55 protein-coding genes and 2 pseudogenes (1 of these 57 running past the window's edge) are annotated in these 57671 nt (G+C 41.4%); 46 read left to right on the plus strand and 11 right to left on the minus strand.

What is annotated here, in order from left to right:
* Positions 1 to 872 precede the first annotated feature (872 nt).
* A pseudogene (locus EDD69_RS15760) lies at positions 873 to 1331 on the minus strand (SMI1/KNR4 family protein); the annotation flags it as partial.
* Positions 1332 to 1740: 409 nt separating this feature from the next.
* On the opposite strand from EDD69_RS15760, the gene EDD69_RS09360 reads away from it, so the two are divergent.
* On the plus strand, positions 1741 to 2925 hold the full coding sequence (locus EDD69_RS09360; protein WP_132948705.1) for an ISL3 family transposase: 1185 nt from the start codon (positions 1741 to 1743) through the stop codon (positions 2923 to 2925).
* Positions 2926 to 3213: 288 nt separating this feature from the next.
* Here the strand turns inward: EDD69_RS09360 and EDD69_RS09365 are convergent, their stop codons facing one another.
* Positions 3214 to 4746, minus strand: a complete 1533-nt coding sequence (locus tag EDD69_RS09365; RefSeq protein WP_132948706.1) for a recombinase family protein — start codon at positions 4744 to 4746, stop codon at positions 3214 to 3216.
* Positions 4739 to 4897: a hypothetical protein gene (locus EDD69_RS15345; protein WP_165871762.1), complete on the minus strand. Its 159-nt coding sequence runs from the start codon at positions 4895 to 4897 to the stop codon at positions 4739 to 4741. Before EDD69_RS15345 ends, EDD69_RS09365 begins: the two co-directional genes overlap by 8 nt.
* A 187-nt stretch (positions 4898 to 5084) precedes the next feature.
* Here EDD69_RS15345 and EDD69_RS09375 point away from each other — a divergent pair.
* Positions 5085 to 7195 (plus strand): annotated as a pseudogene (locus EDD69_RS09375) (thioredoxin domain-containing protein).
* Between the two features lie 5 nt (positions 7196 to 7200).
* Here the strand turns inward: EDD69_RS09375 and EDD69_RS09380 are convergent.
* Together EDD69_RS09380 and EDD69_RS09385 are read right to left on the minus strand one after the other, a co-directional pair.
* Positions 7201 to 7737 carry a flavodoxin family protein gene (locus EDD69_RS09380; RefSeq protein ID WP_207893274.1) on the minus strand — a complete coding sequence of 179 codons (537 nt, stop codon included), beginning with the start codon at positions 7735 to 7737 and terminating at the stop codon, positions 7201 to 7203.
* 139 nt (positions 7738 to 7876) lie between these two features.
* The gene (locus tag EDD69_RS09385; RefSeq protein ID WP_132948709.1) at positions 7877 to 8845 is read right to left on the minus strand and encodes an ABC transporter substrate-binding protein; all 969 of its coding nucleotides are present in this window, start codon (positions 8843 to 8845) and stop codon (positions 7877 to 7879) included.
* A gap of 196 nt (positions 8846 to 9041) precedes the next feature.
* Here EDD69_RS09385 and EDD69_RS09390 point away from each other — a divergent pair, with 196 nt between their 5' ends.
* The 10 genes from EDD69_RS09390 (at position 9042) to msrB (ending at position 17850) form a co-directional block, all read left to right on the plus strand.
* Positions 9042 to 10040 (plus strand): FecCD family ABC transporter permease, encoded by a 999-nt coding sequence (locus EDD69_RS09390; protein WP_132948710.1) that lies wholly within the window; start codon positions 9042 to 9044, stop codon positions 10038 to 10040.
* A complete protein-coding gene (locus tag EDD69_RS09395; RefSeq protein ID WP_132948711.1) occupies positions 10037 to 11089 on the plus strand; it encodes a FecCD family ABC transporter permease in 1053 nt (350 codons plus the stop codon). Before EDD69_RS09390 ends, EDD69_RS09395 begins: the two co-directional genes overlap by 4 nt.
* Positions 11090 to 11104: 15 nt before the next feature.
* Positions 11105 to 11917 (plus strand): ABC transporter ATP-binding protein, encoded by an 813-nt coding sequence (locus EDD69_RS09400; protein ID WP_132948712.1) that lies wholly within the window; start codon positions 11105 to 11107, stop codon positions 11915 to 11917.
* Positions 11917 to 12648 carry an IucA/IucC family C-terminal-domain containing protein gene (locus EDD69_RS09405; protein ID WP_132948713.1) on the plus strand — a complete coding sequence of 244 codons (732 nt, stop codon included), beginning with the start codon at positions 11917 to 11919 and terminating at the stop codon, positions 12646 to 12648. The genes EDD69_RS09400 and EDD69_RS09405 overlap by 1 nt, the downstream gene beginning before the upstream one ends.
* 87 nt (positions 12649 to 12735) lie before the next feature.
* Positions 12736 to 12882, plus strand: coding sequence for a thiol-disulfide oxidoreductase DCC family protein (locus EDD69_RS09410; protein WP_132948787.1), 147 nt, complete (start codon positions 12736 to 12738; stop codon positions 12880 to 12882).
* An 82-nt stretch (positions 12883 to 12964) separates the two neighbouring features.
* Positions 12965 to 13369: a hypothetical protein gene (locus tag EDD69_RS09415; RefSeq protein WP_132948714.1), complete on the plus strand. Its 405-nt coding sequence runs from the start codon at positions 12965 to 12967 to the stop codon at positions 13367 to 13369.
* Between the two features lie 270 nt (positions 13370 to 13639).
* Entirely contained in the window at positions 13640 to 14803 is a 1164-nt protein-coding gene (gene trpB / locus EDD69_RS09420) for a tryptophan synthase subunit beta (protein ID WP_132948715.1), read from the plus strand.
* A 77-nt stretch (positions 14804 to 14880) separates the two neighbouring features.
* The gene (locus tag EDD69_RS09425) at positions 14881 to 16422 is read left to right on the plus strand and encodes an NAD(P)H-hydrate dehydratase (protein WP_132948716.1); all 1542 of its coding nucleotides are present in this window, start codon (positions 14881 to 14883) and stop codon (positions 16420 to 16422) included.
* Positions 16423 to 16436: 14 nt separating this feature from the next.
* Positions 16437 to 16823 carry a TIGR03943 family putative permease subunit gene (locus EDD69_RS09430; RefSeq protein WP_132948717.1) on the plus strand — a complete coding sequence of 129 codons (387 nt, stop codon included), beginning with the start codon at positions 16437 to 16439 and terminating at the stop codon, positions 16821 to 16823.
* Positions 16824 to 16881: 58 nt separating this feature from the next.
* Positions 16882 to 17850: a peptide-methionine (R)-S-oxide reductase MsrB gene (gene msrB / locus EDD69_RS09435; protein ID WP_132948718.1), complete on the plus strand. Its 969-nt coding sequence runs from the start codon at positions 16882 to 16884 to the stop codon at positions 17848 to 17850.
* Positions 17851 to 17916: 66 nt separating this feature from the next.
* Here the strand turns inward: msrB and EDD69_RS09440 are convergent, their stop codons facing one another.
* Entirely contained in the window at positions 17917 to 19248 is a 1332-nt protein-coding gene (locus EDD69_RS09440) for an APC family permease (RefSeq protein WP_132948719.1), read from the minus strand.
* Positions 19249 to 19472: 224 nt separating this feature from the next.
* Between EDD69_RS09440 and EDD69_RS09445 the strand changes: the two genes are divergently transcribed.
* Complete coding sequence (locus EDD69_RS09445) at positions 19473 to 21218, plus strand: cache domain-containing protein (protein WP_132948720.1); 1746 nt, start codon at positions 19473 to 19475, stop codon at positions 21216 to 21218.
* 5 nt (positions 21219 to 21223) lie between these two features.
* Here the strand turns inward: EDD69_RS09445 and EDD69_RS09450 are convergent, their stop codons facing one another.
* Together EDD69_RS09450 and EDD69_RS09455 are read right to left on the minus strand one after the other, a co-directional pair.
* Positions 21224 to 21397 carry a type II toxin-antitoxin system antitoxin gene (locus EDD69_RS09450; RefSeq protein WP_132948721.1) on the minus strand — a complete coding sequence of 58 codons (174 nt, stop codon included), beginning with the start codon at positions 21395 to 21397 and terminating at the stop codon, positions 21224 to 21226.
* 15 nt (positions 21398 to 21412) lie between these two features.
* Positions 21413 to 22258, minus strand: coding sequence for an SPFH domain-containing protein (locus EDD69_RS09455; RefSeq protein WP_132948722.1), 846 nt, complete (start codon positions 22256 to 22258; stop codon positions 21413 to 21415).
* Between the two features lie 306 nt (positions 22259 to 22564).
* On the opposite strand from EDD69_RS09455, the gene EDD69_RS09460 reads away from it, so the two are divergent.
* From EDD69_RS09460 to EDD69_RS09475, 4 genes are read left to right on the plus strand one after another with little or no spacing between them, the layout of a single operon-like run.
* Positions 22565 to 23464 (plus strand): metal ABC transporter solute-binding protein, Zn/Mn family, encoded by a 900-nt coding sequence (locus EDD69_RS09460; RefSeq protein ID WP_132948723.1) that lies wholly within the window; start codon positions 22565 to 22567, stop codon positions 23462 to 23464.
* An 11-nt stretch (positions 23465 to 23475) separates the two neighbouring features.
* Entirely contained in the window at positions 23476 to 24216 is a 741-nt protein-coding gene (locus EDD69_RS09465; RefSeq protein ID WP_132948724.1) for a metal ABC transporter ATP-binding protein, read from the plus strand.
* 6 nt (positions 24217 to 24222) lie between these two features.
* On the plus strand, positions 24223 to 25278 hold the full coding sequence (locus tag EDD69_RS09470) for an iron chelate uptake ABC transporter family permease subunit (protein ID WP_132948725.1): 1056 nt from the start codon (positions 24223 to 24225) through the stop codon (positions 25276 to 25278).
* Positions 25275 to 26153 (plus strand): metal ABC transporter permease, encoded by an 879-nt coding sequence (locus EDD69_RS09475; RefSeq protein WP_132948726.1) that lies wholly within the window; start codon positions 25275 to 25277, stop codon positions 26151 to 26153. The genes EDD69_RS09470 and EDD69_RS09475 overlap by 4 nt, the downstream gene beginning before the upstream one ends.
* A 16-nt stretch (positions 26154 to 26169) precedes the next feature.
* Here EDD69_RS09475 and EDD69_RS15350 read toward each other — a convergent pair whose 3' ends face one another.
* The gene (locus EDD69_RS15350; protein ID WP_165871763.1) at positions 26170 to 26307 is read right to left on the minus strand and encodes a hypothetical protein; all 138 of its coding nucleotides are present in this window, start codon (positions 26305 to 26307) and stop codon (positions 26170 to 26172) included.
* 180 nt (positions 26308 to 26487) lie between these two features.
* Here EDD69_RS15350 and EDD69_RS09480 point away from each other — a divergent pair, with 180 nt between their 5' ends.
* The 3 genes from EDD69_RS09480 (at position 26488) to EDD69_RS09490 (ending at position 29046) form a co-directional block, all read left to right on the plus strand.
* On the plus strand, positions 26488 to 27732 hold the full coding sequence (locus EDD69_RS09480) for an MDR family MFS transporter (protein ID WP_132948727.1): 1245 nt from the start codon (positions 26488 to 26490) through the stop codon (positions 27730 to 27732).
* Positions 27729 to 28283: a histidine phosphatase family protein gene (locus tag EDD69_RS09485; protein ID WP_132948728.1), complete on the plus strand. Its 555-nt coding sequence runs from the start codon at positions 27729 to 27731 to the stop codon at positions 28281 to 28283. The genes EDD69_RS09480 and EDD69_RS09485 overlap by 4 nt, the downstream gene beginning before the upstream one ends.
* Before the next feature lie 112 nt (positions 28284 to 28395).
* Positions 28396 to 29046 (plus strand): TcaA second domain-containing protein, encoded by a 651-nt coding sequence (locus EDD69_RS09490; protein WP_243643087.1) that lies wholly within the window; start codon positions 28396 to 28398, stop codon positions 29044 to 29046.
* 24 nt (positions 29047 to 29070) lie between these two features.
* Here the strand turns inward: EDD69_RS09490 and EDD69_RS09495 are convergent, their stop codons facing one another.
* A complete protein-coding gene (locus EDD69_RS09495; protein ID WP_132948729.1) occupies positions 29071 to 29700 on the minus strand; it encodes an SIMPL domain-containing protein in 630 nt (209 codons plus the stop codon).
* 308 nt (positions 29701 to 30008) lie between these two features.
* Here EDD69_RS09495 and EDD69_RS09500 point away from each other — a divergent pair, with 308 nt between their 5' ends.
* From EDD69_RS09500 to EDD69_RS09595, 22 genes are all read left to right on the plus strand, one after another.
* A complete protein-coding gene (locus tag EDD69_RS09500; RefSeq protein WP_132948730.1) occupies positions 30009 to 30698 on the plus strand; it encodes a 5-bromo-4-chloroindolyl phosphate hydrolysis family protein in 690 nt (229 codons plus the stop codon).
* Positions 30682 to 31833, plus strand: a complete 1152-nt coding sequence (locus EDD69_RS09505) for a toxic anion resistance protein (RefSeq protein WP_132948731.1) — start codon at positions 30682 to 30684, stop codon at positions 31831 to 31833. The genes EDD69_RS09500 and EDD69_RS09505 overlap by 17 nt, the downstream gene beginning before the upstream one ends.
* 73 nt (positions 31834 to 31906) lie before the next feature.
* Positions 31907 to 32272: a rhodanese-like domain-containing protein gene (locus EDD69_RS09510; RefSeq protein WP_132948732.1), complete on the plus strand. Its 366-nt coding sequence runs from the start codon at positions 31907 to 31909 to the stop codon at positions 32270 to 32272.
* Between the two features lie 73 nt (positions 32273 to 32345).
* Positions 32346 to 33986, plus strand: a complete 1641-nt coding sequence (gene cdr, locus EDD69_RS09515) for a CoA-disulfide reductase (protein WP_132948733.1) — start codon at positions 32346 to 32348, stop codon at positions 33984 to 33986.
* 10 nt (positions 33987 to 33996) lie between these two features.
* On the plus strand, positions 33997 to 34293 hold the full coding sequence (locus EDD69_RS09520; protein ID WP_132948734.1) for a rhodanese-like domain-containing protein: 297 nt from the start codon (positions 33997 to 33999) through the stop codon (positions 34291 to 34293).
* A gap of 77 nt (positions 34294 to 34370) precedes the next feature.
* The gene (gene wrbA / locus EDD69_RS09525) at positions 34371 to 34913 is read left to right on the plus strand and encodes an NAD(P)H:quinone oxidoreductase type IV (protein ID WP_243643088.1); all 543 of its coding nucleotides are present in this window, start codon (positions 34371 to 34373) and stop codon (positions 34911 to 34913) included.
* 131 nt (positions 34914 to 35044) lie between these two features.
* Complete coding sequence (locus tag EDD69_RS15355; RefSeq protein WP_165871764.1) at positions 35045 to 35194, plus strand: hypothetical protein; 150 nt, start codon at positions 35045 to 35047, stop codon at positions 35192 to 35194.
* 40 nt (positions 35195 to 35234) lie between these two features.
* A complete protein-coding gene (locus tag EDD69_RS09530; RefSeq protein WP_132948735.1) occupies positions 35235 to 36074 on the plus strand; it encodes an aldo/keto reductase in 840 nt (279 codons plus the stop codon).
* A gap of 118 nt (positions 36075 to 36192) precedes the next feature.
* On the plus strand, positions 36193 to 37389 hold the full coding sequence (locus EDD69_RS09535) for an MFS transporter (protein WP_132948736.1): 1197 nt from the start codon (positions 36193 to 36195) through the stop codon (positions 37387 to 37389).
* A 128-nt stretch (positions 37390 to 37517) separates the two neighbouring features.
* A complete protein-coding gene (locus tag EDD69_RS09540) occupies positions 37518 to 38789 on the plus strand; it encodes a methyl-accepting chemotaxis protein (RefSeq protein WP_132948737.1) in 1272 nt (423 codons plus the stop codon).
* 63 nt (positions 38790 to 38852) lie between these two features.
* Positions 38853 to 39758, plus strand: a complete 906-nt coding sequence (locus tag EDD69_RS09545) for a DMT family transporter (RefSeq protein ID WP_132948738.1) — start codon at positions 38853 to 38855, stop codon at positions 39756 to 39758.
* An 85-nt stretch (positions 39759 to 39843) separates the two neighbouring features.
* Complete coding sequence (locus EDD69_RS09550) at positions 39844 to 41526, plus strand: methyl-accepting chemotaxis protein (protein ID WP_132948739.1); 1683 nt, start codon at positions 39844 to 39846, stop codon at positions 41524 to 41526.
* A gap of 424 nt (positions 41527 to 41950) precedes the next feature.
* On the plus strand, positions 41951 to 42550 hold the full coding sequence (locus EDD69_RS09555) for a hypothetical protein (RefSeq protein ID WP_132948740.1): 600 nt from the start codon (positions 41951 to 41953) through the stop codon (positions 42548 to 42550).
* A gap of 206 nt (positions 42551 to 42756) precedes the next feature.
* Complete coding sequence (locus EDD69_RS09560; RefSeq protein WP_132948741.1) at positions 42757 to 44118, plus strand: aldehyde dehydrogenase; 1362 nt, start codon at positions 42757 to 42759, stop codon at positions 44116 to 44118.
* Positions 44119 to 44581: 463 nt separating this feature from the next.
* Positions 44582 to 46273 (plus strand): methyl-accepting chemotaxis protein, encoded by a 1692-nt coding sequence (locus EDD69_RS09565; protein ID WP_132948742.1) that lies wholly within the window; start codon positions 44582 to 44584, stop codon positions 46271 to 46273.
* Positions 46274 to 46382: 109 nt separating this feature from the next.
* The gene (locus tag EDD69_RS09570; RefSeq protein ID WP_132948743.1) at positions 46383 to 46838 is read left to right on the plus strand and encodes a MarR family winged helix-turn-helix transcriptional regulator; all 456 of its coding nucleotides are present in this window, start codon (positions 46383 to 46385) and stop codon (positions 46836 to 46838) included.
* Positions 46839 to 46903: 65 nt separating this feature from the next.
* Entirely contained in the window at positions 46904 to 47770 is an 867-nt protein-coding gene (locus EDD69_RS09575; RefSeq protein ID WP_132948744.1) for a permease, read from the plus strand.
* A gap of 14 nt (positions 47771 to 47784) precedes the next feature.
* Positions 47785 to 47916: a hypothetical protein gene (locus EDD69_RS15680; RefSeq protein ID WP_279388142.1), complete on the plus strand. Its 132-nt coding sequence runs from the start codon at positions 47785 to 47787 to the stop codon at positions 47914 to 47916.
* 126 nt (positions 47917 to 48042) lie between these two features.
* On the plus strand, positions 48043 to 48462 hold the full coding sequence (locus EDD69_RS09580; protein WP_424565351.1) for an HI0074 family nucleotidyltransferase substrate-binding subunit: 420 nt from the start codon (positions 48043 to 48045) through the stop codon (positions 48460 to 48462).
* Positions 48443 to 48742, plus strand: a complete 300-nt coding sequence (locus tag EDD69_RS09585) for a nucleotidyltransferase domain-containing protein (protein ID WP_132948746.1) — start codon at positions 48443 to 48445, stop codon at positions 48740 to 48742. Before EDD69_RS09580 ends, EDD69_RS09585 begins: the two co-directional genes overlap by 20 nt.
* A 164-nt stretch (positions 48743 to 48906) precedes the next feature.
* The gene (locus EDD69_RS09590; protein ID WP_132948747.1) at positions 48907 to 49317 is read left to right on the plus strand and encodes an NUDIX domain-containing protein; all 411 of its coding nucleotides are present in this window, start codon (positions 48907 to 48909) and stop codon (positions 49315 to 49317) included.
* Positions 49318 to 49422: 105 nt separating this feature from the next.
* Entirely contained in the window at positions 49423 to 49923 is a 501-nt protein-coding gene (locus EDD69_RS09595) for a GNAT family N-acetyltransferase (RefSeq protein ID WP_132948748.1), read from the plus strand.
* A 500-nt stretch (positions 49924 to 50423) separates the two neighbouring features.
* Here the strand turns inward: EDD69_RS09595 and mscL are convergent, their stop codons facing one another.
* On the minus strand, positions 50424 to 50819 hold the full coding sequence (mscL, locus tag EDD69_RS09600; protein WP_132948749.1) for a large conductance mechanosensitive channel protein MscL: 396 nt from the start codon (positions 50817 to 50819) through the stop codon (positions 50424 to 50426).
* A 701-nt stretch (positions 50820 to 51520) separates the two neighbouring features.
* On the opposite strand from mscL, the gene EDD69_RS09605 reads away from it, so the two are divergent.
* From EDD69_RS09605 to helD, 4 genes are all read left to right on the plus strand, one after another.
* Entirely contained in the window at positions 51521 to 53197 is a 1677-nt protein-coding gene (locus EDD69_RS09605; RefSeq protein WP_132948750.1) for an MrcB family domain-containing protein, read from the plus strand.
* Positions 53166 to 55661 (plus strand): restriction endonuclease-like protein, encoded by a 2496-nt coding sequence (locus tag EDD69_RS09610; protein ID WP_132948751.1) that lies wholly within the window; start codon positions 53166 to 53168, stop codon positions 55659 to 55661. Before EDD69_RS09605 ends, EDD69_RS09610 begins: the two co-directional genes overlap by 32 nt.
* Positions 55662 to 55745: 84 nt before the next feature.
* Positions 55746 to 55991, plus strand: a complete 246-nt coding sequence (locus EDD69_RS09615; RefSeq protein WP_132948752.1) for a hypothetical protein — start codon at positions 55746 to 55748, stop codon at positions 55989 to 55991.
* A 228-nt stretch (positions 55992 to 56219) separates the two neighbouring features.
* A protein-coding gene (helD, locus tag EDD69_RS09620) for an RNA polymerase recycling motor HelD (protein ID WP_132948753.1) crosses the window boundary here: on the plus strand, positions 56220 to 57671 show its 5' portion. Its footprint extends 1011 nt past the window's final position; 1452 of the gene's 2463 nt are visible here — the first part of the coding sequence; its start codon is at positions 56220 to 56222; its stop codon lies beyond the right edge, outside the window.

Here is a 57671-nt window from a genome sequence, read left to right on the forward strand (position 1 = left end):
AATCCTTACCACCTCTGTCAAAGCGTTATTTTCCTTTTATTATAACAATATTTTGTAAAAAATTCAAAAAATCAACATTTATCTTTAACAGAGCCTATAAATAAAAATTAATTCAAGAAGGAACGTAAGAAACGAAAACCGTGAGTTCACGTAAAAGGAGATTCACGGTTTTTTTATTTTATTCTAGGAAAGGAAGGATATAAATGATTAGAGGACACATTCAAAAGGAAGTTTATAATATTCTAATTAGTGAAGGTGTAGTAGAGAATTTAGGGAAAACATATCGTAGTTTCTCAAACTCGCCTACCCGTGTATCCACATATCAAATCGAAAGAATTTGTTAATAACGTAAAAAATTACATCCGAATGTTGAATTTCAAGCTTGGAGTACGAGGAGGAATGGAAACAGCTAAGTTACTATTGAAGGAAACTGTTGAGAACATTTGATATAATGTTCTCAACAGTCTACCTGTAGGAGATGATATCAAGATAAAAAATCTTTGCTCTTTTCTTTGTAAACTATAAGTAAGTATACACAGAACATATTAAATTTGGTCGCTAATCATATTTGCAAAATATCTAACATCTTCACTATTATCTTGATTAAAGATTTCTATTAATTTTTCTACTGTATTTCTTTCTAAGGAATCCACTAAGAAGTTTGTAGCCTCTGCAACCGATCTCCTTACGTCATCGTTTGGATGTTTACTAAGTTGTAATAAGATCGAACTGAACCATTCTAGATCCTCAGCTTTAACTTCTTGAGACATAAGGTCAACTGAAGTTATTATTCCATCTATAACATTATTATAAATAGCTTTCATTGTCGACTCTTTAGATACTTCAATCTCATTAAATTCACCAAATTCTATTTCTTCTTCCATTTCCTCGACATAAAGATTTTTTAAAAAACTTTCAAATGAGTCAGCAATTTTAAATATTTCCTCTGTTTCATTATCAATATAAACAATTGGAGGATTTTCCACTGTGTTTCTGTAGTCAAACGCTATCCAAGAGTGACCTTGACCACTAAATAGAATCAGTCCTTCAGGCATATTCCACTCTTCTATGTAGTAAGGCGTTTCTAAGATGCCATTGTTTTCTCCTATTCCCATAATAAAATCGACATTGACTGAGTGATCGCTCCAAGAGGTAGGTTTTGGTGAAGGATGAGCATTAAACACAATACTCCCACCGTTTTGTATCCTTAAGATGTCTAGATAAGATTTTGGTAGCTTTACATTAAATAGGTTTTCAGCTTTTTTAATATCTGATTCCTTTAAAGGGGGGAGCTTATAAATATCGTTCTCTAAATTAGCCCAAATCTTCAAAACAGTTCACTCCCTCTAACTAATGAAAAATACATTAATTTCTATACAAAATGAATAAATATGTCTCTAAATATTTTATACCATTTGAGTAAAAATGTGAATATTTTTATGCCATTTATTTCAATTATAGTTTTATATTGGAGTATTAACTATTATCTTGAATTCGTAGCGATTTTGGTGACAATCAATAAAAAATGTTGATATATCAACATGTTGCGTCCTTCCACCTTTCCCCTATTGGGTGAAACGATGAAATACCAAAATCGCTTGATTTGGCGTTTAAGAAACTAAATAAGTTATTCATCACGATTTATCACCACTTTTTGTGATTTTGGCAAAAAAGAAGAAAACACTTACGAAAACCTGGCAATAATGTTAGCTACCACACAAACATAAGGAGGTTTCGTAAGTGCTTTCTATATCACTAGAATTGCCTGAATTTGAAGTGATTAAACAACTTTTTTTCTCCAATCAATATTTTGTTCATGTTCAAAAAAAGTGTCATGAGGAACGCTGTCCTTATTGTGGATTTATGACTTCTTATGTCCATGACAGGAGGACAAGAAAGGTTCGTGATCTTCCCATTCTCAATCATTCTGTGTGTTTATTTGTGCTGGTCAGACGATATCAATGCCAAAATTGTCAATCGGTATTCTCGGAGTCTTATGAGTCGATTCAACCTAATAAACACCAAACGAATAGGTATCGTGAATACTTGTTTGAATTGTGTCAGGATACAACTATACAAGATGTAAGTCGAAAACAAAAGATTCCGTATTCGACCTTAGAGAGAATTTACTACTCGGTCGCTCAAGAAAAAGCCGCCCTTCATCAAAAACAAATTCATGAAGCTTTAGATAAGGATGAACTGGTTTTAAGTTTAGATGAGGTGTCTGTACGAAAAGGTCATCGATACGAAACCGTTTTGACAGAGGCGGAATTAGGCTGTGTCATCGGAATGCATAAAGACCGAGATTGTGATTCCACCATTCAACTATTAAATCAGAATGTCCTTTCCTTCCAAACGGTTCAAACCACCGTTTTGGACATGTGGGAGCCTTATCATAAAGCGATTCAATCCGTCTTTCCTTTAGCGACGATCGTCATTGATAAATACCATGTTGTTCAAAAAGTCACACAAGCCTTAGACAAAGTTAGAAAAGGATTTGCAAAACTAAAAAAAGCAAGGTTCCTCCTGTTGAAGGTATATGAATCATTACAGGATCATCAGAAAGCACGCTTGGAAGAAATCTTAGAAGAGTACCCAGAGCTTGCTTGTGCTTACTATTTAAAGGAACTATTTCGAGATTTCTATAAGTTGACCGATTACGATGATGCCCATGATCTTTTAGAAGAATGGATTCAATTAGCACGGAGTAGTCCTTACTCATCTTTTCATAAAGTGGCCAACACATTAGAAAAGTGGAAAGCACCCATACTCCAATATTTCTTATCTCCATACACGAATGCCCGAACAGAAGGAACCAATCATAAAATCAAAAATATAAAACGGAGGGCTTATGGATATCGGAATCTAAAGCGTTTTCGACTTCGTGTATTTTTGGAATGTACAGGGAATACTAATTTTGATTAAATTGCTTAAGGGCTCTTCTTCAGCAGCTAACATGATAGTTGGTAGAATCGCAGCCGTCAAGGAAGGCACTTGACTACTCCCATTCTACCAACTTAGTGGTCAGTAAGCTGAAGAAGGAGACGGTCTGATTGACATCTAAATCCAGCTAACATGATGCAAGGTTTGTGTACAAATCACAGAAAATGGTGAAGAGACATTTTTATAAAAGAATATTGGGAGCATTGAGCGCCCGCTTTATTGAGAGTATTTTATCTCGATAGGAATACAAATTGAGATGAATATAAGATGTTAATAGAAAGATATTTCAACTGTCACTTCATCTTGCACTTTTTTATAACTAATTTCTTTGATGATTAATCTTAATAATCGATTGAGTTCCTTAGTTTCAATAGTATTGTCTGATAACCCTCTAAGAGCTGCTTCAATTCTCTCTTTTCTTTCTTCTTTAGAAATACCTTTGACTTCTTTAAAGTTTTCTTCTATCTCTCTTAGTTCATTTTTAATTTTTATAACCATCGCTTCTTGTTCTTTTGACATGTTATTCATTACTTCTTCGTTAATTTTCCCCATTACATACAAATTATAAATTCTATTCAAACCATCTTCCGCATTTTTTAATTCTTTTCTTTTCTCAGCAAGTAAATCGTCCAATTTGTATTGATTAGAAGGTTGCGGGTTCTCAAAAGATTTAATTTCATTTAAATATAGTAAGAGTTCGTTTTCGATTGCTTCAAGTAAGATATCAGCATCGATTCCGTGATGACCACATTGATTACCAAATGGATCGGTTTTCTGGCACTTTACCACGTAACACTTTAACCCTTTGGTTACAGTTTTCTTATTATTCATTCTCATCGAATAGCCGCATTTACTACACTTTATCAGTCCTGATAAGGCATAGACACCATTTCTAGCGCGTTTTGGAACTTTCTGTTTTGCATTTTTAATAGCTAACATTCGTGAGTGTTCTTCTAAAGTTTTTATTGCCGTATGGCAATTCTCAACAATAATCCATTCATCTCTATCCTTAATTTCTAAAGGTTTAGTAGGCTTATTTTTATGGCCGCTTCCACTAGTTTTTCCATAGATGATTCTCCCTAAGTGAATCTCACTAAAAATTACACGCTCAACTTTAACTTCGGACCAATATTTACCTATATGTGTTTTTACACCCATTTTATTAACTTTAACAGCAATGTCTTTTAAGGATGTTCCATTTAAATATTCTTCTACCATCATTCTGTAGATCGGTAGTTTTGCCTCATCAACTACTAAACTTTTTGTATTTCTATCATAAAAGTATGGAAAAGGGGGTACACCGTTTGTCCATCTACCTCTTTTTGCACCCCTAATTTTTCCTGCTTTTAGCCTACCCTTTATTAAACGGTATTCATGTTTCGCCATTAATGCATCCATATCATTAGCCAATTCTTGATTCTCATCATTGTAATCAAGGACTTTTTGTGGGGTAATAACGACAGTATTAGAAGCTTTAAAAGCTTTTCTAATTTCACCTACATCCGCCCAATCTCCACGTCCTAATCTATCAGGATGAATCACTAAAACGGCATCATATACACCGTTTTTAACTTCGCGTAACAGTTTTTTTAATTCAGGTCGAAATTCAATACTGTCACTAGTACCAATCTCCTCATAAATTACATATTTAAGATTATATTTTTTGGCTAATTCTACTAGTTCTAAACGATGATTCGCAAGGACATCCTCTTCACTTTTATCATCTCTACTTTTACGTAAATAAATAGCAACAAATTCAATGGAAAGAGCATTTATTATTTCACCAATATTATAGTTATACATGGTTTTTATCACTTTCCTTTTCCAAATAGGCACTTAAAGCCAGAGAAAAATTTTTAATAGAACTTAAAGTTGGTTTATTAGAAATGATTTTTATTTTGTATCCAGATTTTGATGTTATAGCCTTTTCTTGCTTTTTGGTTAAATTAATCATCTTTGTATCACCTCTGAAAATAATTTCAAAGATGATACCAGCGCTTTTTTGATATTCTAAGTTATTGAAAAAAGTTTTTATTTTCAGAATATTTCTGGGTGAAAATTAACAGGTAAGTATGGTAATATTCCTTTTAGTTTTAACGAATAATTAAATAATGAAAAAATTCAAAAGGAAGTGTTAAGAAATGTCAGTACATGAGAAAAAATACACGAATCGATTAATCCATGAAAAATCACCTTACCTTTTACAACATGCACATAATCCAGTTGATTGGTTTCCATGGGGACCTGAAGCTTTCCAAAAAGCAAAAAGGGAAGGGAAGCCAGTGTTTGTATCTATTGGCTATTCCTGACCCTGCGGGGTCAATAGATGAAAGTGAGGATGCTTATATCTACATGTCATTGGTGTCACGTGATGGCACACGAAAGTTTCGAGGATGAGGAAGTGGCTCGAATTTTAAATGAAAAGTTTGTGTCGATTAAAGTGGACCGCGAAGAACGGCCGGATATCGACTCGATTTATATGCGCGTTTGTCAGATGCTTACTGGCCACGGCGGTTGGCCGCTTAGCGTCTTTTTGACGCCGGATCAAAAACCGTTTTATGCGGGGACGTATTTTCCGAAGCGAAGCCGTTACGGCCGAATCGGCTTTATCGATCTTTTAAATCAAATTGCCGATCAATTTGCCCAACATCAAGAAAACATTTTGCGCGTTTCTGAAAAAATAACAGCAAGCTTACAGCAAACGGTTCAAACGGAAGGAAACGAGAAGTTGCAGGCAAAAGCGTTAGACAATGCGTATCGCCAGCTTGAAAGAAGCTTTGATTCTGTTTACGGCGGCTTTGGCGGAGCGCCGAAATTTCCGATCCCGCATAACCTTACTTTTTTAATGCGTTATCATTTATGGAAAAAAGAAACGAATGCGTTATATATGGTTGAAAAAACGCTAAACAGCATGGCTGATGGCGGCATTTATGATCATGTCGGTTACGGTTTTGCTCGCTACTCGACTGATGCGATGTGGAAGGTGCCGCATTTTGAAAAAATGCTGTATGATAATGCTCTTTTGCTTCATGCTTATACGGAAGCCTATCAAATAACGAAAAACGAGCGTTACAAACGAATTAGCGAGCAAGTGATTGAGTTCGTTCAGCGAGAAATGACATCGAAAGAAGGAGCGTTTTATTCTGCGATTGATGCCGATTCGGAAGGAGTGGAAGGAAAATATTATGTTTGGAATCGAGAAGAAGTGTTCCATATTTTAGTGGGGGAACTAGGTGCTCTTTATTGCGATGTTTATGACGTGACAGAAGAAGGGAATTTCGAGGGGCATAACGTGTTAAACCTCATTCATACCGATCGATCAAGCGTGATGGAAAAATATCAGTTGACCGAACAAGAACTAAACGAGAAATTAGAAACAGCCAGACAACAGTTATTTTCGAAACGAATGATGCGTACATATCCTCATGTCGACGATAAAATTTTGACGGCGTGGAATGCGCTGATGATTGCGGCTTTGGCGAAAGCAGGGAAGGTGTATGAAAATGAATCGTACATGGAAATGGCGAAACGGGCGTTGACGTTTATTGAAACGCATTTAATTCGTGAAGGAAGAGTGATGGTTCGTTATCGCGATGGAGAAGTGAAAAATAAAGGGTTTCTTGATGATTATGCTTATTTAGTATGGGCGTATATCGAAATGTATGAAGCAACTTTTCAGCTTTCGTATCTGAAAAAAGCAATCGATTTGACAAACAACATGATGGACTTGTTTTGGGATGAAGAGCGTGGTGGTTTTTATTTTACCGGAAAAGACGGTGAGACATTAATCGTTCGAGAAAAAGAGCTTTATGATGGGGCGCTGCCTTCAGGAAATAGCGTAGCGGCGGTGCAAATGATTCGGCTGGCGAGATTAACGGGCGATTTAACATTGCTTGAAAAAGCGGAGAAAATGTATGCGGTCTTTAAGCGGCATGTGGAAGCGTACGAGAGCGGTTATACGTACTTTTTGCAAGGATTATTATTGTTGGAAATGGCGGCAAAAGAAGTCGTCCTTTTCGGCAAAACCGAAGATGAGAAGCGGAAAACGTTCGCAAAAGCATTGCAGCAGTCCTTTATTCCGCATGTTTCAGCGTTAGTGGCTGAATCTCCTTCCGATTTTGCCGAAGTGGCTCCGTTTGCCTCCCAATACAAACCAATCGCGGACGATGTGACGATTTATATATGCGAAAACTTCGCTTGCCAGCAGCCGACGACCGATATTGAAAAAGCGCGTGAACAATTAGGAATTTAGCTCGATCATAGCGATTGAAGATATTGATTCCAATGTTTGGCTTGTGCCATTGCGTTTTGGTCTTGCATGATTTCTCCAGGGCTGTTTCCTTTGCCGATGACATATCCCATCCATTCCATGCCGACGAAGTCAAAGATGTAACGGAATTGCTGCACGAGCGGCAACGCTTTGATAGAAGGGTTGTCTCCGCCGCAAATGATGACAAAGCCTTTTTTCTTGCTCATTTCTTTTTTGAAATCAAATCGCGGATCACGTAAACTTTGCGACCAACGATCGACAAAAAGCTTCATATGGCCGCTCATTCCGTACCAATAGAGCGGAGTGGCAAATACGAGGATATCATGTGCTAAAACGGATTGAATGATATGATCGTAATCATCCTCTACAGGCGTGAATCCTTCCGGAGAATGACGTTTATCCACGATTGGAATAATCGTGTGATGGCGCAAATGGATCGATTGGTGTGGAACATCTTTTAAAATGAGCGATGTGAACATTTCCGTGTTCCCGTTTTCTCTTGAGCTTCCGTTAATCACAAGAATTTTACTCATCATGTACCTCCTGTTTATGAATAGGATTACGTTGAGATTATACGGCAAATTGCCGCAGAAAGGAAAGCAAGAAGGGATTTTGCGCGAAAAAAGGGAGTTCGAGCGGTTGATTCGAACTCCCTTCATGTTGTTATTGATTTAAGAAATATTTTTCGATGTCATCTAGCATATGGTGTGCCGCAAGTACGCCGCCAGCCGTATTCCAAATGGCGTCGCTAACTTTGTAAACTTTGCCTTGTTTCGCTACATTTAAGTTTTTGAAAAGTGGATCGTTAATCCATTCTTCTTCTAGTTTGCTTGCTTCCCCGTCTCCAGTTTCATATGTGAAGTAGAAGAGAATATCGCCATCCATGGCTGGAATGCGTTCTTTTGTGACACCTTTTTCAGCAAAATCGTTGACGTTTTGTGATTCAGGACGCGCAAATCCTAATTGATCCAAAATAACCCCAGAGAATGAGTCTTTATGATAAATACGTACATCGCCAGCCATAAAGCGAACGATTGAAACTTTCATGTTCAATTTGTCGCCTAATTTTGCTTTTAAATCTTCTACGCGTTGATCGTATTCAGCGATGACTTCTTTTCCTTTTTCTTCTTTATTGACCGCTTTTGCATAGAGCATGAAGTTTTCTTTCCAGTTTCCTTTTAATGTTTCTGAGAAAACAGTTGGAGCGATCGCGTCTAATTGTTCATAAATTTTTTCATGACGCAATTTGTTGCCGATGATTAAATCTGGTTTTAACGCGGCAATCGCTTCGAGATTTGGTTCGCTTTCGGTTCCAAGTTCTTTAACGCCGTCCATTTGGTCTTTAATATGATCATACCAAGGATCTCCAAGCCATGATTTAACCGCACCGACTGGTTTTACACCTAACGCCAATAGCGCTTCCGTTCCTTCATTTGTCAAAATGACGACACGTTCAGGAGTACCTTTGATTTCAGCTGTCCCCATTGCGTGTTCAATCGTATAGCTTGTTGGTTCTTCCGTTTTCTCTTTGTTTGGCTTTGAGTTTGCTTCCTCTTTCGCACCGCTGCATCCGGCAAGGACGAGAAGGAGAGCAAACATGATTGCTAGAATGGAAGAAAGTTTTGATTTCATATGTATGCCCCCTATTTGAAAATGATTTTCACTAACGAGTAAAATGATATTACGAATGATAATCATTGTCAATAGAAAAAATAAAAATAAAATGAAAGCCATATAAGAAATGACTATATCTTAAAAATATTGACATTGAAAGTCAGTATCAAATAGACTTAAAAGTAGATATAGATAATGAGGAGATAGGCGAAAAATGTTAACGACAAACAAGAGACGGATCATTGGACTATTTTCATTCGTTCTTTTACTGCTTATTAGCATGTGGATGAGCATTATTTATGGCTATACCGATACAAGCTATCAAACGGCGATCGAAGCGCTTACGAACAAGAATCATTCGAATGAACACATTATTATTAATACGGTTCGTTTGCCGCGCGCGCTTATTGGAGCGGCTGTTGGAGCGAGCTTGGCGATGGCAGGTGCGCTTATGCAAGCTTTAACCAAAAACCCGCTCGCTTCTCCGGGAATTTTTGGAATCAATGCGGGTGCAGGGTTTTTGATCGTCTTGTGTGTCACCTTTTTTCAAGTCAGTTCGCTTCAGACATTTACGTGGCTCGCTTTGATCGGAGCCGCATTAGCAGCGATCATCGTGTTTGTCATCAGCTCGGTTGGAAAAGAAGGAATGACACCGCTTAAATTAACGTTAGCGGGTACGGCTGTAGCCACGCTTTTCGCTTCGCTCACTCAAGGATTATTGGTCGCAAACGAAAAAGCGTTGGAAGAAGTGTTGTTTTGGCTTGCAGGGTCTGTTTCAGGAAGAAAATTAGAAATGTTAATTTCCGTGCTTCCTTATTTTCTTGTTGCGTGGATCGGTTCCTTTTTATTAGCGCCAAAAGTCAACATTCTCATGATGGGCGATGATGTTGCGAAAGGATTGGGACAGCGTACGAATATGGTGAAGCTGACCGTAGCCATACTCGTTGTTTTATTAGCGGGGAGCTCTGTGGCGGTAGCGGGGCCAATAGGATTTATCGGAATTATTGTTCCGCATATTGCCCGGGCATTTGTCGGGGTTGATCATCGCTGGGTATTGCCGTATTGCACATTGATTGGCGGGATTTTATTAAACGTTGCCGACATTGGAGCGCGTTATATTTTGATGCCGCAAGAAGTGCCAGTTGGAATTATGACGGCATTCATCGGGGTTCCGTTCTTTATTTACATTGCCCGTAGGGGGATTTTGAAATGAGGAAGTACATACCGTTTCGAATCGGGAAACAAATTTCGGTTTTAATGGATAAAAAGGCTGTCATTGCTAGTTTCATATTGTTGCTTATTACAGTTGCCGTGTTTCTCATTAACACAGGCAGCGGAGAAATGTATATTTCTCCAGTAGATGTGATCCATACGCTATTAGGCAGCGGCTCAGAGATGGAGGAAATCGTCATTTATTCATTTCGCCTGCCTCGAATTGTAATCGCTCTTTTTGCTGGTATGTCCTTAGCTGTCGCTGGAGCCATTCTTCAAGGAATGATTCGCAATCCGCTCGCTTCCCCGGATGTGCTTGGGATGACGAGCGGAGCAGCGGTGGCGGTTGTTTCATTTTTGGCGTTATTCAGTGATAAAAACGGTTCGCTCACCATCAGCATTCACTGGTTGCCGTTAGGGGCGTTTATAGGCGCGACAATCGCGGCGTTTCTCGTGTATGTACTGGCATGGAAAAAAGGTGTATCTCCTATTCGTCTCGTGTTAATCGGAATTGGGATATCTGCATTGATGCAAGCTTTCACTACATTATTGATGCTCATTGGCCCGATTTATCGAGCGAGTCAAGCAAATGTTTGGATTACAGGGAGTGTATATGGAGTTTCTTGGAAGCAAGTTTTCATTCTCGCGCCTTGGGCTGTTTTGTTGTTGCTCATCAGTTTAATCTCGGTGCGACAGATGAACATTCAAGAGTTAGGGGATGAGCTGGCGATCGGTGCGGGTGTTTCTTTACAAAAACAGCGATTGTTCCTTCTTTTATTAAGCACAGCGCTAACAGGAGGAGCAGTCGCGTTTGCGGGCGGAATTGGCTTTGTCGGGTTAATGGCGCCGCATATGGCACGAAGATTAGTTGGTTCTTCCTTCGGGGCTTTGTTGCCGACAGCGGCTTTGTTAGGCGCCGTTTTGGTGATGCTTGCCGATTTGGTCGGGCGCACGCTATTTGCTCCGCTTGAAATTCCAGCAGGTGTATTTACAGCGGCGATCGGAGCACCGTATTTCATTTATTTGTTATACAAAAGTCGAAATTCATAGAGAGGTGCGTAACGGATGAGTGTTTTACAAACAAAATCGCTTACATTATCTTACGGAAATACGATCATTATTGACGAATTGGATTTAAGCATTCCAAAAGGGGAAATTACCGTTTTGATCGGCGCGAATGGATGCGGGAAATCGACATTATTGCGGTCGTTAGCGCGATTGTTAAAACCGATTAGCGGCGCCGTGTTGCTTGAAGGAGAAGCGATTGCAAAGTTGCCGACAAAAGAAGTCGCGAAAAAGATGGCGATTTTGCCGCAATCGCCGACAGCGCCGGAAGGGTTAACCGTTTTGCAGTTGGTTAAACAAGGGCGTTATCCGTATCAAACATGGTTGAAACAATGGTCAAAAGAGGATGAAGAAGCGGTACAGCGGGCGCTTGAAGCAACAGGAATGACAGAGCTGGCGGAGCGTCCGGTTGATTCGCTTTCAGGAGGACAGCGCCAACGAGCATGGATTGCGATGACGCTCGCGCAAAATACCGACATTATTCTGCTTGATGAACCGACGACCTATTTGGATATGACGCATCAAATTGAAATTCTCGATTTGTTGTTTGAATTAAATGAAAAAGAAAAACGAACGATCGTGATGGTGCTTCATGATTTAAATCTGGCTTGCCGCTATGCTCATCATATTGTTGCCATCCGTGATAAAAAGGTATATGCACAAGGAAAGCCGGAGGAGATTATTTCGTGTCAGCTCGTCAAAGATGTCTTTCAACTCGATTGCGAAGTGACCTATGACCCGCTATTTGGAACGCCGCTTTGCATTCCATACGGAAAAGGAAGATGTGTTTTTCAGAGGGAAGGTGCATCGTAATGCATCTTTCTGCTGATGAGATCAAACAGTTAGAGAAATTTCGTCTTTCAAACAATCGCACAAATTCGCCATTAGCCATTCGGATTGATCGACTGCTTGATGAAAACGAGCTCATCGCTTATTTACAATCGGTGCGGCAGAAAATCGGCGCGCGGAATCAAGCTGCAGCCGCCTCCATGCTGATCAAGAGGCATAGCTTTTTAGTAGCGATCGTATTGTATGCGATGTCCGTGTGGAATAAGCGCCTTTCGTTGTCGTTTGATCGGATATGGATGGAGACGGATGATGAATCAGAAACGTGGTTGCCTACTTTTCGCTTTGAATCATTGGAATGCACGATGGCTGATGAGAATCGCGACAAGTGGCGTGAAAAAACAATCCAACTTCTCTTTGCTGAACATATCACCTTGCTTATTGAACAATTGCGGAAAATCACGAACATTTCGCCGCTTATATTATGGGAAAACATTGCGATCTATATTGTTTGGTTGTACGAAACATTATTAGAAGAAAATAAGTCTGTTCATCTTCATAACCGCATTTATGACGATTTTCTCTTTGTCATTCAAGAGGCTGACGGAAGGTTTTTTGGTCCATATTCTCAAAACCCTTTGCGTCGTTTTTGGAAAGGAGAGAAGGGGGATCGTCGAAGATCGACATGTTGTCTCTATTATCAAACGGCTGCTCGATCTCACTGTCGAACATGTCCGTTGCGCTGTGAATCGTCATGATGCTTCCGACTGCAGACAAAATAGAGTTCAGACCATCATTCTGAACTCTATTACAAATAGTTAACAGGTGCTTGAAAGCTATTACATATCTTTATCCTTATTCCAAAACCGCTTCGCGACCGTTTGTATGACTGGATTGCAAAACATCGATATGAATGGTTCGGCAAACGCGACAGCTGCCTAATGCCCACGCCCGATGTTCGCATGCGGTTTTTAGATGAGAGTATGTTCTAAAGGAAGTTTTTCCATTCATAAGCAGGGGAAAGCGTCGTTATGTTGTATACAAGTATTGAAATATTCCAAAGGGGGAAGCATGGTGAGCGATTCCAAAAAAAAGTTGTTGAGTAGCCAAACAATAGAGGGATTGATTGAAGATTTAGAGGAGCTTGTGAAAGGAATGACGGATACGATAAGTAACAACAAAGATGTTGAACAAAATCGATTTTATGAAGGAATGGCGGTTGCGTGTAAACTAATCGCGATGAAGTTGAGGGGAGAATTCGAGCAGATTGATGAAATGTTTTTAAACCACGTGTATGAGAATATAAAAATCCTTGATAACGAGAAGAAACAAGATCGCGTGTTAGTGACCAAAACGGAAGAAAGATGCGCATTTTGTCTCCAAAGTAAAAAACAACTTGTAAAGGGACCGTTTGTGTCGATTTGTGAAGAATGCCTTCAATTTGGCGTGAAAGTGATGGAGAGCCGAAAAAGAGTTTAGCTTATTTAAAGCAGCGTTGAAGTGATTGGAAGGACGTGACACGTAATGGTACGAAAAGTCGAAGTCGTTGTGTTTTGTGAACAATGGTCGATGTGATTTCATAATTGATCTTATCAAATAGCTCTAATCAAGAAATCACAGTGAGCGGATTTTCAAACCATTTGTGCATATGATTTGATAAATATAAAGAAAATACAGAAAATTCATTGACTTTTATTGAAAAGGCGAGTATGCTTGGGATGAAATCGGAAAATTGAGGAGAGATGAGAGATGAGTGTAGTTCAGAGTAGAAGAGGGTATTTTGGCGAGTTTGGCGGAAGTTTTGTGCCGCCAGCGCTGCAGGAAGCGCTTGATTATTTGGAAGAGCAGTTTTTGAAGTATAAAGATGATCCGGTGTTTAATCAAGAATTCAAGTTTTATTTGAAAGAGTATGTCGGTCGCGAAAATCCGCTTACTTTTGCGGCTCGGCTTACCGAGCGTTTAGGCGGGGCAAAAATTTATTTGAAACGCGAAGATCTCAATCATACAGGTTCGCATAAAATCAACAACGTCATTGGCCAAATTTTGCTTGCGAAACGAATGGGTGCAAAGCGCGTCATCGCTGAAACAGGTGCGGGGCAGCACGGCGTGGCAACGGCGACGGCGTGTGCGATGTTTGGGATGGATTGCACGATTTATATGGGCGAGGAAGATACGAGACGGCAAGCATTAAACGTGTTTCGGATGGAGCTTTTAGGGGCCAAAGTCGTTTCGGTATCGAAAGGACAAGGAAGATTGAAAGATGCGGTTGATGAAGCATTAAATGACTACGCTCAAAACTATGAACATACGTTTTATTTGCTTGGCTCAGCGGTTGGTCCGCATCCATATCCAAGCATCGTCAAACATTTTCAATCGGTCATTAGCGAAGAAAGCAAACGGCAAATCCTCGAAAAAGAGGGACGTTTGCCTGATGCGGTCATCGCCTGTGTCGGCGGCGGCAGCAACGCAATCGGGGCATTTGCACATTATATCGATGAACCGAGCGTGCGGCTCATCGGCGTTGAACCGGAAAAAGCAGCCACGCTCACGAAAGGGGTCCCAGCGGTCATTCATGGATTCAAATGTCTCGTTTTATTAGACGAAGAAGGAAATCCGCAACCAACATATTCAATTGCGGCTGGGTTGGATTATCCAGGAATTGGCCCGGAGCATAGCTACTTAAAGGTGTCCGAACGAGCGGAATACTATACCGTTACAAATGAAGAAGTGCTGGAGGCGTTTCAACTGTTATCGAAAACAGAAGGAATTATCCCGGCGCTTGAGAGCGCTCATACGGTAGCGTATGCACTCAAATTGGCACCGACGCTCGATCGTGATCAAATCATCATTGTTAATCTATCTGGACGTGGCGATAAAGACGTTGAACAAGTGTTTCATATGTTGAATGAATAGGCTATCTCATCGTGAGATAGTCTATTTTATTTTTAAGATTATAATAAGTATAGAAATAAAAAACAGAGGTGGTTGTTATGCGGATTGTGACAGCTTCGGAAATGTATGCCATTGATCGTGATACCATTGAACGGATTGGCATGAGCGAGGAGTCGCTTATGGAAAACGCGGGGCAAGCTGTTGCCAGAGCATTGCTTGAACGTCTTCATCCTTCGATGCGAATCGCGGTGTTAGCGGGAACAGGCAACAATGGCGGCGACGGATTTGTCGTAGCGAGAATGTTAAAAAGCTATGGGTATTGCACGGATGTATGGCTCATCCCGCCAAAAGAAAAGGTAAAAGGTGCGGCGAAAAAAGCGCTTGACATTTATGAAAATGCGGGATACGAAGTGAAGCTATATAGCGGAAATGAGCAAACGTTTGTCGAACAAATAGCGCATTACGATGTCATCGTGGATGCGCTGCTTGGGATCGGTGTGCAGGGAGCCGTTCGTTCTCCGTATAAAGAAATCATTGATATGGTAAATCGAACAAACGCGAGCGTGTATGCGATTGACGTGCCAAGCGGTATTCCTGCGGATGGAGGCGCGGCCGATACAGCCGTTCGTGCCGATGTGACGATCACGATTCAATGTCCAAAGCTTAGTGCGTATACGTTTCCGACGGCGGATTATTATGGAGAACTTGTCGTTGTCGATATTGGAATTCCACCTCTTTCCGTTGCGCGTAACGCTGAGTTTCGCTCTACGTGGGAAGAAGCGGATGTCGTGCGGACGCTGCCAAAAAGACAGAAGTCATCCCATAAAGGAACGTATGGGAAGGCGCTTGTGATTGGCGGTTCGAAACGGATGACCGGTGCGGTAACGTTCACGGCTAAAGCGGCATTGCGAAGCGGAGCAGGACTATTGACAATGGCGATTCCGGAGGCGATTTATTCCGTCGTTGCTAACCGTATTCCGGAGGCGATGTATTACCCATGTTCATCGCATGATGGTTACTTTTCGGGTGAGATTGATCTTTCTCATTTAGATGTTGACGCTATAGCCGTTGGGCCGGGAATCGGAAGAACGGAAGGGACAAAAAATGTCGTCAAAACCGTGTTAAGCCACGACGTTCCGGTCGTGTTAGATGCGGATGCCTTGTTTTTCTGGAACGAGTACGCTCCGTTCGTTCGCAAGCGAAGTGCAGCGACGATTGTGACGCCACATCCTGGTGAAATGGCGCGAATGCTCGGTGTTTCCATTCGCGAGGTTGAAAATGATCGCTTTGGAGTGGCGAAGCGCTTGGCGATGGAATATGGCATTTATGTGGTGCTAAAAGGGCCTTATACGATTGTGACGACGCCAGATGGAATGCAGTATGTGAATACAACCGGAAATCCTGCATTAGCTAAAGGCGGCAGCGGTGATGTTCTTACCGGAATGATTGTTGCGTTTCTTATGCAGCACCGCTCTATTCAAGAAGCGATCAGCAATGCGGTATGGATCCATGGGAAAGCAGCGGACTTCCTTGTCGAGAAAGGACATTCGCAACTCGATGTGCTTGCGACCGATGTAATTGAAGAAATTCCAAACGTACTTTTTCATTTAACAACAACAAAGTCGGCTGAAGTTTTTTAGTTTATTTTCCCGCTTTGACAACATGTTCATTTGGAACGGATAAAATTGTTGTGAAGGATGAAAAATATATTTCTACCATTAGTATGATTAGCGAACATCTCGATCAATTCATCGGAAAAAAAGTCGAAATTACGGGCTTTGTTTTTCGCGAACGTGATTTTCCTGCCAATCAATTCGTCGTGGCTCGCTTTGGTGTCACATGTTGTATCGCCGATGCGAATGTTTATGGTATGTTAGTGAAGGGAGAAAATGCTGCGAAGCTGAAGGATAACACTTGGATTAAAGTAACAGGCACCATTCATCAAACAACGTATCGTCAATCGATCATTCCAGTCATTGAACAACCCGCTATAGAAACGATTGAGGTGCCAGACCAACCGTACGTTTATGAGGAGTATTAACTGACAAATTCGTTGACATTGCCGATTTGGGCAATTCATAAAAGAAGGAGGAGGCACGATGAGTAAACAATACGAACTTGCGACGTTTGCGGGCGGATGTTTTTGGTGCATGGTTTCTCCATTTGAAGAACAACCAGGTATCATTCAAGTCGTATCTGGGTACACAGGAGGACATAAAGAAAATCCAACGTATGAAGAAGTATGCACGCAGACAACCGGACATTACGAGGCGGTGCAAATTACATTTGATCCGGATATTTTTCCGTACGAAAAATTGTTAGACGTTTATTGGCGGCAAATCGATCCGACGGATGACGGCGGTCAGTTTCATGACCGCGGCGAATCTTATCGCACAGCTATTTTTTATCATAATGAAAAACAGCGGCAATTAGCGGAAAAGTCAAAGCGAGAATTGGAAGAAAGCGGGCGTTTTTCGAAGCCGATCGTCACCAAAATTTTGCCTGCTTCAACGTTTTATCCGGCAGAAGAATACCATCAAAATTATCATAAGAAAAATCCTCTCCGCTACAAGCTATATCGCATCGGTTCTGGACGCGATGCGTTTATTAAGAAACATTGGTTTGACAAAAAACGAGATGAAGAATTGCGCAAAAAATTAACGCCGCTTCAATATGAAGTTACGCAACGAAACGGAACGGAACCGCCGTTTAACAATTTGTATTGGGACAACAAACGCGACGGGATTTACGTCGATATCGTTTCGGGAGAACCGTTGTTTAGCTCACTAGACAAGTATGATTCTGGCTGCGGTTGGCCAAGTTTTACAAAACCGCTTCACGAAGAAAATATTAAAACCGAATTAGATTTAAGCCACGGGATGGTTCGCGTAGAAGTTCGAAGCCGAAAAGCCGACTCTCACTTAGGTCATGTATTTAACGATGGACCAGCGCCGACGGGACTGCGCTATTGTATCAATTCAGCAGCGTTGCGCTTCATTCCGAAAGAAGATCTTGAAAAAGAAGGGTACGGGGAGTATTTACGTTTGTTTGAAAAAGAAAACCGCTAAACGAATGCCGTTTAGCGGTTTTGCATTTTTTTCGATCGTTGTCAATACTGTTTCGAGGGTATTCGTTTAACTTGCTTTTTTCGTCGTTTTTTCTTTTTGTTTGGTTGTCAACTTCCAATAAATAGGGATTCCGGATAATGTGATTAACACAGAAAGAAAAGCATCGAGCGGCTGATTAATGACGGTGCTTCCAATAATGTAAATCGCTCCTACAATCGCAACTATAGGCGTTACAGGATAGAAAGGCACTTTATATAACGAATGATCGGATTGACGATTTTTCCGCAACAAAAATACAGAGTAAAACGCTAAACTGTAAAATAAGAAAACGCTAAAAATGGCGATATCGGTCAAGCGATCTGGGCTGGTCATTAACATCATTGCCACAGCGATCGCCACTTGTAAAACGATTGCTTGAACAGGAGTGTGAAACGTTGGGTGAACGCGTGATAAGAAACGAGCGCCAGGGAACAGTCCGTCTTCTGCCATTGCAAACGGCATGCGCGGGAATGTTAAAATTTTTCCGTTTAAACAACCGAAAATAGAAATTAAAATGCCGATCGCAATCATTTTTCCGCCTACATCGCCAAATAGTAGCGTCGCGGCTTCTTTTGCGGCGTTCGGGCCAAGCTCGACAATTTGACTAGCAGGAAGTACGTGAAGCATCGCGATATTGACGGCTAAGTAGCAAAGCATGACGATGACAATTCCGGTAATAATGGCTTTTGGCAATGTTTTTGCTGGATTTTTCATTTCGCCTGCCACAAATCCGACATTCATCCAGCCGTCGTACGCCCAAAGCGTCGCTAACACAGCGGCGCCCATGCTGATCGCCCGGCTGCTTTCGCTCTCCATTCCGAACACAGGCACATCTCCTTGAACCATCCCAAACACGATAATAAGGAAGATTGGTAGCAATTTTGCTAATGTTAATAAACTTTGAACTGCTCCGCCATATTGTGTTCCTAGTATGTTAATGAGCGCAAGAAAAAGAACAGCTAAAATTCCGATCCATGTTTCCGTCTGGTTTGAAAAACCAAACACCCCTGCAAATAACGAACCGAAGTATAATCCGAGCGCTCCGATCACCGCTGGACCGTAGATGATTGTTTGCACCCATCCGCATAAAAAGCCCCAAAACTTTCCGTACACCTCTTCTACATAAGCATACAGCCCTCCGGTTTTCGGAATGTTTGCGCTCACTTCGGCGATCGTTAACCCGCTCGCTAATGTAATGATGCCGCCGATGACCCATGCCCATAGCGCCATTGTCGAATCACCAGCGGCGGCGATGACAACGCCCGGTTTCATGAAAATGCCGGAACCGATGACCGTGCCGATGACTAACGATGTTGCAACGACAAAGCCAATGCTTTTTCTTAATTCAGCTTGCTTCATTTTGTCCACCTCAAAAATACAAATGTTTTTCTTATAAGTACTGGATCATTATAACATGAGATGAATTAAAATATTATTTTTTGAAAATTAAAACATTATCGGTGATTAACTTCATTTCTTGACATGAACGAGTTTTTTTGTGCACGATGAAACATGTCACAATTTCCATGCTATAAATGGTATAATAAAAATCTACAACGAATGATGTAGGGAGTAGTAGAGAAATGAATTGGATACGGTCACGTATTTTTTGGAAAATTTATATTATTAATTTAGTCGTTATTTTTGCATTGCTAGTTTTAATGTTTATAATTGCTCGGATGTCTTTGCCTGAAATCACAAAAGAGCAATATCGGCACATGACGGATAAAACCGTTTCGCGAATGAAAGAACAAATTGTCCAAATAGGTGAGGATTTAAATAAATTTGAACACTACGTGCAAAACGATCCACATTTTCGGGTGAACGATGCCAAGCAATGGTCAGAAGGGCTTGAACATATTGTTAAAATTTCTCCTTACATTGATAGCGCTACAGTATTAGATCGGAACGGATATGTGAAAGGATTTTATCCTGATGACTTAAGCCATCTATTAAACTATAACTTAAGCAAGCGTGAATACTTCCAACAAGCGTTGCGAACGAAAAGAGCTTACTTCAGCGATGTTGTCTCCGCTGATACGGGCCGTTATTTACTCGTCATTTCTGTTCCTGTTTTAAATGAACGGAATGAAGTTGAGCGCGTAGTCAACTTATCGATGCGCATTGAACAAAATAAGCTGTTTCAATCCATTTTTCAAAGTTTTCGAATAGGTGAACACGGCTATACGTTCATCGTCGATCGCAACGGGAACATTATTTCTCATCCATTGAAAAAACGGATTGGCGATAATGTTGCTGAAAATGTTGTTGTACAAAAATTGCTCCGAGGGCAATCAGGATATGAAGAAGTCGTCAATACGGAAGGAGTGGCGATGCTTGCTTCCTATGCGTATATTCCGATTTTACAATGGGGTGTTGTTGCGCAAGTGCCTGTTTCGGAAATTTATAAATCTTATGCGTTGTTTGAAAAGGCGCTTTGGTTTGCTTCTATTGCGGCATTTTTCATTTTATCGCTCTTAACAGCGCTCTATGCTCATCAAATTGTCCATCCGATTCGCCGATTATGTGATGTGGCGGAAGCGGTCGCGAAAGGAAAAAAACATGTTCGCGCAGACGAAACCGATCAAACGGAAATTGGTTTGCTCGCAAAACGCTTCAATTACATGATCGATTCCATTCAACAATCGGAAGAACTGTTGCGCAAATCGGAAAAGCTGGCGGTTGTCGGTGAATTGGCGGCGGGGGTTGCCCACGAAATCCGCAATCCATTAACATCGCTGAAAGGGTTTATTCAGCTTTTAAAAGAGGGAGAACGCAATCAGGCGTATTTCGATATTATTGAAGCGGAATTAGAGCGGTTAAACGAAATCGTCGATGAGTTTTTATTGCTTGGAAAGCCGAACGCAATAAAAAAGGCATACAGTCACGTATCGGAAATGCTGCAACATGTGATGAAGCTTCTTGAAGGCCAAGCACTATTGCATCATGTGACGGTTCAATGTTCCGTTGATGAACAACTTCCGCCGCTTTATTGCGATGAAAATCAATTGAAACAAGTGTTTATCAACATCATCAAAAACGCGATTGAGGCGATGCCAAACGGCGGAATATTGCGGATCGAAGCGAAAAGACGACTAGATTCGATTCTTATTTGCTTTACAGACGAAGGCTGCGGCATTCCAAAAGAACGGCTTTCTACGCTCGGTGAACCGTTCTACAGCACAAAAGAAAAAGGGACTGGATTAGGGTTAATGGTGAGTTTTAAAATCGTGGAAGCACATGGTGGCAAAATGAAGATTCATAGTGAAGAAGGAAAAGGAACGACCGTGTGTTTGCTTTTTCCGATTTCCTCAAAGCAAGAGGGCTGATTCACTCAGCCCTCTTGCTCTTTTTTCTCTTTTTTTAACCGTCCTTCGCGTTTGGCGGCCTCGCGCAACAAAAATTCGATGTGGGCATTGACGCTGCGAAATTCGTCTTGCGCCCATCGCTCAATCACTTCGTATAAAGCGGGATCGATTCGTAATGGAAAGTTTTTCTTTTTTGCCATATCACTCCACGACCATCAATATAAAGTTCCGGTGTTGATGACCGGTTGGGCGCCGCGATCGGAAATGATCGCGACCATTAAGTTGTTGACCATATTGGCTTTTCGTTCTTCATCTAACTGCAAACCGCCTTCTTTGTCAAGCTGTTCGATTGCCATTTTCGCCATCGAAACAGCTCCTTCCACAATCTTTTTCCGCGCAGCTAAAATGGCTGCCGCTTGTTGACGCTGCAGCATCGCGCTGGCGATTTCCGTTGAATACGCGAGGTGGGTGAGGCGAGCTTCGATCACTTCGACGCCTGCGACATTCAATCGCTCTTGCAGTTCTTTCGCAAGAACGTCTGAAACAACGTCAGCATTGCCGCGTAACGTAATTTCTTCATTTTCAAACGTATCGTATGGATACTTGGTCGCAACGTGGCGAATCGCTGTTTCGCTTTGAATTTCGACAAACTGCTCATAGTTGTCAACGTCGAATATCGCTTTTGCGGAATCGATGACTTTAAAAACGACAACGGCTGCAATTTCAATTGGATTTCCTTCCACGTCATTGACTTTCAATTTCGCGCTGTTAAAGTTGCGAACGCGCAAGGAAACGGTTTTGTGAATGGTAAGCGGAACAGTCAGAAACAAGCCGCTATCGCGAATGCTCCCTAAATATTTTCCGAAAAAAATAATGACTTTCGCTTGATTTGGTTGAACAATTGTTATGCCGCTTGCCAGTACAACGGCAGCAAGACCGAAAACAATCGGTAAGAAAATTTCCTTTTCCATGATTGCTTTCCAAGCTGCTCCTGCTGCTAGAATCGCGATCAATAAAATCCCGACAAACCCGTTCACATACCATGCTTTTGTTTCTTTCATTTTTTTCACCTCTTATTTTATTTTGATATTTATATGATATCACTTTTTGAAATATATGTAAATAGTGAAATAAAAGATAAAAACACGTCGAAAAAAATAATTTGACACAATGGAAATAAAAGAATAAGATAAAAATGAAAGTTGCACTAGAGAAACTTTTTTAGATGAAAGAATTATTGTTTGCTTGTTCCATCTATGCACGATTTTTATGTGGTTGCATACGATAGGCGAAGCAAACGATTTTTTGGTCAAAAAGTTGCATTGAGGAAACTTTTATATCTCTGTACAACTTTAAGGAGGAGAAAAATGAAAAAATGGTGGATAAGTTTGGTTTGCATATTTTTCTTATTTGGATGCAGCAATGAAAAAAACGTGGGTGACAAAATAAACATTACGGTTACCACGGGCCAAATTGCCGATATTGTTGAACATGTCGGCGGTGATCACGTCCATGTCGAGGCGCTCATGGGACCGGGAGTTGACCCGCATTTATACAAAGCGTCGCAAGGGGATATCCAAAAGTTAAGTTCAGCTGATTTGATTTTTTATAACGGTCTTCATTTAGAAGGAAAAGTGGGCGAAATTTTCGAGAAGATGGAAAAAGAAAAAAAAGTGGTTGCCGTGGCTGAAGCGATTCCGAAAGAAAAGCTCATTGAAAATGATGGAACGTACGATCCGCACGTCTGGTTTGATCTTGATTTATGGTCGTATGCAGTGAAAGCGGTGCGCGATGAACTCATTGAATTTGACAAAGCGCATAAAGAAGATTATGAGAAAAATGCGGAAGCGTATATGGCGCAATTGACAAAGTTAAAACAGGAAGCGCAAAAAGAGATCGGCTCCATTCCGAAACAACAGCGCGTTATGATCACCGCACATGATGCGTTCCACTACTTTGGGCGCGCATACGACATGGAAGTAATCGGATTGCAAGGGTTGAGCACCGATGCGGAATATGGATTAAAAGACGTGCAAGAGCTCGTCAATACGATTGTTGAACGGAACATTAAAGCGGTGTTTGTAGAGAGCAGCGTATCAAAAAAAGCGATTCAAGCGGTTGTCGAAGGAGCGAAACAGCGCGGTCACGATGTGAAAATTGGCGGTGAACTCTTTTCTGATGCGCTCGGCGAGAAAGGAACGGAAGAGGGAACGTTTGTCGGAATGTACCGTCATAACGTTGAAACGATCGTAAAATCACTGAAGTAGGAGGGATGAGCATGAAGCCATTAACAGTCAATCAGCTGACGGTCGCTTATCAGCGCCAAGCGGTGTTAGAAGACGTTTCTTTTTCCGTGCCAGAAGGGAAATTGATTGGCATTATCGGACCAAATGGAGCAGGAAAATCCACATTAATGAAGGCGATTTTAGATTTAATTCCGCGCGTGAAAGGCGATATCTCTATTTACGGAAAACCGTATAAACAGCAACGCCATCTTGTCGGCTATGTTCCGCAGCGCGGTTCAGTTGATTGGGATTTTCCGACGAATGCGCTTGATGTGGTCCTCATGGGACGATACGGTCACATTGGGTTATGGAAACGCCCGCGCAAAGAAGATGTGGCGGTGGCGATGCAATGTTTAGAAAAAGTCGGAATGACCTCATATGCGAAACGGCAAATTAGCCAGCTTTCCGGCGGACAACAACAGCGTGTTTTTTTAGCGCGTGCACTGGCGCAAGATGCGTCGATCTACTTGATGGATGAGCCGTTTGTCGGCGTCGATGCCGCAACGGAAAAGGCGATCATCGAATTATTAAACGAATTAAAAGCAAAAGGAAAAACGGTGCTCGTTGTTCATCACGACTTGCAAACGGTGCGCGATTATTTCGACTGGGTGCTGCTTTTAAACAAGCAAGTGATCGCCGCTGGTCCGACGGAAGAGGTATTTACGTATGAGAATTTACAAAAAACGTACGGCGGAAAGCTTGCGTTTCTTTCCCCGCAACATGTCGTGAGGTGAGTAGCGATGGATGCAAATGTGCAATGGGTATTTACAAGCACGTTTTTGCTTGGGCTTGCTAGCGGCATGATCGGCAGCTTTGCCCTTTTGAAAAAGCAAAGTTTGCTTGGCGATGCGATGGCGCATGCGGCGCTTCCTGGTGTTTGTTTAGCGTTTCTTCTTTACAAAGAAAAGTCGCTTTTTCTCTTTTTTATCGGTGCAGCGTTATCAGGGCTTTTGGCAACGTTTTTCATCCAACAAATTGTCCGTTTCACCCGGGTGAAAGAAGATACCGCGATTGGGCTCATTTTATCGGTTTTTTTCGGAATTGGCATCGTGCTATTGACGTTCATTAATCAGCACAGTCAAGGAAACCAAAGCGGCATTAACGATTTTTTATTTGGGAAAGCGGCTTCGCTCGTTGAAAGCGATGTGAAAGTGTTAAGTGCGGTTACATTGACGTTAATTGCGCTCATCGCTCTCTTTTTTAAAGAGTTTAAACTGATTACGTTTGACCCTGCGTTTGCGCTCGGTCTCGGTTTGCCAGTGTCACTGTTAAATGGCGTGCTCATGTTTTTAATCGTTGCCGTTGTTGTGACAGGTTTGCAGGCGGTTGGGGTTGTGCTGATGTCGGCGCTTTTAATTACTCCGGCATTAGCAGCCCGCTATTGGACGGAAAAACTCGGTTGGATGGTCGTTTTAGCTGGTTTGTTCGGTGCTCTTTCTGGTGTGATCGGCACGTATTTAAGCATGCTTGCAACGGGAATGCCGACAGGGCCGCTCATTATCGTTGCCGCGACAATCCTTTTCCTTTTTTCCTTCTTATTTGCACCAAAGCGCGGCTTATTCAGCAAAGCGATTCGTCTGCATCGTTTGCGCTACGAGCATGTACTGAAACAACTGTATGAACAAGGACGAATTGAAATAAAGGATCATCGTTATCTCAAATGGTTAGAAAAAAGAGGATTCGTTCGGAAAGAACAAGAAAGTTGGTATTTAACAGAAAAAGGGATCAAGCGTGTCGCTGGATCTCACAAAAACGGTGTCAGTCAACCCATTCGTCGCTCGGAGGTGAGTCGATGAGCTATACCGCATGGATTTTGTTGACAGGTGCTCTTGTCGGTGTGAATTGCGGACTTGTTGGAACGTTTCTCGTCTTGCGTAAAATGGCGATGCTTTCCGATGCGATTAGCCACAGCGTATTGCTTGGCATTGTTGGGGCCTATTTAGTCAGCCATCAACTTCAAGGACCTTCGATGCTCATTGGTGCGCTCATCGTCGGTTTGTTAACGGCTTTTTTCGTTCAGTTCTTGCATCAAAGCGGCGTGCAAGCCGATGCGGCGATCGGTGTTGTGTTTACCGCATTGTTCGCCGTCGGTGTCATTCTCATTTCTTTATTTGCGGATCGCGTTCATTTGGACGTCGAACATGCGTTGATGGGAGAAATTGCGTTTGTGCCGTGGGATGTGCTCGAGATAAACGGAGTCACCCTCGGGCCCAAAGCGGTTTGGCTTCTTGGCTTCGTTTTGATCGTGAACCTATTTGTGATCATCGTCGGATACAAAGAATTAAAAATCAGTTCATTTGATCCTGAGATGGCGATGACGCTTGGTATCCCTGTGTTATTCATTCATTATGTTTTAATGGGGATGTTATCGTTAACAACGGTTGCTTCATTTGATAGCGTCGGAGCGATTTTAGTGGTTGCCATGTTGATCGTACCAAGTGCCACCGCCTACTTATGGACGGATCGTTTAAGCATCATGCTCGTCTTAAGCGCACTGTTTGGCGTTCTTTCTTCGTTCATTGGCTACATCTTTGCTGCTTGGCTGAATGTATCGATTTCTGGTTCGATGGCCGTCGCTTCTGGAGTGCTATTTACGCTCACATTCTTCTTTTCGCCAAAGCACGGCCTCATCGGAAAATGGCTGCAAAAACGGCAATCTCCCACTTGTTAAACAAGCGGGAGATTGTTCATTTATTCAATGATGCAATCATTTCTTCAATTAAGCTGATGTCATTGGTAATAAGAAAAGCAGGAAGCAACGCAAGAACAACGAGTACCGTCACATAAGACAGGACAACGTTTTTTAACGTTTTTACTATTTTCACTATGCCCACTTCCTTTAAAGGATTTTATTATATTTTCTTATTTTTCTGAAAATAAATCAATCATTTTTTATCAATGAAAATAGCCTATTTTGAAAAACAATTACATCAAAATCATAATGGTCTTTTTTAGAAAAAATGGTATAATAATAAAATCATTGATCAATAGAGAGGTGAGCGTGTGTGCGGATACGTGATTGGGATCGTAATTTACACATTCGCCTGATCGGCGAGTCGCTGATGGGGGTTACATTTTGGATGATTTTCCCATTCATCGCCATTTATTTTTCCGAGGCATTCGGAAAAGGAAAGGCGGGATGGTTGCTTGTTATTTCACAATTGTTTTCTGTCATTGCCAATTTGCTTGGCGGTTATTGTGCCGATCGGTTTGGTCGGAAACGAATGATGGTGTTGGCGGCGTACGGGCAAGCGGCGGCGTTTTTTTTATTCGCTCTCGTCAATTCGCCCTTTTTTTATTCTTCCATTTTAAGTTTTGTATGTTTTACGTTGATCGGAACGTTCGGTTCGCTTTATTGGCCGGCAAGTCAAGCGATGGTTGCGGATGTAGTTCCTGAAAAGGAGCAAAGCAAGGTGTTTGCGGTGTTTTATACGTTCCATAATGTGATGGTCGTCATCGGTCCGCTCATCGGCGGAGTATTTTATCCTACATATCGTTTTTATCTCTTTTTGTTAGCAGGCGTTTTTTGCATGATCATGGCAACGTTGCTTCTCATTTATTTGCGTGAAACAGCACCGCATCGGCGTCAAGTGCATGGTAAGTGGTATACGTTTTTAGCCGAACAATTCAAAAACTATCGGATTATTGCGCGCGATCGCGTATTTTTATTGTTTATTATCGCTGGTGTGCTCGTTGCACAAACGTTTATGCAGCTTGATATTTTAATTCCTGTATATATAAAAGAAGTTGTTCATCATCAAACGCTGTTTACGATTGGAGATTGGTCGCTTACATTAAGCGGTGAAAAAGCGTTTAGCGTGCTTATTGCTGAAAACGGATTATTGGTAGCATTGTTTACCGTTGCGGTGACAAAATGGATGGAACATTACAAAGAGAAATGGGTATTTGTGTTATCGTCTGTTTTTTATGGCATCGCGATTTTCCTTTTCGGTCAAACAACATCTTTGCTTGTGATGATGTTATTAATCGTTTTATTTACGTTTGCGGAGTTGATGGCGGTTGGACTCCAACAAACGTTTATTGCCAAATTGGCCCCTGAAGAAATGCGCGGGCAATACTTCGCTGCCGCAAGCTTGCGATTTACGCTCGGACGGATGATTGCTCCGTTGGCGTTAAGCTTGCCGTTTGCGCACCGTTGGACCTTCTTCCTCTTATGTATTCTTGCTTTTTTAAGCGCATGGCTATATTGGATCATGTTTCAACGTTTTGAAAGGGAGAGGCTGAAATGAACATTACACTCATTCGTCACGGACGGTCTGTGTGGACAAAGCGAGGATGGTTAACGCGTGAGCAATTTTGCGAATGGATTGAACGATATGATGCTTCTGGCGTGTGTGAAGATGACGACATCCCGATGGCGACGAGGGAAAAGGCAAGAGATGCTTCGATTCTTTTTGTCAGTCCTCTCCTTCGCTCGCGCCATTCTGCGGAACTTTTATGTCCATCGTGCCCCATCGAACAAAGCGCATTGTTTTCTGAAGTGCCGCTTCCTGATCCGCCAAAATGGTTGAAAGGGAAGTATCCTCTTTTTCTTTGGTTTTTGATCATGCGTTTTCTATGGCTGATCGGTTTTGGAGACGAGCCGTATATAAAGGCAAAGCAGCGGGCGAAACAAGCAGCAGAAACGCTGGTCAATCATGCAGCCAATGGACATGTTGTCGTCATTGGACATGGGCTGTTCAATCATTTGCTTAGCAAGTCATTAAGAAAACACGGTTTTTACGCAAGAAAAGTTCGTTGGAAACATTGGGAAGCGGTTACATTCGAGCGTCGTTCATAGACATGTTTTTATTTATATTAATATAATAATTTAGTAGTGCAATTTTTCACATATTTTCTCTTCCAACAAAATACATATAGAAGTAGAAACGATAAAAAAAGAGGGGAAGTATGTGAAACAACCAATACAAGGGGGTCTAAACGACGGAGCGATGACACGAAGCGAACGACGAAAACAAAAGCGAGTAATCGCATGGTCACTGTTTGCATTCGTTGTTAGCACGTGTGTCGCCATCTGGTTATGGGGTTCGATGAGCGAAGGAAAAAGCGCGCAGCGGGCGATTGAAAAATTAGAAGAAGCGTTGCGGGAAAAAGATATGGAGGAATTAGAACAGCTTGTTTACCTGCCGGGGAAAAAAATAAAAAAAGAGCAATTGGATCCGCTCTTTGCTTATTTGGAAAAGCATCCGAGCGGATATGACAAGATTCGCCGCGATTTGGAAAAACAGCGTGACGATCATGTTTACATAAAAGGATTAACGTCAACTCCACCGATTTTCTTAATGAAACTGTATGAAGGGCAGTACGTATTTGAACCAGCGCTCTATACCCTTTATGTTCAAGTCGATGAAAAAGGGGTGAGCATTTTCGTCAATGGAACGAATGTGCACAAAACGGAAACAGAAGCGTTTTCGGGAAAAGTCGGAACATACTTGCCAGGTCTATACGAAGTGAAAGCTGTCAAAGGAGATATTCAACAAACGAAACATGTTTCTTTATTTGGAGGAGAACGAATTCAAATCATTTCGTTTCAGTTAAAATAGAAGGCACGGTCGCTGCACCGTGCCTTAAAATCGTTCGGAATGATAAGCGAACACCGCTTGAACGGTGGCACTGATCGTCACTTCTTGCGCTTGAATGGGCGGTGCCCCTTCGGCAAGAACGGCGGTTTGCGCCATTCGTTTCACACTCGGAACCGTTGATGTTTCTTTTACTTGAAATGGAGTTTCGTAAAGCAGGACACCGAGCGTTCGGGCGATCGTCGCCGCCTTTTCCCGTGCATTTCTCACTGCTTGCGCCAACGCTTGCTGGTAATAAGGATTCGCATTTTTTAAAACAAATTGAATGTTTCGTGCCACGTTCGCTCCGTTTTCGGTAGCCGTTTCATAAATGGCTCCTGCGTTTTGTACTTGCCGTACCGTAATATCGAAAAGATGTTCGACTTCGTAGCCGATGATTTGCGGCGCTCCAGCTGTATAATCATATTTCGGATAAAGCGAAAACGAGACCGTCTCGATGTCATTTTCATCGATCCCAATTTGTTTAAGCGCTTGAATCATCGCTTGAGAACGCGCTGCATTTTCGGAAACGGCTTCTTTCGCGTTGCGATGCTCCGTTTTGACTCCAAGTGTAATGATGACCGTATCGGGTTTTGCGTGTACCTCCCCTTGACCGATGACGCTCATCGTTTCATTCATTTGGTTCCCCCCTTACGCCGCTTTGTCATGGTCTGCATCCCAATAATAAATGCGTGGAGCGTTCATGAGCCAAAGATAATCTTGCAAAAGCGAAATCGAAACAAATGCTATGCATGGCCAGTCTATTTTCATGGGTGCGCCTCCTCTATGACTCTTCTATACCGTATATTCGATCTTCCCTTTGTCTTATTCATCTTTTTTCAAGAAAATGAAACGAAAAAAGCCTTTTCATCGTAGTATAGTCATCATTTTCATTTTGGAAAAAAACGTAGTACAATGAAGTATCATAACGACTAGGAGGAAAAAAGATGAAACGGCTGTTGCGTACGATGTGGCGGTGGTTTGTGGCATGGAACGTTGGAATCGCTGGAACTTTGCTTGCGTTTTTTGCGTTTGATTGGCCATTTTTGCTGTCAATTCTATTCGGCGGCGGTGTCGGTTATGGAATCTCATTTTATATGAAACGAAAAGAAGCTCCTACCGTTTGGAAAGAGCCGCTCAAAGATGAACGAACGTATCGGCGGCAACAATTAAAAGAAGCACGTAAAAAAGTGCGCCGCATCGGGCAAAGCCGCTTTCGCATTCGTTCGCTCGCCATGTGGTATAAGCTATCCCGGCTTTACAACGTTTGTCAAAAAATGATCGATGCGGCTGAGCAGGAGCCAAGTCGCTTTCGTGCGGCGCAATCGTTTTTCAACACGACGCTCGATTCAATTGTGACGATTGTTGAAAAATACGTATACTTGACAAAGCAACCTGTGCGCAACGATGACATACGCAAGGCGATTCGCGAAGCTGAAACAATGATTGATACAATGATTTCAACAGCTGAAAATCAATTATTGGACATGCTTGAAGGGGACTTGTTCGATTTAGAAACCGAGATCAAAGTATTGAAACATACGCTGCCAAATGATCGTCCCCTTTCGCTAGAGGAGAGAAAAACGATCACGATCGACTTACGAAAGGAGCGAGAAAAACATGAACAAAAACGATGAAATGCTTTGGACAAGCTCTGTTGACGCTTTACTAGCCAATCCGTTTGGTGAAATTGCTGAAGTAAAAGAAGAGGAAGCAAAGCCGCAAAAACTCATTGATACGCTAAAAGAAGAACATCGCCAAAAAGCGATTGCGCTTGCTGAACAAATTGACCCGCGCAATCATCAGGCGATTTTGCAGTACGGAGTGGCGGCACAGGCGGAGCTGTCGCGTTTTTCACATTCGATTTTAAACCACGTTCAAAAGAAAGATGCGGGCCCTGTTGGGGAGATTATTCATGAATTAATGACGAAAATTAAGGAAGTGAACGTAGACGATTTTTCACCGCAAAAAAGCGGATTTTTCGCTCGGCTGTTTCAATCTGTGACCAATTCCGTTCAAGCGGTATTATCCAAATATCAAAAACTCGGTGTTGAAATTGACAAAATTGCTGACCAATTAGAAAAGCATCGTCAAGTGCTTTTTCGCGATATTATGATGTTAGAAACATTATATGAAAAAAATAAAGAGTATTTCGATGCGCTCAACATTTACATTGCAGCAGCGGAATTGAAATTAGAAGAATTGCGGACAAAAACGATTCCTGAGCTGGAGAAGAAAGCGGCGCAATCACAAAATCAAATGGATGTCCAAGAAGTAAACGACCTTATCCAATTTGCGGATCGGCTCGAAAAGCGGATTCACGATTTAAAATTAAGCCGGCAAATTACAATTCAAACGGCGCCGCAAATTCGGATGATTCAACATATGAACCAGACGTTAGTCGAACGCATCCAATCTTCCATTTTAACAGCGATTCCGCTTTGGAAAAACCAAATCGTGATCGCTTTAACGATGCTTCGACAAAAGAAAGCTCTAGAAGCGCAAAAAGAAGTAACGAAAACAACGAATGAACTGCTTTTACGCAATTCAGAAATGCTAAAAATAAACAGCATCGAAGCGGCAAAAGAAAATGAGCGCGGGCTTGTTGATATTGAAACGTTAAAGAAAACGCAAGAAAATTTAGTGACAACGCTTGAAGAAACGTTAAGAATTCAACAAGAAGGACGCATGAGACGCCAACAAGTCGAACGCGAACTCGTCGAAATGGAAGAGCAGTTAAAACAGCGTTTATTGTCAATGAAAAAGAGCTGACGAAACCATCAGCTCTTTTCTCGTTGATTTTTTATACCTATTAGGGTATGATGGTTACAGGAGGGAAGGAAACATGGTGTACGCAATCGCCTTTTTATTGTTGTTATATAGTTTATACAAACGATACGTTCCTGTATGTCATGTCAAGTCATTTTCGTTCGATGAGCTGAAAACAATGGATCCCAAAGAAGCCGTTTTTCTGGATGTGCGCGATTACACCGAAACTCCGATTATTCCGGATGCGATTCGCCTGCCGCTTGCTTATTTCAAAAGAAATCGCCACATTTTGTCAAACAAACCGATTGTGGTGATCGCTTCGAATGCGCTTGAAAAGAATGTGGCCATCCGCTTATTGAAACGCTGCCGGTTTCATGTAGAAGGATATTATATAGAAAAAAGCGAACAAGTTCATGAGTGGAAATTGTTAAAATGTCATTAACTGTTCAAATTTGTCTTCATGGCCGTCTGATATAATACGGTTACAGGTATTTGTATAAACAGGAGGGAGTATCATGAAAAAAATCGTGATTGTCGGCGGGGTAGCAGGCGGGGCTACGGCAGCGGCCCGTTTGCGCCGTTTAAGCGAAAAAGACGAAATTGTCATGTTTGAGCGTGGAGAATATATTTCTTTCGCTAACTGCGGTTTACCGTATTACATTGGAGATGTCATTCAAGAGCGCAGCAAATTGCTCGTGCAAACTGTCGAGGGAATGTCGAAACGTTTCCGAATCGATGTCCGCAATTTAAGCGAAGTGACAAAAATTAATCGCGACCGGAAAACGGTAACGGTGAAAAACTTGCGGACAAATGAAGAATATGAAGAATCGTATGATGTCCTCATTTTATCGCCAGGAGCAAAACCGATCGTTCCGCCGATTCCGGGAATCGAGGAAGCAAAAGCGCTCTTTACATTGCGCAACGTTCCAGATACGGACCGCATTCGTTCGTTTGTTGACAATGAAAAGCCAAAACGGGCGGTTGTCATCGGAGGCGGCTTCATTGGCGTCGAAATGGCGGAAAACTTAACGGAGCGCGGCATTCACGTCACCCTTGTTGAAATGGCGAATCAAGTAATGGCGCCGATTGACTATGAAATGGCCGCCATCGTCCATAAACATATGAAAGAGCACGGCATCGATTTGATTTTAGAAGACGGTGTTCAAGCATTTGAAAACGAAGGGCGCCGCGTCGTCTTAAAAAGCGGCCGAACAATTGATACCGATATGATTATTCTTGCGATCGGGGTGCAACCGGAAAGTCAATTGGCGAAAGAGGCAGGGCTTGAACTTGGCATTCGCGGTGCGATCAAAGTCAATGAACATTTGCAAACATCCGATCCAAACATTTTTGCGATCGGCGATGCGATTGAAGTAAAAAGCTATGTTCACGGCTTTGAAACGTTCGTTCCGCTTGCATGGCCTGCCAATCGCCAAGGCCGTCTCGTTGCCGATTATATTAACGGCCGCGATGTGAAATATAATGGAACGCTGGGCACATCCATCGCGAAAATTTTTGATTTAACCGTTGCGGCAACGGGATTAAATGAAAAAGTGCTTAAACAACACGGCATTTCTTATGAAGTCGTACACGTTCATCCAATGAGCCATGCAAGTTACTATCCAGGCGCGACACAAATGACGTTAAAACTGATTTTTGATCGCGAAGGGCGCATTTACGGCGCACAAGCCGTTGGGAAAGATGGAGTTGACAAACGAATCGATGTGATCGCCACTGCAATCAAAGGCGGTTTAACGGTATACGATTTACCTGATTTAGAGCTTGCGTATGCACCGCCATTCTCTTCAGCGAAAGATCCGGTCAACATGGCTGGATATGTGGCGTCCAATATTTTAGACGGCATGGTCGAAACGGTTCAATGGCACGAAATTGATGACATTGTCGCAAATGGCGGATTGCTGATTGATGTACGCACACCGAAAGAATTGGAAAAGCTCGGAGCCATCCCTGGTTCTGTGAACATTCCGCTTGATGATTTGCGCGATCGGCTTCATGAATTGCCAAAAGATCAAACGATTTACATTACATGTCAAGTCGGTTTGCGCGGATATTTAGCGGCTCGCATTTTAACTGAAAACGGATTCCGCGCGAAAAACTTAGATGGCGGCTATAAATTATACTCAAGTGTGAAATAGGGGGATTTTTGTGTTCGAAAATATTTTACCGCAAGAAGTAGAAACATTGCGTCAGCAAGAAAACGTAGAAGTGTTAGATGTTCGCGAAACGCATGAAGTAGCATTAGGAAAAATTCCAAACGCCCTTCACATCCCGCTCGGTCAACTGCTCACAAGACTAAACGAACTGGATCGCGACAAAACATATATTGTCGTTTGCCATTCAGGCGGACGCAGCGCTTTGGCGTGTGAATGGCTTTCAGAGCGCGGATTTCAAGTGAAAAACATGATCGGCGGCATGATGAATTGGGAAGGAGAGATTGAATAAGGCTGGCCAAAACGGTCAGCCTTTTTACTTTAATCTTTATCGCCGCATCGGTCAGGAAAACGATGCGGCGATAAAGAATGAAAATAGGTGATCATTCATACAATGAAGTGAAAGTGTTAAAAGTTCCTGAACTTGCGCCGCAAGAAGCGATTGAATCGAACCCGGCGTGGAAGGCGCATGTGGAGGCAACAAAAGATGTGCCGACCGTCACATTGAATGATTTAGAATGGGCAGATGCGATCATTTTCAGCACACCAACGCGTTTCGGAAACGTTCCTTCGCAATTAAAGCAATTTTTAGATACGACAGGTGGTCTTTGGTTCCAAGGAAAGCTTGCGAATAAGGTCGTCAGTGCGATGGCATCAGCAAGCAATCCACACGGCGGACAAGAACAAACGATTTTGCAGTTATATACAACGATGTACCATTGGGGGGCGATTGTTGTTACGCCGGGTTACACGGATCCATCCATCTTCGCGGCAGGAGGTAACCCATACGGCACCAGCGTCACTGTCGATCAAAACGGAAAGATGGTCGAAAATGTGGAAGCAGCCGTTAAATATCAAACAAAACGAACGATACAAGTAGCGCAATGGATAAAAAACGGATTGCAATCATAAAGCGATAGCTTTGGCGCTTTTTCATTTATATAGATTCAAGTTGAGTTTCCGACATATCTCATCATGAATAGAAAGGCTGCTTTTCTGCCATAGGCGGCAAGAAAAATCTTGCCGCCCGGCATGCTTCTAGCATGCCGATTCCGAACGTAAAACGCATGACAGACAAATTCATTTGTCTGATGGCGTTTTCGTTCGGAGAAGTGGCAGAAAAGCTTGTTTATGTCGGAAAAATTAAGCTTATCATATATACTAGAATGCTTTGCATTTTTATCAGTCTTTGAGCATAATAGATATGTATAAACTTGGAAAGGGAGAGAAAAAATGAAGATTTTGCAGAATAGTTTGCAAGATTGTGCGACATTACATAATGGCGTAAAAATGCCATGGCTCGGTTTAGGCGTGTGGAAAATGGAAGATCGAGAAGAAGTGATCCGTGCGGTAAAAACAGCGCTTGAAATCGGGTATCGTCACATTGACACAGCGGCGATTTATAAAAACGAAGAAGGGGTTGGCCAAGCAATTAAAGAATCAGGTGTCCCAAGAGAAGAGATCTTTATCACAACAAAAGTATGGAACTCCGACCAAGGATATGAAACGACGCTGCAAGCGTTTGAAACGAGCTTGCAAAAGCTGGGTCTCGATTATGTGGATTTATATTTAGTCCACTGGCCTGTAAAAGGAAAATACAAAGAAACATATAAAGCGCTGGAAAAGCTGTACAAAGAGGGAAGAGTACGCGCGATTGGTGTGAGTAATTTCCAAATCCATCATTTAGAAGACCTTATGGCTGATTGTGAAATTAAGCCGATGGTCAATCAAGTGGAGTACCATCCGCGCCTTTCCCAAAAAGAACTTCATGCGTTTTGCAAAAAACACGGCATTCAATTGGAAGCATGGTCACCGCTTATGCAAGGAAAATTATTGGATGATCCAACTTTAATCGAAATCGGCAAGAAATACGGAAAATCTCCAGCTCAAGTCATTCTTCGCTGGGATTTGCAAAACGAGGTCGTCACGATTCCAAAATCGGTCAAACCACATCGCATAAAAGAAAATGCAGATCTTTTCGACTTCGAACTAACTGCTGAAGATATGGAAAAAATTGATGCGCTCAACAAAGATGAGCGAATCGGTCCTGACCCGGATAACTTCGATTTCTAACCATTAGTAGCCTGCCCTCACTGCGGAGTGGCGGGCATTTCATTTTTTTGTTTATGAAGAATCGGATTTATGGTAAAATCATACATCATCTTTCAGAATATGGAGGAATTTTCTTAATATGTGGAAAAATCGCAATGTATGGCTTGTTTTAGGCGGTGAGTTTATTGCTGGAGTCGGATTGTGGCTTGGAATTATCGGCAACTTGGAATTTTTACAAACATATGTTCCTTCCGATTTCTTAAAATCGCTTATTTTGTTTTCGGGATTGCTGGCAGGGGTGATGGTCGGCCCTCTTGCTGGCAGAGTCATCGATACATATCAAAAGAAACAAGTTCTTCTTTATGCCGGTGCGGGACGAATGTTTAGCGTTGTTTTTATGTTGCTTGCTTTGAAGTACGAGTCGATTTTTTGGATGGTTTGTTTTATGATTTCCATTCAAATAGCGGCAGCTTTTTATTTTCCAGCTTTACAAGCAACGATTCCGTTGGTGGTTGCTGAAAAAGAATTGCTGGCGATGAATGGGATTCATATGAACGTTGCAACGATGGCGCGCATTTTTGGTACTGCATTCGGCGGTGCTTTGCTCGTTGTAATGAGTTTATATTCGCTATACATCGGAGCCATGATTGCCTATGCTCTCCTGTTTCTTTCAACCTTTTTCCTAACAGTGAAAGAAAATAAAATATCGTCGTCTTCCAAGCAGGAAACAAAACAAGGATTTAAAGAAGTGATCCCTATTCTACGCAACGTTCCCATTGTGTACATAGCCATTTTGTTAACCTTTGTCCCGCAATTATTTATTGGCGGATTTAATTTAATGGTCATCAACATTAGTGAATTGCAGCATGATCCATCCATTAAAGGATGGCTCTACACAATCGAAGGTACGTGCTTTTTAATCGGCGCTTTCATCGTCAAGCGCATCACAGACGATAAGCGATTTGTCAGATGGATGTACGTATTTGCGATCATGATTGCGTTTGCTCATTTATCGCTGTATTTTGCAGACATTAAAATCGCGTCTATTCTATCATTTGGTCTTTTTGGAATGGCCGTTGGTTGCTTTTTTCCAATCACAGCGACTATTTTCCAAACCAATATCGCTAAAGAGTATCACGGTCGTTTTTTCTCGTTTAAAAATATGTTGGATCGTGTCATGTTTCAAGTGGTGCTTTTGAGTTCGGGCTTTTTGCTTGATACGATTGGGCTGCAAAAAATGGTGCTGATCTTCGGGGCGTTATCACTCTTCATTATTTTTTATGTATCGCTGAAAAAAGGAACGATCAAAAATCGTTATGAGCAAAACTCAGCATAATTTTGAAGTTTTGTTTTTCAATTTTGTGAAAATTTGTTGACGTATGTCGAATAAATTCCTATATTGTAATACAATGGTAAAGTAAATGTCATCCAATGTAAGAGAGCATAATAGATAGGAGGTTGTTTATGAAACGAATTTCAGTTCAACTTGTTGTTTTCGTTGCAGCGATCCTCATTGTTTTGACAACAACATCAGGAGGAGTCGCATATTTGGATGAGAAACGGCAATGGATCGAAATTGGGATGGCGTTAATGGTACTCATTTCTGTTATTGGTCTGGGTATGTTTTATTTTTTTGTTCGCAGAAAAATGAGAGGGCTAGAACAATTGCAGCAAGCGATGAGCCGTGTAGCTGCGGGAAATTTGGAGATTGAACCGATTCGCTATAAAACGGATGACGAGATTGGTCAACTCGTTTCTGCATTTACGACGATGGTTCAAAACTTGCAAACATTAGTGAGCCATATGCAAGAGACAGGTAAAAAAGTTTCGGATTCGTCTGTGGAGCTATCCGCTTTAAGTGAAGAAACAACAGCCGCAAGCGAGGAAATGAATCGGGCGATTCAAGAAATCGTGAATGGAAACACTTCGCTAGCTTCTGAGCTTGAAGGACTAAACAATGAAACGGATTCGCTGGCTTCTGCGCTTGATCATTTGCTGCAACAAAATAAGCAAGTGCTCGATTTAACCCAGCACGTTTCTGAAGCTGTAGAAAACGGGCAGAAACAAGTCATGACCCTTCAAGAGGCGAATCGAGCATCGGTTGATTCATCTAATGAAATTAGTGTTGGCGTTACGAGCCTGTATGCGAAAGTAAAAGAGATTGCCAACATCGTCACAACGATTGAGCAAATTGCTTCTCAAACAAACTTGCTGGCGCTTAATGCGAGCATCGAAGCAGCGCGAGCAGGAGAGCACGGCAAAGGATTTGCGGTCGTAGCGGAAGAAGTGCGCAAACTAGCCGAGGCGACGAATGAGTCAACGGCAGAAATTCAACGTATGATTCAAGGAATCGAACAGCAAACGGAAGCAACGGTCATGACGATGTCGCAAACCGTTTCTATTTCTGAACAGTTAAACCAAGCCGTTCAAGATACGGAAAAACAATTTACCAATATTTCGTCTGCTGTGAACCATATTATTAAGGCGATTGAGGCAAGCAGTCAACAGTTGGATACAATTGAACAAATTGCCAAAAAATTCATTGATGCTACATCGACGATTTCGGCTGTTGCTGAGCAAACTTCGGCATCGTCTGAAGAAATTTCCGCATCCGTTCATGAACAATTCAAAGTTATTCAGAAAATCTCTCAATCAGCTGCGCATTTAACCGAGCTAAGCGAGCAGTTGAACGAATTTATTCGTCAATTTCGATTAAACGAAAAACAAGGTGCTTGATCGCGCCTTGTTTTTTACATAAAAACCAAATATTCAAAAATAAAAAAGGGAGAGGCTGAAAAAATGTCTACGCGTACAAAGGGATTATGGATGGTGCTCATTGCCTCTACGTTATGGGGGGTATCGGGAACGGCAGCTCAAGTGCTATTTCAAGAAAAAGAAATGACAGCGGACGGACTGGTTGTGATTCGCATGCTAGTAGCGGGGATTCTGTTATTGTTGATGGCCGCTTGGAAAGGAATTTCGCTGTTAGCCATTTGGCGCAAGCGCGAAAGTCGTTTGCGTTTATTGTTATTTAGCATTTTTGGAATGCTTGGTGTGCAATATACATATTTCGCTTCGATCGAAACAGGCAATGCGGCGACTGCCACATTGCTGCAATATTTAGCACCTGTTTACATCGTCGTATATTCGCTTATGAAAGAAAAAAGGAAACCGTCCAAACCGATTTGGTTTGCCGTTGGATTTGCGCTGATCGGAACGTTTCTTTTACTGACGAACGGAGCCATTGAAGGTTTAAGCGTTTCGTTCATCTCGTTTATTTGGGGAATCCTTTCAGGGATCGCATTAGCGTTTTATACGCTAACATCCGCAGCTTTATTGAAAAACTGGTCCTCATTCATTGTTGTTGGCTGGGGCATGGTGATTGGCGGCGGGGTGATGGGGTTATTTTCCTCATCCTGGCTGAAACCTTCCGCTGAATGGGGATTAGATACATTTCTTCTCATCATTTTTGTGATTGTTTTCGGTACATTGCTCGCGTTTTTGCTTTTTATCGAAAGCATTCGCCACCTATCTCCAACAGAATCAAGCATTCTTTCAAGCTTCGAACCGTTGTCAGCGGTCATTACGTCCATCGTTTTTTTACACGTATCGTTCGGATTTTTTCAAGCCATTGGCGGTGTTTTAATTATCTTGACGGTATTCGTTTTGTCTAAAGGCAACCGTTCCTCCTCAGAAATTTTGTAAAGATAGGGAGAAAATCACTGTACAGGCTTATATTTTCTGATAAAATAATAATGCTCATTTTTTCACAAAGAAGAGGGGGACTTCAATGAAAACGCGTGGAAAAATTATTTCGATTGGTGCGCTGACCGTCGTCGTTATGCTTGCAATTATTATCGCCGTCATTTATTTCCGATTCCAATCATTAATTACTCAGCAGGTCATTACGACGAACGCAAAGCTCGCTTTAGATTTAATCGATGCCAAGCATTATGGAGATTGGCAAGTGAAAGATGGCGAACTATACAAAGGGGTCACAAAAGTAAGTGAAAACTACGAATTGGTGGATTACATTAAGCGAGAAGTTCACGCCGATACTACCATTTTTCTTGGCGATGAACGCGTAACGACGACAGTCGAAAAAGATGGAGAAAGACAAGTAGGAACAAAAGCATCGAGCGAAGTGGTCAAAAAAGTGCTGGAACAAGGTCATGATTACATCGGTCAAGCAGACGTTTTAGGGCGTACATATGTCACAAGTTATTTGCCGATTAAAGACGGAGACGGAAACATTATCGGCATGTTTTTTCTTGGAATTCCTAAAAGCGTGATTGATCAAGAAATCAACGGAGTAATTTATGAAATCATTATCATTACGCTTATTGTATTAGCGATCGGAATCGTTGTTTATTATCTCTTTATTTCGCTGCGCATTATTAAGCCGCTTCATATCGCCAAAGACTATATTCATGCGGTTGCGGAAGGGGATTTTACGCGCGAACTGCCAAGTCGTGTGCTAAAAGCAAAGGATGAGTTTGGCGAAATGGCACGTGCGCTTGATGAAATGCGTATGGCGATGCGAAACATGATCGTTCACATTCAAAGTCAATCTGAAGTGGTGGATCAGCAATCCAGCGCGTTAGCAGCCACCTCGCAACAAATGTCGGCATCGACGGAAGAAGTCACTTCGACGATGCAGCAAGTGTCTGAAGGAGCGACTTCTCAAGCCAATGATTTAGCGGAAATTGTTCATTCGCTTTCTTATTTAACAGAAAAAGTGGAAAACGTGTATACAGAGCTCGAAAAAGTGAAAGAGGAAACGGAGAATACAGCGGAAAAAGCAGATATCGGTAAACGCGAAATGGATGCGCTCATCGCTTCTATTGAAGAAATTAGACAGGCATTTGAAATGGTCATTCAACATGTCACAAACTTAACGAACTCTGTCAAGCAAATTAGCAACATTACCGAAATGATTTCGAGTATTTCGGAACAAACGAATTTGCTTGCGCTGAACGCAGCGATTGAAGCAGCACGCGCGGGAGCGGCAGGAACAGGGTTTGCGGTTGTTGCCGAAGAAGTGCGCAAACTGGCGGAACAATCGAAAAAGTCAACGGAAGAAATCGTTCAGCTTATCTCTTCGATTGATCAAAATACGAATGACGTCATGAAAACATCGAAAAACGTTGAGCGATTTATTCAAAATCAATCTACGGCTGTTGAAAATACCGTTCGCTCATTCGGTGACATTCTCAATTCCATTAACAAAGTGTCACCATTGCTGCAAACAACGGGTGAGGCCATCGATGAAATTGTCAAAGCGAAAGATGAGATTACTAGCAAAGTTGAACAAATAAGCGCGGTTGCTGAAGAAAATTCCGCAGCAGCCGAAGAAGTGACCGCAGCGGCTGAAGAGTTGACCGCCTCTGCTCAAGAAATTGCTTCGACCGCTCAACAGCTCAACTCGATTGCCGAAAAATTACAAGAAACCGTTCGGAAATTTGTTGTCTAAAACGGCAGTGTTCGCTGCCGGTTTATTTTTTGTAAAGGAGTTATATTAAGTTAGACATATGTGATCATGAAAAAACGAGTGATTGTTATAAATATGATAAGCTTAATTTTCCGACATAAACAAGCTTTTCTGCCACTTCCCCGAACGAAAAACGCCATCAGACAAATGAATTTGTCTGCCATGCGTTTTACGTTCGGGATCGGCATGCTTCTAGCATGCCGGGGCGGCAAGAAAAATCTTGCCGCTTATGGCAGAAAAGCGGTCTTCTATTCATGATGAGATATGTCGGAAACTCAACTCGAATCTATATAAATGAGTTATTAGACAATCGACGAAACTACTAAAGTAGGGCAGGGATGAAAATAGAACATCGCCTTTGTTGCAATGGTATGTTAGAATGTAAGGAAAAGAAGGAGGTGAGAAAATGGAACAAGTTGAATTTTTAGGGATGATTTCTCAACTGCTCGATGAAAAATTGTCCCCTATCGATCAGCGGCTTGCAACGATTGAAAATGATGTTCATTCATTGAAAGAAGGGCAGAAGCGATTAGAAGGAGAAGTACAAGCGTTAAAAGAAGGTCAAGAGCGGTTAGAAACAAGAATGAGCAGCTTAGAAGAAAGAGTGGATGGTTTTGAAGCCCGCTTTGACCGTTTGGAAGAAAGAGTAGATGGTTTTGAAGCCCGCTTTGACCGTTTGGAAGAAAGAGTGGATGGTTTTGAAGCCCGCTTTGATCGCTTGGAAGAAAGAGTAGATGGTTTTGAAACTCGTTTTGGCTGCTTAGAAGAAAAAGTGGATGGCTTTGAAATTCGCTTTGACCGTTTGGAAGAGAAAGCGGATCATTTAATCGTTGAGATGCGAAGCCACTTTCGTCATGTGGAAACGATGCTAGAAAACCATCAACGTGTACTTGAAACAGCATCGCAGGAAATGTCAAAAGGAAAAATACAAACGGACTATTTGCTTAAAAAAGTAGCCGAACATGACTTAGATATTCACCGCATCAAAAATCACCTTCAGCTATAATGTTGAAACTCCCCCGTTTATACCCTCTAAGAAATTTCCGCGATGGGATATTGTCTAAGGAGGCATAGCCAAGAAAATAAGCTATGCCTTTTCGTTTATTATGAGTCTACTATAGAGAAACATTGACAATCATCTATGAACAACATATGATAACATTAAGTATCAAATGTTTAAACTTTTAAACATAATGGATAGAAGGTGTGATTATGATCCATCTATTCGAAAAGCAAAAACGTTACTTTCAAACAGGGGAAACGCGTCCGATCGATTTTCGTTTACAACAGCTAAAAAACTTAAAAGCTGCCATTAAAAAATATGAACGAGAGATTATCGATACATTGAAAGTCGAATTGCATAAATCCGAATTTGAAGCGTATAGCGCCGAAATTGGTGTCGTATATGAAGAAATTCGTTTTATGATAAAACGGCTGCCTGATTGGATAAAGCCGCAGCGTGTTCCAACACCGCTCACACATATCGGTTCTAAAAGCTACATTTATCCAGAACCGTATGGGGTGAATCTCATTATCGCGCCGTGGAATTACCCGTTTCAACTTGCGATTAGCCCGCTTGTTGGAGCCATTGCGGCAGGAAACTGCGCCATCATCAAACCGTCTGAATATACGCCAAACATGTCGGCGTTGCTGAAAAAAATGATTTCTGAAACATTTCCGGAAGAGTATATCGCTGTCGTTGAGGGGGGAGTGGAGGTTAGTCAACAATTGCTCGACCTTCGCTTTGATCATATTTTCTTTACCGGAAGTGTTCCTGTCGGCAAAATTGTGATGGCGGCAGCGGCGAAATACCTCACTCCTGTCACGCTTGAGCTAGGCGGAAAAAGCCCGGCGATTGTGGATGCATCGGCGCATCTTGATTTAGCAGCTAAACGGATTGTTTGGGGAAAATTTTTAAATGCAGGGCAAACATGCATCGCACCTGACTATGTTCTTGTCGATGCTAATGTCAAATCACTGCTCATTGAAAAGATGAAGCAGTACATTGTCGAATTTTATGGAGAACGTCCAGAACAAAGCCCTTATTATGGAAGAATCGTGAGCGAAAGACATACAGAACGGCTTGTCCGGTTTTTGAATGAAGGAACGATTGTTCACGGCGGACGGTACGACATCGAACAACGATGGATTGAACCGACGCTTCTCGATGAAATTACGTGGGAAGACGATGTCATGAGAGAAGAAATTTTTGGTCCGATTTTGCCGATTCTTACATTTGAAACAATCGATGAAGCGATTGCCATGGTCAATGCCTACGAAAAGCCGTTAGCCCTTTATTTGTTTTCTGAAGATCGGCAAGTACAACAGCAAGTCATTGAACAAATCAGCTTTGGCGGCGGTTGTATTAACGATACAATCATGCATATTGCGACTCCGTATTTGCCGTTTGGCGGAGTGGGACAAAGCGGAATGGGGGCTTACCATGGGAAAGCAAGCTTTGATGCGTTTTCTCATTACAAAAGCGTATTGAAACAAACAACCAAATTTGATCTATCCATTCGCTATCCAAATAACCCAAACGCATTAAAATGGATTCGCAAGCTTTTTAAATAAAATGCTTCCGCATGTGGCGGAAGCATTTTTAACTGGCGATATATTTTTCGCTCCATTTATGTCTCCATTTATTTCTTCTTTCCATTCGCTTTCCTTTGTATAAATGTTTATATTTTTTCCAATGAATTTTCCACTGTTTTCGTCTTTCTGCACGCATATTCTTCACCCTTTCTAAGTTGTCCATTTTTTATTTTTATCAATTCTCGAAGCGGGCTGTCAAATCCTTTGACTATTTTTGACTATTATTGTCGAAAGAAAGGAATTTTTTGGATTGTTCGTCGAAACTCATGAATGCACCGAGACGGTTTTCTTTTCTTAAAAACTTAAAGCACAAGTTAAGACGCTTCATTCGCAAGTCCATCTTTATTTTGCTTTGAAACAATCCGTACTTTTTGTGCATGTTTCTTTCTCTCACACACGTTATTTGGTAAAATTACGATATCAAAAATCGGGAGGGATGCCAATGAAATGGACGGTACGAAAAAAATTATACGCCGGCTTCTCTACAGTTTTTATCATTTTAATCGCCATGATGGCCGTGAGCTCATATGAAATGAGGGCGATTGATCGAACATACAGCACGCTGCTCAATGAAGACGTTAAAAGGCTTGTCATGACGAAAGAATTATTCACAACGATCAAATCGGCTCAGGCAAGCCAGCGCGGTTATTTGTTGACCGGAGATGAAGAGTCGCTAAAAAACTTTGCAAACGCTCATGATACATATAAAGAGACCAGTAAACAATTAATGGAACAAATGGACGATCCAAAAGCGAAAGAGTTGCTTGAGCAATTAGATCAACTTGAGGAAGAATTTTACGACTTCAGCAATCGTTTATTTGCATCCAAAGCCCAAAATCAACAAACAGACTACTTGATGGCTCTTCAAGCAGGGCGTCAAATCGTGCAAAACGTTGAAGAAAAAGTGACGGAGCTTGTTACATACCAAGAACAGATGTTGCAAAAACAAGAACAACAAACATCTGCTCAAGCGGCGTCTGCTCAATCATTTGCTCTCACATTAGGAATCATTTCAATCATCGTTGGCGTAATTGTTGCGTTTTTGATTGGCCGTTCGGTTTCAAAGCCGGTCATCGCGATTGCAAATGTGGCGGAAAAAATAGCGACAGGCGATTTGACGAAAACGGACATCCATATCAAAAATAAAGACGAACTTGGCGATTTAGCCGCATCGTTTCGAAAAATGGCACAAACGTTGCGCGACCTTATTCAACAAATCGCTGAAAACGCCGATCACGTGGCGGCTGCTTCCGAACAGTTAACAGCGAGCGCTGAACAAACAAGCAAAGCGACCGAACAAATTACGGTGACGATGCAAGAGGTTTCTGCAGGTGTGGAAAAACAAGTACAGAAAATTGATGAGACATCCAAAACCATTCAAGACATGTCCGATGCTGTTCAGCAAATAGCGAACAACGCCCAACATGCCTCTACGTTGGCGAACGAAGCGGCAACGAAAGCGACAAACGGTGAACAAGCCGTGCAAGTAGCCGTCGAGCAAATGAATTCGATCAACAACACCGTTCGCAACTCTGCCGAAGCCGTCAAGCAACTAGGCGTTCGTTCACAAGAAATCGGGCAAATTACAAGGGCTATTACGGAGATTGCTGAACAAACAAACCTTCTTGCTTTAAATGCAGCAATTGAAGCAGCCAGAGCGGGCGAACATGGCCGCGGCTTTGCAATCGTCGCGGATGAAGTGCGCAAGCTTGCCGAACAATCGGCCCAATCCGCTCAACAAATTGCTCAATTAATCACAGCGATTCAAGAAGAAACCGAAAAAGCGGTTCAATCGATGGAAGCAGCCACAAAAGAAGTAGCGGCTGGCATCGAAGCCGTGAATACCGCCGGCGACTCGTTTGCGCAAATTAAACAATCGGTGCGCGATGTGACCGATCACGTTCAAGACATCACCGCTTCCATCCAACAGATGGCGAATGGCGCTGAACAAATCGTTCAATCGATGCAGCTAATCGCCAAAATCTCCGAAGAAGCGGCAGCCGGCACACAAGAAGTGTCCGCTGCAACGGAGGAACAACTTGCGGCCATGGAAGAAATCTCTTCATCTGCTTCTTCGCTGTCCGATATGGCTGAACAACTGCAAACGCTTATTCAGAAATTTAAAGTCCGCTAAAGCGAAAAAGTTCTCTGCTGGCAAGAGGCAGAGAACTTTTTTCATTTTTTTAGGAAAAAACAGTTGCATTTTGCAAATAATTTGATATAAATAAAGTAGAGGTGAAAAAATGGAAAACATTCGCGGGCTATTTCAAACGATGACGAAACGATTTGGTTTGTTGAATAAAAACTGCTGTTCAGTCGGCGGGATGGAGATTTCTTTAGTGCAAAGCCATATTTTGTACGAGATTGACCGTTTAAAGCAGCCATCCGTTCAACAACTGGCTGATGCGCTTGCGATGGATATCACGACGCTTAGCCGGCAAATTCAAAAATTAGTACAAATGGGGTTAGTGAAAAAAACACCGTATCCAGAAGATCGGCGCATTTTTATCCTCTCCCTGACGACGGAAGGAACCTATATCGCAGCAAAAATTGATGCCGAAATCAATGAATATTTAACAGAAGTGTTTTCCCATATGAGCGAATTTGAAAAAGAAACCGTCCTTCGCTCGATTCAGCTGCTAAACGATTGCATGGCCAAATCAAGCGTCTGTTGCAAACCAATGTACGGAGGCAAGTGATTCGTTCCTTGCCTATTCAAATAAATGATATTTGCATTTTGCAAATAATAGAGAGGGAGAGGAAGATGTGGCAAGAAGTGTTTCAAACCTTTTTATTTCTGAGTGCGGAATTAACGATTCTCTTTGTTGGAATTTCGTTTGTTGTTCAATTGCTGCAGCGGTTCATTCCTTATGAAAAGCTGGAGAAAGCAATGGAAACAAGCCACCCGCTTTATGGGGCGTTGATCGCGATTGTGTTCGCGTTTGTGACCCCGTTTTGTTCGTGTTCGACCATTCCGATTGTCGTTCAGCTGTTAAATCAAAACGTTCGCTTTCGCTTTGTGATGATTTTCTTGTTTGCTTCCCCTGTGCTGGATCCGACGATTTTAACGTTAATGACGGCCACATTAGGCTGGAAAGTCGCCGTTGCTTATACCATCATCACTTCGATCTTTTCCATTCTCATCGGCTTTGCATTAGAAAAGCTCGGGTTTCAGAATGAGGTCAAACGGGTCATCGTCAAAGGAAACGTAACATTGCCTCGACAATCAAGCATCAAAGAAGCTTTTGCAGAAACATGGACGCTCATTAAAACGGTTTATCCGTTTTTGCTGATCGGTGCAGCCATTGGCTCGATCATTCATGGTGTCGTTCCGACGGAATGGATCGTGACGCATTTAGGCGGGGAACAGTGGTGGTTCGTTCCGATTGCTGCGATCGTTGGAATTCCGCTGTATATTCGCTTATCGACCATGATTCCGATCGCCGATATGATGATCGCAAAAGGAATGGCGCTGGCGCCTGTCATGGCATTAATGATCAGCTCCGCCGGGGCGAGCTTGCCAGAAATCACATTATTGCAAAGTATTTTTAAAAAGAAGCTGGTCGCTGTCTTCGTCGCTTCCGTTTTCACCATGGCGACTTTATCGGGATTTTTATTTTACGTCATTTGAAGGAGGTGAGAAATATGTTCAAACGTTTATTGGCGAAAAAAGAAAACAATGAAGCATGCTGCGATGTGCAAATCATCGAAGTAAACGACGAAACAAACGACGAACGCAAAGAACCTTGCTGCGAAAATGACGAAGGTTGCTGCTGAATGGAAAAGGGCGGTACATAGTTCCGCCCTTTTTTATATGAGACGTGTTATAATGTTTGTAGAACGTGTGATGGAAAGGTGCGTTGTTCGTTGAGTGATATATTTGAGAAATACGAAGAATCCATCATGTTGTCGTACCGCTACGTATTTCGTTTATTGTTACACCTGAAAAATGTCATTTCCGCGTTCAAGCAAATGGAACATCCTGACGAATTAACAAAAGAAGTATATAGAGACTCCATTGTGAAAAAGTACGAAATTTTAGAGAATCAGTTGTGGAAGCTTTTATCGAAAATTTTCAAGGCTTCGGGGCTTGAAATGAACAGCCCGCGTGCTTGCTATAGGCAAGCGTTCAAGGAAGGATGGATTGAAAATATCGATATATGGAATGATATTCTAAGTTCACGCAATGCAACGGCTCATGTTTACAATGAAGAGGATTACGAACAAATAAAAAATAAGATTGTGAATGAATATGTTCACGAAATAGAAAAGCTTCTTGAAAAAATAAAAGAAGAAGTGATTGATGACGATGTACGGAATTAGTGAAAAAGTATATCAACGGCTGATGGATTATTTTCAACATGAAAAAGAGATTCAAAAAGTCATTTTGTTCGGATCCAGAGCGAAAAATATGGCGCGCTACAATTCCGATATTGATCTATGCATTGATTATCGAGGAACACAAAAAGGAAAGATTTTAGACGATATCGATCGCATTGTCGGGATTTATTCATGCGATGTGCTGTTTGCCGATTCGTTGAATGAAGAAATCAAACAACAAATTTTGCGAGATGGAAAAGTGATTTATTCGATGCCTTCATGAAAGTTTCGAGGAGAGAAGTATAGAAAAAACAAGAAGCTAAAGTGAAAACCACACCTGTTTGAAGGGTGTGGTTTTTTTACTTTCTGCATTTTCGGAAATTTGATGGACGTTCCTATTCGTTTTCTATAAAATGTAAGATAAATCATGGCTAAAGGAGAATAAAGATGAAACGAGTCGATGTCGTCTATGTGCTTTTGTACGATGAAGATCAGCAGAGCGTGCTAATGGTGTTGAATAAGAGAGGAACGTGGTCGTTGCCTGGCGGCGGGGTCGAAGCAGAGGAGACGCTAGAGGAAGCAGCGATTCGAGAAGTGAAAGAAGAAACAGGGTATGACGTGGCCATCGGTGACATTGTTGCGCTCAACGAAGCGTTCATCGATGAAAACCATGTCTTTTTCATCACCTTTCGCGGAACGATCCTTCACGCTCCAGAAGTGATGCAGGGAGACGAAAATATCATCACGGTGGAATGGGTCGATGTTGACAGAGCAGAAGAGCTGATGCCTTATCATCCAAACGGCATTCGCTCATTTTTGAAGAAAACATATGGTGCGCAATATGTAATGCAGGAATAAGCGGGGCCTGGGTGCCGTTGTGAGGAGCAACTAGCATACACAGGTTGTTTGTTGTTGTACAGGACAGAACAGACTCATTTGAGATAAAAAATAGAGGGGATTCATATGATAATCAGGGAAGCGAGACTAGAAGATGCTCAACAGCTTGCGAACCTAATTCAACAAGTTGAAAATGAAAGCGAATTTATGCTTTTTGAACCTGGTGAAAGAAAGCTCACTCCAGAAAAGCAAAGGACAATGATTGAAAATATCTCAAAACAAAAAAATTCAACCATATTTGTAGCTGAAGATTATGAGAAGCTAGTAGGATATTTGATGGCTTTCGGCGGCAATGCCAAAAGAAATAGACATTCAGCCTACTTAGTGATTGGGATTCTGAAAGAGCACAGAGGTAAAGGAATTGGAACGAAATTATTTAGAAAGCTAGAAAGTTGGGCTAGGGAACGGAATATACATCGTTTAGAGTTAACGGTCATGACACAGAATCAAGCAGGAATCGCTTTGTATAAAAAAATGGGGTTTGAAATAGAAGGGACAAAAAAACATTCATTGCTTGTCAATGGCCTCTTTATGGATGAGTATTATATGGCTAAAATTTTATATTAAAAATATCAAAAAACGCTTGGAAAACGAAATCCGAGCGTTTTTTAATATTCACATGTCCTAAAGAAAAGTACTCCAAATAGCTTTCAAAAAGAATCCCAAACCGCTTAAAAATATTCCTAAACACGCCATGCTTAAAGGTGAACCCCATTCGATTTCTTCTTTCATTAAAATCCTCTCCCTTTTCAAAACTTCTCCTTATTATATTTCGCTTTAACTTCCAAAAAGTTTCAACTTGTTTTAATTATAAACGATATCCCTACTTTTAGTACTTATTTTGCCGATATTGCCTTGTTTTTTGTTGTGTCGACATTTTGTAGGTTTTTATTGTAATAAAAAGAAAACTAAATTTTATTGAAGCGACCCCTGTCAAGTAGATAGGAATAAAAAAGCACATTTAAGCAGGAGGCTGATTCAGGCGGACAGTGCCTGTCACTGTTCGCCAAAAAACGGAGCCTGTCCCTTTAGTCGAGGGGAAGACTCCGTTTTTTTATGGCATTGAGTTATTCTCTTTCCAATTGCTGTTTTTTCAACAAATCGCGGATTTCCATAAGAAGTTCCTCCTGCTTTGTTAAGGATGGCGGAGCTTCCTTTTCTTCTTCATGTTTTTTAAGGCGATACAATTTGTTTAACACTTTCACGAACAAGAAAATCGAAAACGCGATAATGAGAAAGTCAACGACTGTCTGAATAAACATTCCATATTTCACATCAGCGTCACCGATTTTAAAGGACAAGCCGCTAAAATCGATGCCGCCAAGCAATAGTCCAATCATCGGCATAATCATGTCATTGACAAGGGAAGAAACGATTTTGTTGAATGCCCCGCCAATAATCACCCCGATGGCTAAGTCGACAATATTTCCGCGCATCGCAAACTCTTTGAATTCTTTCAGCATATAACAATCACCCCATTTGGTGTAAAAGTATAGCATAAAGGTTTGTAGAGATTCTAGCGAGAGGGATCTATTTGTCGAAAATAGCGGGTCTTATAAGCACTATGTACTTTCCCGGGAAAGTTAGTAAGAAACTCCTGCTTCTAAATGGATTGTAGAGGAGAGGTTCCGTTATATCTTTTTTCGCGTTCTTTCGAAAGAAGTTGCTTCATAATACTCGTTTACATCAATATTCTCAAACAGCCAGAAGAGTGGGAAGCCTTCTACGAGCGCGTCATCGTTCCTTATCAACACCGGCTTCCTGCGTTTTTGGATGAGTGGAAGAAACGGAGTTTGGTGTAGGTATGTAAAGGATAATGGATAGTACTTTAGCTTAGCTGCTTCTAGTTGAAACAGCTCAAAATGTATTTATTGGGATAAAAAGAAAAGGGTGTTTTCGTTACCTGTTAACGACGGTGAAGTTGAAGAGAGCGAGTGTGCTCTCTTTTTTGTGGGAGTCTTTCTAAAGAATTTGAATTAAGTCCAAGACTTGCTAGCTCATTTGAAACTGAGGGAGCTAATACAGCTCTCTTTTCTTATGTACAAAAACTTAGCAATATAGCAGAGAACAATAGACGACTCTTTTGATGTTTTTGTAAAATGTAATACAAATATTGAAATTTTAGGACATACATTCGGATATTCCTTAAAGGAGTTCGTAAACAATGAATTTACGTGACAATCTTTTGCAAGTGATGGAACAATATTTACAAGCAAAAAGAGAGAGCATTTCTAAACATCCGATGGCTCATTTAGTTACGAATGAAATTCCAAACACAATCAAGCACTTTCATTTTATTGATCCAGAACGGTATATCGTGGAAGGATCCGTTGGTAAAGGGAATTGGGCTGCGATTCCATGGATTGCAGTGATGGACAAAACGGTCACAACGTCTACGCAAAGAGGATATTATATTGTTTATTTGTTCAGTGAAGATATGAAAAGAGTTTATCTAACTTTTGCCCAAGGGGTCACGGAAACTCCAAAAGAGGAAATGCTTCAAATCAAAGAAGAGATTCGTCAAACCATTCCAATGAGCGAAAACGTCAAAAAAGATGACGAGATTGAACTTGGCGAAAGCAAAAAAGCAAAAGATTATAAGCTGTCCGTTGCTGTTTATATCTCTTATACTTTCGAACAAATGCCGTCAGAAGAACAATTGCAACACGACCTACAGCAAATGATTCAATACTACGAAAACTATGTGGAGATCAAAACAAGTATGAAACCAATAGACAAATCTTATTCGTATGAAGCGATTACGAATCACATTCATTCTTATATTTCCAGTAAGGGTTTTTACTATACAAAAGAAGAGGTAATCAATTTATTTTTGTCATTAAAAACAAAGCCGTTTGTTATTTTATCCGGCATTTCTGGAACGGGAAAAACCAAAATCGTTCAATGGCTCGCCGAAAGCATTGGAGCGACGGAGAAAAACGGAAGATTCACCTTAATTCCCGTGCGCCCTGATTGGAATGATGGCTCTGATTTGCTTGGATATGTCGACATCAAAGGGGAATTTAAGCCAGGACCGCTTACCAAAGTAGTGCTAGAAGCGGAACAAAATGAGGAAGATCCATATTTTGTATTGCTTGATGAAATGAATTTAGCGCGGGTCGAGCATTATTTTAGCGACGTATTAAGCGTAATGGAAAGTCGGCGTTGGGAAAACGGAAAAATCGTTTCTTCTCATCTTCTTTCAAAAGAAATAGCGGGGCAAGACATCTCCCTTCCGCCAAATGTGTATATCATCGGTACGGTCAATATGGACGAAACGACCCATCCTTTCAGCAAAAAGGTGTTAGATCGCGCCAATACCATTGAGTTTAATCGTGTTCAACTCAATTATTTAGACTTTTTAAGAGAATTGAAGAAAGTTGAACCTATTCAATTAAAACAAGAGGCTTTTGCCGCTAAGTATTTACATTTGAAAGATGTTTATCAACTTTATCCGCACATGGTTGAAAAAGCAACGAATGAACTCGTCAAAATCAATGACTATTTACAACCGTTAGGAGCGCATATTGGTTATCGCGTTCGAGATGAAATTTGTTTCTACCTTGCCTATAACGAAGAAGGGCAATTGATGTCATTTGACAGCGCTTTCGACCATTGTCTACTACAAAAAATTTTGCCGCGCATTTCAGGAAGCGATGCGAGAGTGCAACGAGCGTTAGAGCAATTATTTACTTTTTGCACCAACATTGAATTAAACGGGGAATATGATGAGCTTCTTGACTTTACGTATGCCAAATATCCAAAAAGCGCTAATAAAATTTTGAACATGTTAAGGAGGTTGGCGGACGATGGCTTTACATCTTTCTGGACTGGCTCATGAGGATGTAGAGCTAGTCCGAATCGAAACAAAGGCATTGACGCTCGTGATAAAAGGAAAGCCTTATCACGAGCAATACCGGAGCCTCCATCAATATAGACAAATGGATATTCATGAGTTCATGGAGTTTTCGGTCAATGGAGAAGACATTGAAGAAGTCAGCGTATTCGATATCGAGCAACAAAAACTTGTCGAATGCTCCCAGCATCGGCCGATCTTTTTTGAAAATGGTGTCTATCAAGTCATCGTTTCTCCAAAAACAGACGGTTTGTTCACGTTTTATCACGAACATCCGCTTTTGCGAAAGGCGATTAATCGCGTTCAAATCGGTTCTCATTATGTGTTAATGGGCAATCTTCAATTTCGCAATGAAGTCGGTCTGTCGACGTTTGAAATAAGAAACGGGAATCGAACGATTTTAGAAGTGACCCTTGAAATTTTCCCGACCAAACTAAACTATAAAGAAGATTATCAAAAGCTGCTTCAAGAAGTGAGCGATGAAATTTACAATCTTGCTTTCCATTTTATAAAGAAAACATATCAACGGGCGAAAGCCAAACTCGACGGCACTCCGTCACGAAGCGAATTTTTTCGCCTCATGGAAGCGCACTTTCACGATTTTTTACAAGCGATCAATCAAATTGAGCGACAACCGCATCATCAGCTCGTTACCACGCATGTGAACGTAAGAGGAGATCAGCTCGGTCGCCTTGATCAAAAAGGAAGACAATATTTGCGAAAAAGACCGCAATTATTTTGTGAAGTGACAAATGGAATTGTCATCCATCATCGTTCTATCATGCCGATAGCGGGATTAAAAATGAAAAAAGAACTGACGTACGATACATTAGAAAATCGTTTTGTCAAATGGATGATGATACGATTGATTCATAAATTAACAGATTTATTTGAGAAAGTTCAATCCAAAAACAAACGATATGAAGCGGAACCGGATCCCGATTTGCTTGAAAAGATTGCGAACATGAAAAAGGAATTAGAAAAGAAAACAAAAAACCGATTTTGGCAACCAATCGGAAAGCTCGATCGTTCCGTGATGAGCCTTGTTTTGCAGATGGCTCCGGGTTATCGCGATGCTTTTCAAATTTATTTGATTGTGACAAGAGGCCTTGCGCTTCAAGGAAAGCTGTACCAAATGTCCGTGAAAGATGTCGCCACGTTATATGAGTACTGGACGTTTTTGAAATTAGGACAAATATTAGGGAAAAAGTATAAGCTCGTGAGTCAGGACATCATCCAGGTCAATCGCACTGGCTTGTTTGTCAACTTAGAAAAAAACCGCTCCGCGACAAGAGTATATGAACATCCGCATACAGGCGAAAAAATTGTTTTAACGTATCAAAAGTACGAAGGGAAACTGCCGACGATTCCGCAAATTCCCGATACGATGTTGGCGATTGAAAAGAAGGGAAAAGACTACACGTACAATTATATTTTCGACGCCAAATATCGCATTGATTTTGCGGTTGAAGGAAGCAGCTATCATCGAAATTATCAACTTCCAGGGCCGATGGAAGAAGATATTAACACGATGCATCGCTATCGTGATTCACTCGTTGTCCGCCACAATGGTCCGTACGAAAGAGCGGCATTTGGCGCCTATGTGTTATTCCCGTGGTACGATGAGGATGGTTACGAAGAACATAAGCTATACAAAAGCATTAATGAGGTCAATATTGGCGGACTGCCATTTTTGCCAAATGCGACACGTTTAGTCGAACAACTCATCGAGCGGCTTATCGAAAAAAGCCCAGAGGAACTGCAGAAGGAAGGGATTCTTCCAAGAGGAACAATCGAAGAATGGCAGTCTTCTTTAGATGAGAAAGTGATTGTCGGCATGGTGCCGTACGAACAAAATTATCATGCCCATCTCCAGCACCGCTTTTATCACATTCCTGTGAAGCGATTAAAAAAAGGTTGGCAAGAAGCGAAATACATTGCGCTGTATCCAAAAAAAGGAGCGGCGCCGATCAATGGGGTGACTTGCTATGGGAAAATTGTCGATGTGAAATTCGTAAAACGATTCGGGATTCATGAATTACCAAAAAATAGTTCGGAAGAGTACGTGAAATTTGAAATAGAAAGCTGGCATTTTTTAAAGAACATTGTGAGACCAGTGGGATATGGGATATCGGTCTATACGCTGACAACGTTAAACACATTAAAAGAAGCAAAAGAGCTGCCTGAATTATTTATGAAATCCAAAGAGGAAATCACTTTATGGAGAATGCTCAGGAGACTTTCCGATCGAATTCGGTTTGATTTGGATGATCGATACTTAGATAAAGCGTCAAAAATCGAAGCATATCGAATCAAAGACATCGTGATTAAATTAGCCGATCATCAGTTAGTGATTACGAAAGGGGACGAAATCAAAACGTTGCCAATGGATGACTTACTGAAACAGCCATCGATGGTGTTTAAGGAAATTTTGAGGGTGATGGGGTGAGATGATGAATGCCAGGTGATTCGCAGTATGTTATAATTCCTGATGGCAGAAACTGTGATGATCAAGATGAGGGGAGAGAACATCATGCGTTTTGACATCCGATTAGATGGCTACATCGTCAACTGTGATAAAGATCACGATGAATTTTTAGCAGCATTCACTGAGTGGCTCGAGTCAAACGGTTGGGGATACGCAGGAATGTCGCTTCCAGTGACGGAGGAAGAAGATATCGAAGCGGAAATTGAAAACATGCTGAAAAATGATCATTATAAAAAATGGGGGACTTTTTCGTTGCCTGATGATGACGAAGAGGAGGAAGAGAGCGAGTGAGCTCTCTTTTTTGATGGAGAAATGCTATAGTAGATAAGATTTTTTGAAGGAAACAATGTACCTTTGTTAATGGTAGGTATTTTGTTTGTTCGACAAAATTCTACATTTTTCGCGATATTACTTTAGTAAAATGTAATCGTGTGTAATGTGGTTACGGGGAGAGACTGGAAATATATTGTTATGAGCTTTAAAAAACTTTCAAAGTAATTAAAAACGGTGGGGATATAAATGCAAGAAATTATCCAGAAAGAACAAGAGCGGTTGGATTCTACTATATCCATTATTGATGAGTTAGTTGAGGATAAAAAACAAAAGATGAATAAGGTTGCAAATGATATTGTTGAAGCACAGCTTATTGAATATGCGAAAAAGGAAGTAAAAAAACTTCAAGATATACGACAAAATCCGTATTTCGGTCGCTTGGATTTTGAAGACGAGTTCGGAAAAGAGACAATTTATATTGGTAAAAAGGGAGTCGAAAAAGATGGTGAGCTTGTTGTCGTTGACTGGCGTACCGAATTAGGAAAACTATACAATGCTTATCAAGGGGTTCAAAAAACGTTCCAAATCGGCAAAGAAAATCGTCCTGTTACGATCAATGGAAAACGAGGAATTATAATTAAAGACGGCAAGGTTATTAAAGTTACCGATATTGGACAAACAGGAATCGTTGAAAACGAAAATGGCGAAAAAGTAAAATACATGGATGATTATTTGAAAGAAATTCTTACAAACACCGAAGAAGCTTATAAACTACGTGATATTATATCTAGTATTCAAGCCGAACAAGATGAAATTATCCGCCTGCCACTGAAAGATACGATTATCGTCCAAGGTGCGGCTGGGAGCGGAAAATCAACGATTGCACTGCATCGCATTTCATATCTTTTATATCAATATCACGAGCAAGTCAAACCGAAAGATATTCTTATTTTAGCGCCGAACGAGATTTTCTTATCTTATATTAAGGATATCGTACCGGAAATCGAAATTGAGGGGATTGAACAACGAACATTTTACGATTGGGCATCTACTTATTTTACCGATGTTCATGATATTCCTGACTTACATGAGCAATATGTACATGTATACGGATCAACGGAAAAAGAAGATTTGATAAAAATTGCCAAATATAAAGGGTCGCTTCGATTTAAAAAGCTTCTAGATGACTTTGTTGAGTACATCGGCAATACGATGATCCCGCATGGGGACGTCGTTATTGAAAGCGGGGTTATTCTTTCCAAAGAAGAAATTCATCAATTTTATCACGCAAAAGAACATTTGCCTCTCAATGTACGCATGAAAGAAGTAAAAGAGTTTATCTTAAATTGGAGCAATGAACAAATCAACATTCGCAAACAACAAATTGAGGATGAATTTGAGGAAGCGTATCGGAAATGGGTTGTAACGCTTCCGGAAGGAGAAGAAAGAAAAGCGGTATATGAGGCATTAGAAAAAGCGAAACAATTGCGAATGAAGATCTTTCAAGAGAAAATGCAGCATGAAATCTCGCTTATTGTGAAAAAGATGGAAAATATTCCTGCGTTGTTAATGTATAAATCGGTGTTCCAGAAAAAAGTATTTGAGAAATTTCATCCGGATATCGATGAAGAATTGCTAAGTCTTTTACTGAAAAACGGAAGACAAATTAAACAGGAACGTTTTATGTATGAAGATATT

The sequence above is a fragment of the Thermolongibacillus altinsuensis genome, assembly GCF_004341205.1.
Taxonomy (GTDB): domain Bacteria; phylum Bacillota; class Bacilli; order Bacillales; family Anoxybacillaceae; genus Thermolongibacillus; species Thermolongibacillus altinsuensis.

Excerpts from the sequence above, each read along its gene's own strand:
- EDD69_RS09455 (WP_132948722.1), bottom strand. The coding sequence starts at position 22,258 with ATGAAAGAAACAAAAGCATGGTATGTGAACGGGTTTGTCGGGATTTTA.
- EDD69_RS09475 (WP_132948726.1), top strand. The coding sequence starts at position 25,275 with ATGAGCTATACCGCATGGATTTTGTTGACAGGTGCTCTTGTCGGTGTG.
- EDD69_RS15680 (WP_279388142.1), top strand. The coding sequence starts at position 47,785 with ATGTTCAAACGTTTATTGGCGAAAAAAGAAAACAATGAAGCATGCTGC.
- EDD69_RS09575 (WP_132948744.1), top strand. The coding sequence starts at position 46,904 with ATGTGGCAAGAAGTGTTTCAAACCTTTTTATTTCTGAGTGCGGAATTA.
- EDD69_RS09440 (WP_132948719.1), bottom strand. The coding sequence starts at position 19,248 with ATGAAGCAAGCTGAATTAAGAAAAAGCATTGGCTTTGTCGTTGCAACA.
- EDD69_RS15345 (WP_165871762.1), bottom strand. The coding sequence starts at position 4,897 with ATGATTAATTTAACCAAAAAGCAAGAAAAGGCTATAACATCAAAATCT.
- EDD69_RS09560 (WP_132948741.1), top strand. The coding sequence starts at position 42,757 with ATGATCCATCTATTCGAAAAGCAAAAACGTTACTTTCAAACAGGGGAA.
- EDD69_RS09555 (WP_132948740.1), top strand. The coding sequence starts at position 41,951 with ATGGAACAAGTTGAATTTTTAGGGATGATTTCTCAACTGCTCGATGAA.
- EDD69_RS09505 (WP_132948731.1), top strand. The coding sequence starts at position 30,682 with ATGAACAAAAACGATGAAATGCTTTGGACAAGCTCTGTTGACGCTTTA.
- EDD69_RS09570 (WP_132948743.1), top strand. The coding sequence starts at position 46,383 with ATGGAAAACATTCGCGGGCTATTTCAAACGATGACGAAACGATTTGGT.
- EDD69_RS09585 (WP_132948746.1), top strand. The coding sequence starts at position 48,443 with ATGACGATGTACGGAATTAGTGAAAAAGTATATCAACGGCTGATGGAT.
- EDD69_RS09540 (WP_132948737.1), top strand. The coding sequence starts at position 37,518 with ATGAAACGAATTTCAGTTCAACTTGTTGTTTTCGTTGCAGCGATCCTC.
- cdr (WP_132948733.1), top strand. The coding sequence starts at position 32,346 with ATGAAAAAAATCGTGATTGTCGGCGGGGTAGCAGGCGGGGCTACGGCA.
- EDD69_RS09390 (WP_132948710.1), top strand. The coding sequence starts at position 9,042 with ATGTTAACGACAAACAAGAGACGGATCATTGGACTATTTTCATTCGTT.
- EDD69_RS09500 (WP_132948730.1), top strand. The coding sequence starts at position 30,009 with ATGAAACGGCTGTTGCGTACGATGTGGCGGTGGTTTGTGGCATGGAAC.
- trpB (WP_132948715.1), top strand. The coding sequence starts at position 13,640 with ATGAGTGTAGTTCAGAGTAGAAGAGGGTATTTTGGCGAGTTTGGCGGA.
- EDD69_RS09385 (WP_132948709.1), bottom strand. The coding sequence starts at position 8,845 with ATGAAATCAAAACTTTCTTCCATTCTAGCAATCATGTTTGCTCTCCTT.
- EDD69_RS09550 (WP_132948739.1), top strand. The coding sequence starts at position 39,844 with ATGAAAACGCGTGGAAAAATTATTTCGATTGGTGCGCTGACCGTCGTC.
- EDD69_RS09460 (WP_132948723.1), top strand. The coding sequence starts at position 22,565 with ATGAAAAAATGGTGGATAAGTTTGGTTTGCATATTTTTCTTATTTGGA.
- EDD69_RS09445 (WP_132948720.1), top strand. The coding sequence starts at position 19,473 with ATGAATTGGATACGGTCACGTATTTTTTGGAAAATTTATATTATTAAT.
- wrbA (WP_243643088.1), top strand. The coding sequence starts at position 34,371 with ATGAAAATAGGTGATCATTCATACAATGAAGTGAAAGTGTTAAAAGTT.
- EDD69_RS09495 (WP_132948729.1), bottom strand. The coding sequence starts at position 29,700 with ATGAATGAAACGATGAGCGTCATCGGTCAAGGGGAGGTACACGCAAAA.
- EDD69_RS15355 (WP_165871764.1), top strand. The coding sequence starts at position 35,045 with ATGCCGATTCCGAACGTAAAACGCATGACAGACAAATTCATTTGTCTG.
- EDD69_RS09405 (WP_132948713.1), top strand. The coding sequence starts at position 11,917 with ATGCATCTTTCTGCTGATGAGATCAAACAGTTAGAGAAATTTCGTCTT.
- mscL (WP_132948749.1), bottom strand. The coding sequence starts at position 50,819 with ATGCTGAAAGAATTCAAAGAGTTTGCGATGCGCGGAAATATTGTCGAC.
- msrB (WP_132948718.1), top strand. The coding sequence starts at position 16,882 with ATGAGTAAACAATACGAACTTGCGACGTTTGCGGGCGGATGTTTTTGG.
- EDD69_RS09465 (WP_132948724.1), top strand. The coding sequence starts at position 23,476 with ATGAAGCCATTAACAGTCAATCAGCTGACGGTCGCTTATCAGCGCCAA.
- EDD69_RS09545 (WP_132948738.1), top strand. The coding sequence starts at position 38,853 with ATGTCTACGCGTACAAAGGGATTATGGATGGTGCTCATTGCCTCTACG.
- EDD69_RS09485 (WP_132948728.1), top strand. The coding sequence starts at position 27,729 with ATGAACATTACACTCATTCGTCACGGACGGTCTGTGTGGACAAAGCGA.
- EDD69_RS09580 (WP_424565351.1), top strand. The coding sequence starts at position 48,043 with ATGTTGTCGTACCGCTACGTATTTCGTTTATTGTTACACCTGAAAAAT.
- EDD69_RS09470 (WP_132948725.1), top strand. The coding sequence starts at position 24,223 with ATGGATGCAAATGTGCAATGGGTATTTACAAGCACGTTTTTGCTTGGG.
- EDD69_RS09510 (WP_132948732.1), top strand. The coding sequence starts at position 31,907 with ATGGTGTACGCAATCGCCTTTTTATTGTTGTTATATAGTTTATACAAA.
- EDD69_RS09615 (WP_132948752.1), top strand. The coding sequence starts at position 55,746 with ATGCGTTTTGACATCCGATTAGATGGCTACATCGTCAACTGTGATAAA.
- EDD69_RS09590 (WP_132948747.1), top strand. The coding sequence starts at position 48,907 with ATGAAACGAGTCGATGTCGTCTATGTGCTTTTGTACGATGAAGATCAG.
- EDD69_RS09400 (WP_132948712.1), top strand. The coding sequence starts at position 11,105 with ATGAGTGTTTTACAAACAAAATCGCTTACATTATCTTACGGAAATACG.
- EDD69_RS09565 (WP_132948742.1), top strand. The coding sequence starts at position 44,582 with ATGAAATGGACGGTACGAAAAAAATTATACGCCGGCTTCTCTACAGTT.
- EDD69_RS09610 (WP_132948751.1), top strand. The coding sequence starts at position 53,166 with ATGGCTTTACATCTTTCTGGACTGGCTCATGAGGATGTAGAGCTAGTC.
- EDD69_RS09595 (WP_132948748.1), top strand. The coding sequence starts at position 49,423 with ATGATAATCAGGGAAGCGAGACTAGAAGATGCTCAACAGCTTGCGAAC.
- EDD69_RS09425 (WP_132948716.1), top strand. The coding sequence starts at position 14,881 with ATGCGGATTGTGACAGCTTCGGAAATGTATGCCATTGATCGTGATACC.
- EDD69_RS09605 (WP_132948750.1), top strand. The coding sequence starts at position 51,521 with ATGAATTTACGTGACAATCTTTTGCAAGTGATGGAACAATATTTACAA.
- EDD69_RS09365 (WP_132948706.1), bottom strand. The coding sequence starts at position 4,746 with ATGTATAACTATAATATTGGTGAAATAATAAATGCTCTTTCCATTGAA.
- EDD69_RS09535 (WP_132948736.1), top strand. The coding sequence starts at position 36,193 with ATGTGGAAAAATCGCAATGTATGGCTTGTTTTAGGCGGTGAGTTTATT.
- EDD69_RS09395 (WP_132948711.1), top strand. The coding sequence starts at position 10,037 with ATGAGGAAGTACATACCGTTTCGAATCGGGAAACAAATTTCGGTTTTA.
- EDD69_RS09530 (WP_132948735.1), top strand. The coding sequence starts at position 35,235 with ATGAAGATTTTGCAGAATAGTTTGCAAGATTGTGCGACATTACATAAT.
- EDD69_RS09450 (WP_132948721.1), bottom strand. The coding sequence starts at position 21,397 with ATGGCAAAAAAGAAAAACTTTCCATTACGAATCGATCCCGCTTTATAC.